The 57,671-nt window shown below is 32.3% G+C and carries 46 protein-coding genes and 1 riboswitch (1 of these 47 running past the window's edge); of the genes, 44 read left to right on the top strand and 2 right to left on the bottom strand.

Annotation, left to right across the window (positions count from 1 at the left end; genetic code table 11):
- From topA to ACMOUI_RS02580, 38 genes are all read left to right on the top strand, one after another.
- Positions 1–2,000, top strand: partial view of a type I DNA topoisomerase gene (topA, locus tag ACMOUI_RS02765; RefSeq protein WP_418964219.1) — the 3' portion only. The gene continues 292 nt to the left of window position 1, outside the view; 2,000 of the gene's 2,292 nt are visible here — the last part of the coding sequence; the start codon falls outside the window, past its left edge; it ends in the stop codon at positions 1,998–2,000.
- Between the two features lie 60 nt (positions 2,001–2,060).
- On the top strand, positions 2,061–3,368 hold the full coding sequence (gene trmFO / locus ACMOUI_RS02760) for a methylenetetrahydrofolate--tRNA-(uracil(54)-C(5))-methyltransferase (FADH(2)-oxidizing) TrmFO (RefSeq protein WP_418964228.1): 1,308 nt from the start codon (positions 2,061–2,063) through the stop codon (positions 3,366–3,368).
- A gap of 12 nt (positions 3,369–3,380) precedes the next feature.
- Positions 3,381–4,283 (top strand): tyrosine-type recombinase/integrase, encoded by a 903-nt coding sequence (locus ACMOUI_RS02755; protein WP_418964218.1) that lies wholly within the window; start codon positions 3,381–3,383, stop codon positions 4,281–4,283.
- A gap of 37 nt (positions 4,284–4,320) precedes the next feature.
- Positions 4,321–5,430, top strand: a complete 1,110-nt coding sequence (yqeH, locus tag ACMOUI_RS02750; RefSeq protein WP_418964217.1) for a ribosome biogenesis GTPase YqeH — start codon at positions 4,321–4,323, stop codon at positions 5,428–5,430.
- A gap of 17 nt (positions 5,431–5,447) precedes the next feature.
- Positions 5,448–5,924, top strand: a complete 477-nt coding sequence (locus ACMOUI_RS02745; protein WP_418964216.1) for a hypothetical protein — start codon at positions 5,448–5,450, stop codon at positions 5,922–5,924.
- Positions 5,925–5,947: 23 nt separating this feature from the next.
- Positions 5,948–7,339, top strand: a complete 1,392-nt coding sequence (locus ACMOUI_RS02740; protein WP_418964215.1) for an NAD(P)/FAD-dependent oxidoreductase — start codon at positions 5,948–5,950, stop codon at positions 7,337–7,339.
- Positions 7,340–7,353: 14 nt separating this feature from the next.
- Positions 7,354–8,538 carry a signal recognition particle-docking protein FtsY gene (ftsY, locus tag ACMOUI_RS02735; protein ID WP_418964214.1) on the top strand — a complete coding sequence of 395 codons (1,185 nt, stop codon included), beginning with the start codon at positions 7,354–7,356 and terminating at the stop codon, positions 8,536–8,538.
- 133 nt (positions 8,539–8,671) lie between these two features.
- On the top strand, positions 8,672–9,670 hold the full coding sequence (pta, locus tag ACMOUI_RS02730) for a phosphate acetyltransferase (RefSeq protein ID WP_418964213.1): 999 nt from the start codon (positions 8,672–8,674) through the stop codon (positions 9,668–9,670).
- A gap of 107 nt (positions 9,671–9,777) precedes the next feature.
- Complete coding sequence (locus ACMOUI_RS02725) at positions 9,778–10,983, top strand: acetate/propionate family kinase (RefSeq protein WP_418964212.1); 1,206 nt, start codon at positions 9,778–9,780, stop codon at positions 10,981–10,983.
- A 172-nt stretch (positions 10,984–11,155) separates the two neighbouring features.
- On the top strand, positions 11,156–14,734 hold the full coding sequence (gene nifJ, locus ACMOUI_RS02720) for a pyruvate:ferredoxin (flavodoxin) oxidoreductase (protein ID WP_418964211.1): 3,579 nt from the start codon (positions 11,156–11,158) through the stop codon (positions 14,732–14,734).
- A gap of 123 nt (positions 14,735–14,857) precedes the next feature.
- On the top strand, positions 14,858–15,646 hold the full coding sequence (locus ACMOUI_RS02715) for a glycosyltransferase family 2 protein (RefSeq protein WP_418964210.1): 789 nt from the start codon (positions 14,858–14,860) through the stop codon (positions 15,644–15,646).
- On the top strand, positions 15,603–16,628 hold the full coding sequence (locus ACMOUI_RS02710) for a glycosyltransferase family 9 protein (protein ID WP_418964209.1): 1,026 nt from the start codon (positions 15,603–15,605) through the stop codon (positions 16,626–16,628). Before ACMOUI_RS02715 ends, ACMOUI_RS02710 begins: the two co-directional genes overlap by 44 nt.
- A 3-nt stretch (positions 16,629–16,631) precedes the next feature.
- Entirely contained in the window at positions 16,632–17,642 is a 1,011-nt protein-coding gene (locus tag ACMOUI_RS02705; RefSeq protein WP_418964208.1) for a glycosyltransferase family 9 protein, read from the top strand.
- A gap of 2 nt (positions 17,643–17,644) precedes the next feature.
- Positions 17,645–18,316, top strand: coding sequence for a lipopolysaccharide core heptose(II) kinase RfaY (locus ACMOUI_RS02700; protein WP_418964207.1), 672 nt, complete (start codon positions 17,645–17,647; stop codon positions 18,314–18,316).
- A gap of 1 nt (position 18,317) precedes the next feature.
- Positions 18,318–19,316 carry a glycosyltransferase family 9 protein gene (locus ACMOUI_RS02695; RefSeq protein WP_418964206.1) on the top strand — a complete coding sequence of 333 codons (999 nt, stop codon included), beginning with the start codon at positions 18,318–18,320 and terminating at the stop codon, positions 19,314–19,316.
- A gap of 6 nt (positions 19,317–19,322) precedes the next feature.
- Entirely contained in the window at positions 19,323–20,393 is a 1,071-nt protein-coding gene (recA, locus tag ACMOUI_RS02690; protein ID WP_418964205.1) for a recombinase RecA, read from the top strand.
- Positions 20,365–20,925 (top strand): regulatory protein RecX, encoded by a 561-nt coding sequence (locus ACMOUI_RS02685; RefSeq protein WP_418964204.1) that lies wholly within the window; start codon positions 20,365–20,367, stop codon positions 20,923–20,925. The genes recA and ACMOUI_RS02685 overlap by 29 nt, the downstream gene beginning before the upstream one ends.
- Positions 20,919–21,644 carry a lysophospholipid acyltransferase family protein gene (locus ACMOUI_RS02680; RefSeq protein ID WP_418964203.1) on the top strand — a complete coding sequence of 242 codons (726 nt, stop codon included), beginning with the start codon at positions 20,919–20,921 and terminating at the stop codon, positions 21,642–21,644. The genes ACMOUI_RS02685 and ACMOUI_RS02680 overlap by 7 nt, the downstream gene beginning before the upstream one ends.
- Positions 21,645–21,827: 183 nt before the next feature.
- Complete coding sequence (gene pflB / locus ACMOUI_RS02675; RefSeq protein ID WP_418964202.1) at positions 21,828–24,068, top strand: formate C-acetyltransferase; 2,241 nt, start codon at positions 21,828–21,830, stop codon at positions 24,066–24,068.
- A gap of 36 nt (positions 24,069–24,104) precedes the next feature.
- The gene (gene pflA, locus ACMOUI_RS02670) at positions 24,105–24,830 is read left to right on the top strand and encodes a pyruvate formate-lyase-activating protein (RefSeq protein WP_418964201.1); all 726 of its coding nucleotides are present in this window, start codon (positions 24,105–24,107) and stop codon (positions 24,828–24,830) included.
- A gap of 98 nt (positions 24,831–24,928) precedes the next feature.
- On the top strand, positions 24,929–25,939 hold the full coding sequence (tsaD, locus tag ACMOUI_RS02665; RefSeq protein WP_418964200.1) for a tRNA (adenosine(37)-N6)-threonylcarbamoyltransferase complex transferase subunit TsaD: 1,011 nt from the start codon (positions 24,929–24,931) through the stop codon (positions 25,937–25,939).
- A gap of 159 nt (positions 25,940–26,098) precedes the next feature.
- On the top strand, positions 26,099–27,037 hold the full coding sequence (gene dusB / locus ACMOUI_RS02660; RefSeq protein ID WP_418964199.1) for a tRNA dihydrouridine synthase DusB: 939 nt from the start codon (positions 26,099–26,101) through the stop codon (positions 27,035–27,037).
- A 14-nt stretch (positions 27,038–27,051) separates the two neighbouring features.
- A complete protein-coding gene (gene mutS / locus ACMOUI_RS02655; RefSeq protein ID WP_418964198.1) occupies positions 27,052–29,676 on the top strand; it encodes a DNA mismatch repair protein MutS in 2,625 nt (874 codons plus the stop codon).
- A 9-nt stretch (positions 29,677–29,685) separates the two neighbouring features.
- Entirely contained in the window at positions 29,686–32,442 is a 2,757-nt protein-coding gene (gene lptC, locus ACMOUI_RS02650) for an LPS export ABC transporter periplasmic protein LptC (RefSeq protein WP_418964197.1), read from the top strand.
- Positions 32,443–32,451: 9 nt separating this feature from the next.
- Positions 32,452–33,177: an LPS export ABC transporter ATP-binding protein gene (gene lptB / locus ACMOUI_RS02645; RefSeq protein ID WP_418964196.1), complete on the top strand. Its 726-nt coding sequence runs from the start codon at positions 32,452–32,454 to the stop codon at positions 33,175–33,177.
- A 36-nt stretch (positions 33,178–33,213) separates the two neighbouring features.
- Complete coding sequence (alaS, locus tag ACMOUI_RS02640; protein WP_418964195.1) at positions 33,214–35,820, top strand: alanine--tRNA ligase; 2,607 nt, start codon at positions 33,214–33,216, stop codon at positions 35,818–35,820.
- Positions 35,821–35,835: 15 nt separating this feature from the next.
- A complete protein-coding gene (ruvX, locus tag ACMOUI_RS02635) occupies positions 35,836–36,255 on the top strand; it encodes a Holliday junction resolvase RuvX (protein WP_418964194.1) in 420 nt (139 codons plus the stop codon).
- Positions 36,256–36,272: 17 nt separating this feature from the next.
- Complete coding sequence (gene secD / locus ACMOUI_RS02630; protein WP_418964193.1) at positions 36,273–37,493, top strand: protein translocase subunit SecD; 1,221 nt, start codon at positions 36,273–36,275, stop codon at positions 37,491–37,493.
- 4 nt (positions 37,494–37,497) lie between these two features.
- Positions 37,498–38,433, top strand: coding sequence for a protein translocase subunit SecF (gene secF / locus ACMOUI_RS02625; RefSeq protein WP_418964192.1), 936 nt, complete (start codon positions 37,498–37,500; stop codon positions 38,431–38,433).
- 61 nt (positions 38,434–38,494) lie between these two features.
- Positions 38,495–39,604, top strand: coding sequence for an alanine racemase (gene alr / locus ACMOUI_RS02620; protein WP_418964191.1), 1,110 nt, complete (start codon positions 38,495–38,497; stop codon positions 39,602–39,604).
- An 11-nt stretch (positions 39,605–39,615) separates the two neighbouring features.
- Positions 39,616–40,800, top strand: a complete 1,185-nt coding sequence (locus ACMOUI_RS02615) for a class I SAM-dependent rRNA methyltransferase (RefSeq protein WP_418964190.1) — start codon at positions 39,616–39,618, stop codon at positions 40,798–40,800.
- A 17-nt stretch (positions 40,801–40,817) separates the two neighbouring features.
- The gene (locus ACMOUI_RS02610) at positions 40,818–41,351 is read left to right on the top strand and encodes a CvpA family protein (protein WP_418964189.1); all 534 of its coding nucleotides are present in this window, start codon (positions 40,818–40,820) and stop codon (positions 41,349–41,351) included.
- Between the two features lie 9 nt (positions 41,352–41,360).
- Positions 41,361–42,440 (top strand): LptF/LptG family permease, encoded by a 1,080-nt coding sequence (locus ACMOUI_RS02605; protein ID WP_418964188.1) that lies wholly within the window; start codon positions 41,361–41,363, stop codon positions 42,438–42,440.
- Positions 42,437–43,516, top strand: a complete 1,080-nt coding sequence (locus ACMOUI_RS02600; RefSeq protein WP_418964187.1) for an LptF/LptG family permease — start codon at positions 42,437–42,439, stop codon at positions 43,514–43,516. Before ACMOUI_RS02605 ends, ACMOUI_RS02600 begins: the two co-directional genes overlap by 4 nt.
- 7 nt (positions 43,517–43,523) lie before the next feature.
- Positions 43,524–44,747 (top strand): M16 family metallopeptidase, encoded by a 1,224-nt coding sequence (locus ACMOUI_RS02595; protein ID WP_418964186.1) that lies wholly within the window; start codon positions 43,524–43,526, stop codon positions 44,745–44,747.
- A 10-nt stretch (positions 44,748–44,757) separates the two neighbouring features.
- On the top strand, positions 44,758–45,198 hold the full coding sequence (gene dut, locus ACMOUI_RS02590) for a dUTP diphosphatase (RefSeq protein ID WP_418964185.1): 441 nt from the start codon (positions 44,758–44,760) through the stop codon (positions 45,196–45,198).
- Positions 45,199–45,207: 9 nt separating this feature from the next.
- The gene (gene rodA, locus ACMOUI_RS02585) at positions 45,208–46,311 is read left to right on the top strand and encodes a rod shape-determining protein RodA (RefSeq protein WP_418964184.1); all 1,104 of its coding nucleotides are present in this window, start codon (positions 45,208–45,210) and stop codon (positions 46,309–46,311) included.
- The gene (locus ACMOUI_RS02580) at positions 46,311–47,177 is read left to right on the top strand and encodes an RluA family pseudouridine synthase (RefSeq protein WP_418964183.1); all 867 of its coding nucleotides are present in this window, start codon (positions 46,311–46,313) and stop codon (positions 47,175–47,177) included. Before rodA ends, ACMOUI_RS02580 begins: the two co-directional genes overlap by 1 nt.
- Before the next feature lie 41 nt (positions 47,178–47,218).
- Here the strand turns inward: ACMOUI_RS02580 and ftsZ are convergent, their stop codons facing one another.
- Complete coding sequence (gene ftsZ / locus ACMOUI_RS02575) at positions 47,219–48,163, bottom strand: cell division protein FtsZ (RefSeq protein WP_418964182.1); 945 nt, start codon at positions 48,161–48,163, stop codon at positions 47,219–47,221.
- A gap of 87 nt (positions 48,164–48,250) precedes the next feature.
- Entirely contained in the window at positions 48,251–48,865 is a 615-nt protein-coding gene (locus ACMOUI_RS02570; protein WP_418964181.1) for a histidine phosphatase family protein, read from the bottom strand.
- An 89-nt stretch (positions 48,866–48,954) separates the two neighbouring features.
- Between ACMOUI_RS02570 and kdsB the strand changes: the two genes are divergently transcribed.
- The 6 genes from kdsB to ACMOUI_RS02540 all read left to right on the top strand — a co-directional run bounded on the left by kdsB (position 48,955) and on the right by ACMOUI_RS02540 (position 57,380).
- Positions 48,955–49,692, top strand: a complete 738-nt coding sequence (gene kdsB / locus ACMOUI_RS02565) for a 3-deoxy-manno-octulosonate cytidylyltransferase (protein WP_418964180.1) — start codon at positions 48,955–48,957, stop codon at positions 49,690–49,692.
- Positions 49,692–51,248 (top strand): SpoIID/LytB domain-containing protein, encoded by a 1,557-nt coding sequence (locus ACMOUI_RS02560; RefSeq protein WP_418964179.1) that lies wholly within the window; start codon positions 49,692–49,694, stop codon positions 51,246–51,248. Before kdsB ends, ACMOUI_RS02560 begins: the two co-directional genes overlap by 1 nt.
- Positions 51,249–51,342: 94 nt before the next feature.
- Positions 51,343–51,981 carry a TetR/AcrR family transcriptional regulator gene (locus ACMOUI_RS02555; RefSeq protein ID WP_418964178.1) on the top strand — a complete coding sequence of 213 codons (639 nt, stop codon included), beginning with the start codon at positions 51,343–51,345 and terminating at the stop codon, positions 51,979–51,981.
- The gene (locus ACMOUI_RS02550) at positions 51,981–53,267 is read left to right on the top strand and encodes a TolC family protein (protein ID WP_418964177.1); all 1,287 of its coding nucleotides are present in this window, start codon (positions 51,981–51,983) and stop codon (positions 53,265–53,267) included. The genes ACMOUI_RS02555 and ACMOUI_RS02550 overlap by 1 nt, the downstream gene beginning before the upstream one ends.
- A 14-nt stretch (positions 53,268–53,281) precedes the next feature.
- The gene (locus ACMOUI_RS02545; protein ID WP_418964176.1) at positions 53,282–54,313 is read left to right on the top strand and encodes an efflux RND transporter periplasmic adaptor subunit; all 1,032 of its coding nucleotides are present in this window, start codon (positions 53,282–53,284) and stop codon (positions 54,311–54,313) included.
- Positions 54,314–54,335: 22 nt separating this feature from the next.
- Positions 54,336–57,380, top strand: coding sequence for an efflux RND transporter permease subunit (locus ACMOUI_RS02540; protein WP_418964175.1), 3,045 nt, complete (start codon positions 54,336–54,338; stop codon positions 57,378–57,380).
- A 108-nt stretch (positions 57,381–57,488) separates the two neighbouring features.
- A riboswitch (purine riboswitch) is annotated at positions 57,489–57,589 on the top strand.
- Positions 57,590–57,671: the final 82 nt, after the last annotated feature.

The raw sequence follows: 57,671 nt of genomic DNA, 5'->3' as shown, positions 1-57,671 counted from the left end.
AAGGAGAAGCTATTGCGTGGCACATAGCTCAAACATTAAAATTAGATGAAAATGAAGCTAATAGAATAGAGTTTAATGAGATAACAAATGGAGCAATAAGAGAGGCTATAAAAAATCCAAGAAAAGTTGATATAAATAGAGTGAATGCTCAACAAGCAAGAAGGATTTTAGATAGATTGGTAGGATATGAGATAAGTCCGCTTCTATGGAAGTCAATCTCTTCAAATACCAGTGCTGGAAGAGTGCAATCGGTTGCTTTAAAATTAATATGTGATTTAGAGGATAAGATTACAAAATTTATTCCTGAAAAATTTTGGGATATAAAAGGTGAGTTTGAAAATAAAATGAACCTTTCTCTTTATAAAATAGAGGGAAAAAGATTTGAAAGAGTAACTGATGAGGATATTGTAAAAAATATACAGCTGACTTTAAACTCAGAGTATGCAGTTATAAATTCAAAGGTATCTAAAAAGACTAAGAACCCTCCATTACCACTAAAAACAAGTACATTACAGCAACTTTCTTCATCTTATTTAGGATTTTCTGCATCGAAAACTATGTCAGTAGCTCAAGGACTATATGAGGGTGTAAGTATAGATGGAAACCAAAAAGGTTTGATTACCTATATGAGAACAGACTCTACAAGAATATCAGATGAAGCAAAAGATATGGCAAAAAGCTATATTTTAGAAAATTTTGGAAAAGAGTATTTAGGTAAAGAGGGAGCTAAAAAGAAAAAAGATGAAAAGATACAGGATGCCCATGAAGCGGTTAGACCAACTGATATCTATTTAGAGCCAGATAAAATAAAAAAGGATTTAGCACCAGATCAATATAAACTTTATAAACTTATATGGGAAAGATTTATGATATCTCAACTTGCTCCTATGCAGTATGAGCAATTTGAAATAATCTTAGAAAATGGAGATTATCAGTTTAGAGGTACATTAAATAAGATAACTTTTGATGGATACTATAAAGTTTTTAAAGATGAAGAGGATCTTCCACTGGGAGAGTTCCCTTCAATAAATGAGGGAGATTTCCTAAAACTAAAAAAATTGAATATAAAGGAGGATTGGACAAAACCACCTTCAAGATTGACAGAGTCCTCTTTAGTAAAAAAATTAGAGGCTGATGGAATAGGTAGACCATCTACATATGCTTCAATAATAGAGACTTTAAAAAAGAGAGAGTATGTTGTGATTGAAGGAAAAAGTTTTGTTCCAACAGAGCTAGGATATGAGATAAAATCAATTCTGGAAAAAAACTTTAAAGATATAATGGATGTTAAATTTACAGCCTCATTAGAGGATGGCTTGGACTTAGTTGAAGAGGGAGAAAGAGATTGGATTGAGATACTAAAAGATTTCTACTCAAAACTTTCAAGGGATTTAGAACTATATAAAGTTAAGGTAGAGGAGGAATCTAGTAGAATTATAATGTCAGATGTTCCATGTCCATGTGGAACTGGAAATATGATTATGAAAAATGGTAGATTCGGAAGATACCTTTGTTGTACAGATGAAAATTGTAAAGAAAAATACTCTTTAAAAGGGATTGATATACCGTTAGAGGATATAAAAAATGGAAGTATAAAAGTTAGAGAGTTATTGGAAGAGCAATTGAGAGTTAAGCAAGGAAAGTTGACAGATGTATTTTTAAGTAATGGAAGCAGACTTCTTCTAAAACTAGGACGTTTTGGTAGTTACTTAGAGAGTGAAAACTTCAAAGAGGATAATGAGAGAGTATCTTTACCTGGAGAGGTGAAAAAACTCCTTATGAATGGTACAATAGAAGAGAAAAATGGAATCGTTCAGTTAAAATGGATAATGGACAAAATCCAAAAGGAAGAGGATGAGATTCTAAAAAATGCTGGAAATTGTGAAAAGTGTGGAAGACCATTTAAAATTGGAAGAGGTAGATGGGGTAAATTCCTAGCTTGTACTGGGTATCCAGAGTGTAAAAATATAAAAAAATTGGAAAAAGAAAAAAAAGATTAGTTAAAAGGACTCGCCTTTTTAGGCGAGGCTTTTGTATGTATAAAAAAAGGAGAACAGATGATAAATAAAGAGGTTATAGTAATAGGAGCTGGATTGGCTGGTTCAGAGGCAGCTTATCAATTGGCAAAAAATGGAGTGAAAGTTAAATTGTATGAGATGAGACCTAAAGTTTCAACAGAAGCTCATAAAAGTGATAAGTTTGCAGAATTAGTATGCAGTAACTCTTTAGGTGGAGACCATTTAGGAAATGCATCAGGATTGATGAAAGAGGAACTTAGAAGAATGGGATCGCTACTTATTGAGATAGCAGATGAAGTAAAAGTTCCAGCAGGACAGGCTTTAGCCGTAGATAGAGAGGGATTTTCAGAAAAAGTTACAAAGATATTGCACTCTATAGAAAATATAGAGATAATAAATGACGAACTGAAAGAGATACCAAAAGATAAGATAGTTGTAGTAGCTAGTGGACCATTGACATCAGAGGATCTATCAAAAAATATAGGGGAGTTACTGGAGCAAGATTATCTATATTTCTATGATGCAGCAGCTCCAATTGTAACTTTAGAATCAATAGATAAAAATAAAGTATATTTTCAATCGAGATATGATAAAGGGGATGGAGAGTATATAAACTGTCCTATGAATAAAGAGGAGTATGAAGCTTTTTATGAGGCTCTAATATCAGCTGAAAGAGCACCTTTGAAAAAATTTGAAGAGGAAAAGTTATTTGAAGCTTGTATGCCTGTAGAAAGAATAGCTCAAAGAGGATTTAAAACTCTACTATTTGGACCACTAAAACCAAAGGGATTAGTTAATCCTAGAACAGAGAAAGAGGATTTTGCTGTAGTTCAATTAAGACAGGATGATAAAGATGGAAAGCTATATAATTTGGTAGGGTTCCAAACAAACTTAAAGTGGGGAGAGCAAAAAAGAGTTTTCTCTATGATTCCAGGACTTGAAAATGCAGAGTTTGTAAGATATGGAGTTATGCATAGAAATACATTTATAAATTCAACAAAACTATTGACACCTGCTTTGAATTTAAAAAATAATGAGGATATATACTTTGCTGGACAGATAACAGGTGGAGAGGGATATGTATGTGCTATTGCTACAGGATTAATGGTTGCAACAAATATTCTTAGAAAAATGGATGGGAAAGAACCTCTGGTACTAGATGATAGAAGTTCTATTGGAGCGATTATAAAATATATAACAGAGGAAAAGAAAAATTTCCAACCAATGGGACCAAATTTTGGTGTTATAAAATCTTTAGATGAAAGAATTAGAGATAAAAAAGAGAAGTATAATAAAATATCTAAAATAGCTTTGGACTATTTAGATGAAAAGTTAAGTCAAGAGAAGTAAAAGGAGTTTGGGATGGGTACTCTTAATTTATTAGGGGATATAAAGGAGTTTTTATATCACTGTGAATTTGCTAAAGGAAAAAGCTTAAATACAATAAAATCATTACGAATAGATCTGTATAGATTTAATGAATATATTGTAAAATGCAATGATTTAGAGAAAATATCAGATATAGATGGATTTAATTTTAGAGAGTTCCTAATAGAGCTTCAAGGTAGTGATATAGGAAAAAGATCTTTAAATAGAAAGATCTCCTCTTTAAAATCGTTTTTTAAACACCTAAAAGATACTGGGAAAGTTAAGAATAATCCTGCTCAACTGATTGTAGCTCCAAGTTATGATAGGGGAGTTCCAGAGGTACTTGAACTAGAGGAGATAAGAAGGATTAGAAAAGCCATAGAGTTAAAAAATTATCATAGTTTAAGAGATAGATTAATTGTAGAACTGCTATATTCTAGCGGAATCACATCGCAAGAGCTTCTAGGATTAGGAGAGGAAGTCTTTAATTTAGATGAGAGACAAGTTATTGTAATGAGCTTTAAAAAGTATAGAACGGTGTTTTTCAGTGAAAGAGCAAAAGAGTTCTTTAAAAGATATGTGGCAGCAAAAAAGGAGAAGCTGGGAGATAAATACAGTAAGGAGATACTATTTGTCAATGGGTCAGGAGGTAGACTAACAGATCGTTCCCTAAGAAGACTTATTGATAGATATGGTATAAAGGCTGGAATAACTAAAGAGATTAGTCCCCATAGTTTCAGACATACATTTGCAGTGCATATGTTGGAGAATGGAATAAGTTTATTGCAACTTCAAAAACTTTTAGGCCACTCAAATTTAGATTCAACAAAAATATATTTAGAAGCTTTAGAGAAAAAAAAGAAAAAAGAGTTGTCTAAAGAGTTAGAGTTAAAATGATATAAAAATATTAATAGTATAGATTGAAGGAGAGTTTATGATAAAAAAATGTATAGGATGTGGAATTGAACTTCAAGGAGAAAATCCAAATTCCAATGGATATTTACCTAAATCAGTTTTAGAAAGCGACAGTAAAGAGCTACTTTGTCAAAGATGCTTTAAAATAAAAAACTATGGACAGTATATTCCTATAAAAATGACAAAAGAGGACTATAGAAAAGAGGTTCAAAAAAGCTTAGAGGAAGCGGATGTAGCTATACCGGTATTTGATATTATAGATTTTGAGGGATCTTTTGATGATGAGATATTGGATATTTTAAGAGAGATGGACTCAATTGTAGTGATAAATAAGTTAGATTTAATTCCAGATGATAAGCACCCATCTGAAGTTGCCGATTGGGTTAAAGAGAGATTGGGAGAGGAAGGAGTATCTCCACTTGATATAGCGATAGTGAGTTCAAAGAATGGGTATGGAATAAATGGAATATTTAAAAAAATAAAACATTTCTATCCAGAGGGAGCCAATGCTTTAGTTTTAGGAGTTACTAATGTTGGTAAATCAAGTATTATAAATAAGCTTATAGGAGCAAAAAGAGTAACTGTATCGAAGTTTCCAGGAACAACTTTAAAAAGTGTTAAAACTGAGATTCCTTTCTCAAAAATAACACTTATAGATACACCAGGATTGATCCCATCTGGAAGATTCTCTGACTTTGTATGTCAAGAGTGTAACCAAAATATAATTCCAGCTAATGAGATATCAAGAAAGACTTATAAGGTGCAAAAAGATAGAGTTATACTAATTGGTGGAATGATTCAAATGAGAGTATTAAATGAAGATGATTTAAAACCTATATTCTCATTATACGCATCAAAAGATGTAACATTCCATGAAACTAATGTAGAAAAAGCAAAGGAACTAATGCAAAGAGCGGAGTTTTTAACTCCACCATGTGATAGTTGTAGAGATGAGTTTAATGAGTTAGAAAAAAATGTGGAAGTTTTTACAGTGGAAACTGGAGAGGAATTAGTGTTTAAAGGTCTTGGATGGCTATCTGTAAAAAGAGGTCCATTAGAGGTTGAAATAACATCACCTAAAGGTGGAGATATAATTATTAGAGAGGCTTTTATAAAACCAAAAAGATAGAGTGAGGTTATAGAAGTATGGAAAAAGACGGAAGAATAACTACTTTAAATTGGATTATAAATATAGCTGTAACTATTTTATTTATATATCTAGCTATGAGAGGAATTGATGATCTAACAGGGACATATAAAATTGATGAAACTATTAGAAATACAAAAGAGTTAAGAATCGCTTTAGAAAAATACTATCAAATAACAGGAACTTATCCTGACTTAACTAAAGCTGGAGCAAATATGAATCTTCATATCTTAGATTATGTGGATTCTAATGGGCAAAAAATCTCCTTTGCAGAGATTTATGGACGTAAAAGTTTGGCAAAAACCTATGGAAGTAACGCTATAATAGCTTCTAACAATGTATATGATGTACAGGATTTTGAGAATGCTAGTAAAAATGGCGGATGGAACTATAACTATTCTCAGAAAACTGGGGAGATTCATCCAAACTTACCAGAGGATATATATTTAGAAAAAGTAAACTGGTTTAGACAGTAAAGAACATAAATGGAGGAAAGTAAATGTACGATATTATATTTTTAGGTGGAGGACAAGCTGGAGTTTTCGGAGCTTATGAAGCCATTAAAAAAAATAAGGATTTAAGGATTTTAGTTTTAGACAAAGGAAGAATGTTGACACAGAGAGTTTGTCCAAAAGAAAAGTTAGGAACATGCGTAAAGTGTCCTACTTGTGCAATAATTTATGGAGTTTCTGGGGCAGGAGCTTTCTCTGATTCTAAATTCAATATGGATTATAGAGTTGGTGGAGATGTACACGTTCTAACAGGAAAGACAATAGTAAATGAAACAATCCAGTATGTGGCTAATATTTATAAAGATTTTGGATTTGATGAAAAGCCATCAGGATTAGAGTATAATCAGGTTATGTTAGATATAAAGAAAAGATGTATTGAGAACAATGTTCAATTGGTAGATACACCAACAATGCATCTAGGAACAGATGGTTCAAGAGAGTTATATACAAAGTTAGTAAACTCTCTTTTAGAAAAAGGTGTAGAGTTTATAACAGAGAGATCAGCTGAGGGGCTAATAATTGAAAACGGTGAAATAAAAGGAGTAACTGTAAAAAATAAAAAGGATGAAGTAGAGAACTACTATGCAAAAAATGTTGTAATAGGTTTAGGTAGAAGCGGTGCTAAAAAACTTATGGAGATGTGTGAAGAGTCAGGAGTTTCCTATGAGACTGGAGCGGTGGATTTAGGAGTTAGAGTGGAGATTCCAGATTTAGTAATGAAGGATATCAATGAAAACTTCTATGAAGCTAAGATGATCTACCATACAACAAAATATAGAGATAAAATGAGAACTTTCTGTTCAAACCCAAGTGGATTTATAGCGGCTGAAAAGCATAGTGATGATGTTGTATTAGCAAATGGACATGCTTATAAAGATAAAAAGTCACAAAATACAAACTTGGCACTGCTATGTACTAAAACATTTACAGAACCATTTAAGCAACCATTTGAGTATGCAACAGCAATAGCAAAGATGTCATCAATGTTAACTGGTGGAAAGATATTAATGCAATCCTACGGAGACCTTAAAGTTGGAAGAAGATCAACAGATGAATCTATAGCTAGATTAAATATTATACCTACAACAGAGGATTATGTAGCTGGAGATATAGCTCTTGCTTGTCCTAAGAGAATTCTTGACAACATTATAGAGTTTATTGAAGTGCATGACAAAATAACACCAGGGTTCGCATCAAGTGATTTATTATTATATTTCCCTGAGATTAAATTTAGAAGTACAAGAATAAAAATAGATGCTAATATGGAAACTAATATAAAGGGGCTATATGCAGCAGGGGATAGTTCAGGATATGGAAGTGGATTGAACATCGCCGCAGTAATGGGGATATTAGCTGTAAGACATATAATTTCTAAATAATATGGAGGAGTATAATGGGATTTTTTAATAAACTTTTCGGTAGAAAAAAAGAGGAGAAAGTTGAAGAGCAAAAAGAAAAGTTAGAACAGGAGATAGTTCAAGAGGAGATTGATTCTAGCAATGAACTTAAAGAGGAAAGAGAAGAGGAAGAGAAAAAAATAGATGAGGCAGTGGAAAAATCTGTTCAAGATGAGACCGTTGAAGAGGAAAAAATTGAAGCGGAAAAAGCTGAAGATGAAGAGATAAAAGATGAAGTGGTCTATGTAGAAAAACCAAAAGTTGAAAAAAGAAGCTTCTTCGCCTCATTAAAGGAGAAACTATTTAAATCAAGAGAGGGACTGTTTGGAACTTTAAAGAATATCTTTACAGGAAAGTCAATAGTGGATGGAGAGATGTATGAGGAGTTGGAAGACACCTTAGTGCAATCAGATATTGGTATCGAGATGACTTTAAAAATTGTTAGAGATTTAAAAGCTGAGGTAAAGGCTAGAGGAGTAAAGAAGCCAGAGGATGTGTATCCTGTATTAAAGGATGTTCTAGAAAGTTATCTAATAACTGAGGATACTAAATTAGATATTCAACCAGGTAGAATGAATGTAATTTTAATAGTGGGAGTTAATGGTGTAGGAAAAACAACTACTATTGGAAAAATTGCAGCAAAATTGGTTAAAGAGAATAAAAAAGTTGTAATTGGTGCAGCGGATACATTTAGAGCTGCAGCAGTTGAGCAGTTAGAAGAGTGGACAAAAAGAGCTGGAGCTGAGCTTGTTAAACACCCTGATGGAGCAGACCCAGGAGCGGTAGTCTTTGATACACTAAAAGCTGGAGAGGATAAAAATGCAGATGTTGTAATTATAGATACTGCAGGAAGACTACACAATAAAAATAACTTAATGAAAGAGTTAGAAAAGATAAACAATATTATAAAGAAAAAAATAGGAGACCAACCTTATGAATCAATACTGGTTTTAGATGGAACTACAGGTCAAAATGGATTGATTCAAGCAAGAGTATTTAATGAAGTGACAAAATTAACAGGATTCATTGTTACAAAATTAGATGGAACAGCTAAGGGAGGAATACTATTTAGCATCTCTGAAGAGTTAAAAAAACCTATAAAATACATAGGTGTTGGAGAAGGAATAGAGGATTTAAGAGAGTTCAATAGTAAAGAGTACATACAAGCAATTTTTGACTAATATATTAAAAAAAATAGAATTTCTGTTGTAAATATATATAAAATTTGTTAATATATAGTTGAAAATTACGAGCACTATTACAGTATGATTAAAAAAGTGCAATTTATTTAATAAAATTCAAGGAGGACTTAAAGTGAGCATTATAGTTCAAATTAAAGAAAAAGCAAAAACTTTAGGAAACAAAATAGTTCTTCCTGAAGCTACTGATGAGAGAGTAATCAGAGCGGCTGCAGGAGTAGTTGAGGAGAAGTTAGGAACTCCAGTTTTAGTAGGAGATGTAGAAACAATAAAAACATTTGCTGCTAACTTAGGAGTATCTTTAGAGGGTGTTGAGATTATAGATCCAAAAACTACTGACAAATTAGCTTCATATGTAGAAAAATTATGTGAATTAAGAGCAAAAAAAGGGATGACTCCAGAGGAAGCAGAAAGAATCTTAACATCTGATGTTAACTTCTTTGGTGCTATGATGGTTAAAATGGGAGACGTAGCAGGAATGGTTTCTGGATCAGACTCACCTACAGCTAATGTTTTAAGAGCAGGATTACAAGTTGTTGGAACAAAGCCAGGAGTAAAAACTGTATCATCAGTATTCTTAATGGAGTTAAAGCACAATGTAGAAACTTATGGAGAGATTTTAGTATTTGGAGACTGTGCTGTAATTCCTGAGCCAACATCAGAGCAATTGGCTGATATCGCGTCAGAAGCAGCTGTAACAGCATCAACAGTAGCAGGATTAGATCCAAAAGTTGCACTTATGTCATTCTCTACAAAGGGATCAGCAAAGCATGATTCAGTAGATGTTGTAAAAAGAGCGGGAGAGATTTTAAGAGAAAGAGATGCGAAATTTGCATTTGAAGAGGAATTACAAGCAGACGCTGCTTTAGTAGCATCAGTGGGAGCTAAAAAAGCTCCAAACTCTACAGTTGCAGGAAAAGCTAATGTATTAATTTTCCCTAACTTAGCAGCAGGAAACATTGGATATAAATTAGTTCAAAGATTGGCTGATGCTGAGGCATATGGTCCTTTAATTCAAGGATTAGCAGCTCCAATAAATGACTTATCTAGAGGATGTTCAGTTAAAGATATCGTAGATTTAACTGCAATAACTTCAGTACAAGCTGGAAAATAATAGCGATTTAATAGATTTAAATTAAGGGTAAAAAATCTGTAAGGGGTAGAGATACCCCCTACTGATCAAATATATTAAAAAAAAATAAAATTAAGGTGGTAAATTTAATGAAAGTTTTAGTTATTAACTGTGGTAGTTCATCTCTAAAGTACCAATTATTAAATCCTGAGTCAGGAGAGCTTTTTGCAATTGGTCTTTGTGAAAGAATTGGAATTGAAGGTTCAAAAATGGAGTATGAGACTCCAGCTAATGATTTTGAAATCGAAATAAAGCAAGATATGCCAACTCATAAAGAAGCTTTAGAGTTAGTAATAAATGCTATTACAAACCCAGAGTATGGAGTAATAAAATCAGTTGATGAGATTGATGCAATCGGTCACAGAGTAGTACACGGTGGAGAGAAGTTCGCTTCATCAGTATTAGTAACTCCAGAAGTTATGACAGCTATGGAGGAGTGTTCAGAGTTAGCTCCATTACATAACCCTGCAAACTTATTAGGAATCAGAACAATGCAAGAGTTAATGCCAGGAAAACCAAATGTTGGAGTATTTGATACATCATTCCACCAAACAATGCCAAAAGAAGCTTATATGTATGCATTACCATATGAGGATTATACAGATTTAAAAGTTAGAAAATACGGATTCCACGGAACATCTCATAAATTCGTTTCAGGAGTAGCTAGAGAGTTATTAGGAAACCCAGCTGAGTCAAAAATAATCGTATGTCACTTAGGAAACGGTGGATCAATATCTGCAGTAAAAAATGGAAAATGTATAGATACAACAATGGGATTAACTCCATTACAAGGAATTATGATGGGAACTAGATGTGGAGATATCGATCCAGCAGCAGTTTTATTCATAAAAAATAAAAGAGGATTATCTGATAAAGAGATGGATGACAGAATGAACAAAAAATCTGGAATCTTAGGAGTATTTGGAGAGTCTTCTGACTGTAGAGATATGGAAGTTGCAGCAGCAGCAGGAAACGAGAGAGCAATATTAGCTGAAAATATGTTCGCTTACAAAATTAGAGGATATGTTGGAAACTATGCAGCTCAAATGGGTGGAGTAGACGCAATTTGCTTCACTGGAGGAATTGGAGAGAACTCTGGAAAAGTAAGAGAAGATGTATTAAAAGGATTAGAGTTTATTGGAGTTGAATTAGATAAAGAGGTTAACTCTAAGAGACAAAAAGGAAATGTTGTTTTAAGTAAAGAAACATCTAAGGTAAAAGTATTCAAAATACCTACAAATGAAGAGTTAGTAATAGCTAGAGATACTTATGAAATTGTAAACGCTACAAAGTAATTTGTATCAAAAGCTGTTTAAAAAATAAACATATTAGTCAGTAAAAATTATATTTGGTTGAATTAGTTTAAAAATTTCTTAAAAAAATCAAGAACTTTAATTGACAATTAATAGGATTGCTCGTAAAATAGAGTTAACTTTAGAGTCAATTAAAAAAGGGAGGACAATTCAAATGGCTAAAAAAATGCAAACTATGGATGGTAACCAAGCTGCAGCATATGCATCATATGCTTTTACAGAAGTGGCAGGTATCTATCCAATAACTCCATCATCGCCAATGGCTGAGTACACTGACGAGTGGGCATCAAGAGGAATGAAAAATATGTTTGGAGTTCCAGTAAAAGTTGTTGAAATGCAATCAGAGGCAGGAGCAGCTGGAACAGTTCACGGATCTTTACAAGCAGGAGCTTTAACAACAACATATACAGCATCACAAGGATTACTACTAAAAGTTCCTAACATGTACAAAATAGCAGGAGAGCTTTTACCAGGAGTTATCCATGTATCAGCGAGATCACTAGCAGCACAAGCGCTATCAATCTTTGGAGATCACCAAGACGTTTATGCAGCTAGACAAACTGGATTTGCTATGTTATTTGAGAGTTCAGTACAAGAAGTAATGGATTTAGCAGGAGTTGCGCATTTAGCAGCAATTAAATCTAGAGTTCCGTTCATGAATATATTTGATGGATTCAGAACTTCACACGAAATTCAAAAAGTTGAAGTAATGGATTATGATGTATTCAAGAGACTAGTTGATATGGACGCTATTAAAGCTTTCAGAGAAAGAGCTTTAAATCCAGAGCATCCAGTAACAAAAGGAACAGCACAAAACGACGATATCTACTTCCAAACTAGAGAGGTACAAAACAAGTTCTACGATGCAGTACCTGCAATTGTAGCTAACTACATGGAAGAGATTTCTAAAGTAACAGGAAGAGATTATAAGCCATTTAACTATTATGGAGCAGCAGATGCAGAGCATATTGTTATTGCTATGGGATCTGTATGTGAAACATTAATAGAGACAGTTGATTATTTAGTAGGAAAGGGAGAAAAGGTAGGACTTATCAATGTTCACCTATACAGACCATTCTCTGCTGAGTACTTCTTCAATGTATTCCCTAAGACAGTTAAGAAAATTGCTGTACTAGATAGAACAAAAGAGCCTGGAGCATTAGGAGAGCCATTATATATGGACGTTAGAGGACTATTCTACGGAATGGAAAACGCTCCTGTAATCGTAGGTGGAAGATATGGATTATCTTCAAAAGATACAACACCAGCACAGATGAAAGCTGTATTTGATAATTTAAAACAAGATGAGCCAAAAAATGGATTTGTAGTAGGTATCAATGATGACGTTACTTTCAAATCACTTGAAGTTGGACCACACATTGAGACAGGAGCAGAGGGAGTAAGAGAGTGCTTATTCTTCGGTCTTGGATCAGATGGAACAGTTGGAGCTAACAAAAACTCAATCAAAATTATTGGAGATAAAACAGATTTATATGCACAAGGATACTTCGCATATGACTCAAAGAAATCTGGAGGATCAACAAGATCACACTTAAGATTTGGTAAACATCCAATTAAATCAACTTACTTAGTATCAGCACCAAACTTTGTTGCATGTTCAGTACCAGCGTACTTAACTCAATATGATATGATTGGTGGATTAAAGCAAGGTGGAACATTCCTATTGAACTGCGTATGGGATAAAGATGAGGTTATAGCTCATTTACCAAACTCAGTTAAGAAACAATTAGCAGAGAAAAATGCTAAGTTCTATATTATCAATGCTAATAAACTTGCTGCAGAGATTGGATTAGGAGGAAGAACTAATACAATAATGCAATCAGCATTCTTTAAATTAGCAGATGTTATTCCATTTGAAGATGCACAAAACTATATGAAGCAATATGCTGAAAAGTCATATGCTAAAAAAGGTGACGCTATTGTAAAAATGAACTATGAGGCTATCGATAAGGGAGCTGGAGAATTAGTTCAAATAGCTGTTGATCCTTCATGGGCTAACTTAACAGTTGAGGCTGTAGAAGAGAAAGGAACTTGCTCTTGTACAGGATGTGGATGTGGATCAACATCTAAATTAGAATCATTTGTTGAGAAAATCGCAAAACCTGTAAATGCATTAAAAGGTGAAGAGTTACCAGTTTCTACATTCTTAGGATATGAGGATGGAACATTTGAGAACGGAACAACTGCTTTTGAAAAGAGAGGAGTTGCAGTAAACGTTCCTGAGTGGAAATCAGAAAACTGTATCCAATGTAACCAGTGTTCATTCGTTTGTCCACACGCAGTAATAAGACCATTCTTAATGACTGCTGAGGAGAAAGCGGGAGCACCAAACGAGTTAAAAACAAAAACTCCAATTGGAAAAGGTTTAGAAGGATTAGAGTACAAAATTCAAGTATCTCCTTTAGATTGTACAGGATGTGGACTTTGTGCCAACGTATGTCCAGCTAAAGAGAAAGCTTTAGTAATGGTACCAATCGGACAAGAGGTTGAAAAAGGAGAGCAAGAAAATGCTGATTACCTATTCAACAATGTAACTTACAAAGATGAGTTTATGCCTAAAACATCAGTAAAAGGATCACAATTTGCACAACCATTATTCGAGTTCCACGGAGCTTGTGGAGGATGTGGAGAAACTCCTTATATTAAAGCAATAACTCAATTATTTGGAGACAGAATGATGATAGCTAACGCTACAGGATGTTCTTCAATCTATGGAGGATCAGCACCATCAACTCCATATACAACAAATAGCTGTGGAGAAGGTCCATCATGGGGTAACTCATTATTTGAGGATAACGCAGAGTTTGGATACGGAATGGCAACAGCTGTTGAAACAATGAGAGATAGAATCCAAACAATCATGGAAGCAAACATGGCAAATGTTTCTCCAGAGGTTGCAGCAATGTTTGCTGAGTGGATTGAAAATAGAGCAGATGGAAACAAAACAAAAGAGATTAGAGACAGATTAGTTCCAGCTTTAGAGGCATGTAACTGTGGAGTATCAACAGAGATTTTAGAGTTAAAACAATATCTAGTTAAGAAATCACAATGGATATTTGGAGGAGACGGATGGGCTTATGACATCGGTTACGGAGGATTAGACCACGTTTTAGCTTCTTCAGATGACGTTAACGTTTTAGTAATGGATACAGAGATTTACTCTAATACTGGAGGACAAGCATCTAAGTCAACTCAAACAGGAGCAGTAGCGAAATTCGCAGCAGCAGGAAAACCTAATAAGAAGAAAGACTTAGCAGCAATTGCAATGTCTTATGGACATATCTATGTTGCACAAGTATCTATGGGAGCTAACCAAGCTCAATACTTAAAAGCTATAGCTGAAGCTGAGGCATATCCAGGACCATCATTAATCATCGCTTATGCACCTTGTATCAGTCATGGATTAAAGAGCGGAATGGGTAACAGCCAACTTGAGATGAAAAAAGCTACTGAGTGTGGATACTGGCCAATATTCAGATACAATCCTCTATTGGAGAAAGAAGGAAAAAATCCTCTTCAAATCGATTGTAAAGAACCTAACTGGGATAACTACAATGACTACTTAATGGGAGAGGTTAGATATGCAACATTAGCAAAATCTCATCCAGAGCATGCAAAAGAGTTATTCACTAAAAATAAATCAGAGTCTCAAAGAAGATGGAGACAATATCAAAGACTTGCATCATTAGACTTCACAGCAGAAGCTAAGTAATTCTTTGAATTAGAAGGGTAGGATAGAAATATCTTACCCTTTTTTTATTAGAAAACTTTTTTGTAAATTAATGTATTATTTGGTATAATTAAGAGTAAGCAGCAAAAAAGAAAGGGTGAAAAGATGAAAATATCTGTTGCAATGATAACTTTTAACGAGGAGAAGATATTAAGAAAAACTCTAGAATCAGTTAAAAACTTAGTAGATGAAATAGTTATTGTAGATAGTGGATCAACAGATGATACTGAAAATATAGCTAAAGAGTTTGGCGCTAGATTTTATAAGGAATCTTGGAAGGGATATGGACCTCAGAGAAACTCAGCTATAGAAAAGTGTGAAGGGACATGGATCTTAAATATAGATGCAGATGAGGAGATTTCAGAGGAGTTAAAAAATAAAATATTGGATATCACTAGCGATAAAAAAAATAAAAAAGAGATATATAAAATAAATAGATTGTCAGTATGCTTTGGAAAAAAGATAAAACATGGTGGCTGGGGAACATCTTATGCCATAAGATTGTTTAAAAAAGGAGCTGGAATCTTTAATGACAATGTTGTGCATGAGAGCTTTGAAACAGATAAAGAGATATATAAAATAAAGGAAAATATATATCACCACTCATACTTAACAATGGAGGATTACTTCAATAGATTTAATAGATACACAACTGAGGGAGCAAAAGATTATTATAATAAAGGGAAAAAAGTGGGGATTTTTGATATCACTCTAAATCCAATATATAAATTTTTAAAGATGTATATATTTAGATTGGGATTTTTAGATGGGGTTGAAGGATTTGTTATAGCTTCAACAAGTTCATTGTATTCGATGATTAAATATTTTAAATTAAGGGAGATGTATAAGAATGGCTCATACATACAAAAGAATAATAATAGCAAGAACGGATAAAATAGGTGACTTAATTCTATCGATCCCTAGTTTTTTTATGATAAGAAAAATGTATCCCGATGCTGAAATAACTTTATTAGTGAGAAATTATAATTATAATATAGTAAAAAACTTACCCTATATAAATAGGGTTGTTCAAATAGATAGATATAGACAAAAAGAGCTTTTAGAAAAAATAAGCTATTTTAATGCAGATGTATTCATAGCTTTGTATGTGGATAAATTTGTCATGGAGCTGGCAAAAGCTAGTAAAGCTAAGATAAAGATAGGACCTCTTTCAAAATTAAAATCCTTCTTTGTATTTAATAGAGGTGTTTTACAAAAGAGATCTAAATCGATAAAACATGAGGCTGAGTATAATTTAGATTTAATAAAAAAACTTGATAAAAAACTTTTTGAAGAGAGATTTGAAATAAATACACAGATTTTTTTAGATAAAAGTAACTTAGATGCGGCAGAGAAGTTTTTTAAAGATAATAGTATTGGGACAAAGACCTTGGTTGTAAATCCATTTATGGGAGGTTCAGCTAAGAATATAACTGATGAGCAATATGCCGATATTATAAGAGAGGTTATAGATAGAGAAAGAGATGTAGATGTTATTATAACTGCTCATATCTCAGATGAGGAAAGAGGGTTGAAGCTTTTGGAAAAGATAGGTAGAGATAGAGTCTATCTTTTTGCCAATGGTGGAGAGTTATTAAATATTGGAGCTGTTATAAATAGAGCTAAAGTGTACTTTGGAGGTTCTACTGGACCAACACACATAGCAGGGTCTCTGCAAAAGAGTATAGTGGCATTGTATCCTAAAAAACCTACTCAAAGTCCAACAAGATGGGGAGTTTTTGGAAATGATAATGTAACATATATAATTCCAGATGAAAACTCTAAGGAGAACTATAGACACAAGGAGTTTGACTCTTATAATAAAGAAACTGAAAATAGAATAGTTCACGAGATAATAGAGAGATTGGAGAGATAGACAGTGAAAATATTAATTATACATACAGCGTTTATAGGGGATATAGTTTTATCAACACCACTATTAAAAAGAGTAAAAGAGATGTATCCTGAAGCTAAAATCACATATGTAACCACTCCTGTGGGAGCTACTATTTTAAGGAATAATCCACATATCACTGAGATAATAGAGTATGATAAAAGAGGAAATCACTCTGGAATCAAGGGACTTTTGGCTTTAGGTAGAAGATTGAGATATGAAAATTTCAATATGGTTCTTACTCCACATAGATATCTACGTAGTTCTATTTTATCATGGTTAACAAGATCTCCTAAGAGAATAGGTTATGATATTGCAAGTGGAGCTTTATTATTTACAGATAAAATCAAGTATGATAAGACTAAACATGAGGTAGAAAAACTTTTGTCATTCTTGGGAGATGTACCTAAAAACCCTAGAGAAAACTATCCAATAGAACTATATCCAAGTAAAAAAGAGAAAGAGGCAGTTGATAAAATTTGGGAAGACAATAGTTTAAGCTCTGAGAAAGTTATAGCTATAGCTCCAGGGAGCAAATGGTTCACCAAAAAATGGCCACTGGAATACTTTAATAAAGTTATAGAACTATTGGTTAAAGATGGAATAAAAGTGATTGTTATAGGTGGAAAGGATGAGTTATTCCTAAATGTTGTAAACCATAAAAATATTATAGATTTAAGAGGAAAAACCACTCTATTGGAATTGGCTGAGGTTTTAAAAAGAGTTAAAGTAGTCTTAACAAATGACTCTTCTCCAATTCATATAGCATCAGCTTTTGCAAACACCAAAATTATAGCTATTTTTGGTCCAACAGTAAAAGAGTTTGGATTTTTTCCATGGAGTGAAAATAGTAAAGTCCTTGAAGTTAATGGTTTAACATGTAGACCTTGTGCAATTCATGGTGGAGATAAATGTCCAAAAGGACATTTTAAGTGCATGCTAGAGATAAAACCTGAACAGCTGTATGGAGAGATCCTACAAGAGCTAAAGAGGTAATAATGGAAAGAGTAGTATGTAATAGTGACATAGATTTTAATCTAATAAATAAGATAAAAAGATTAGAGTTTAAAGTGATTAAAGAGTTAAAGAACGATAAGAGAAGTAAGGTTACACTGATAGAGATAGATAATAAAAGGTATGTATATAAGATACCTAAAGAGAAGAATACGAGAGTTTGGCAAAGAATTACCTCTTTAGTAAGAGGGAGTGAGAGTAAAAGAGAGTATGAAAACTACTTGAGAATACAAAAGTTAGGATTTAAGGGTCCTATTCCAATTATGTATTGGGAAAGAACAACAATGGGTATGAGTGTTGACTCTTTTTTAGTGAGTTCTTACTTAGATGGAAAATCAGCTACAAAAAAAGATCTTGATAAGGTGGGAAAACAGCTGAGAGAGATTCATAAAAAAGGATATTTGCACGGCGATTCTCAACTGGATAATTTCATAGTAAAAAATAATGAGATATATTTAATAGATGCAAAACTAATGAGAAATATATATAAAAAAGCAGGGGAAGCATATGAGTTTATATACTTAGAGGAAAGTTGTCATGAGGATATAGACATCTATGACAAAAAAAGTTTAAGTTATAAATTAGCAAAAAGTTTAAATAGTTACCTGCATTGGATTGGAAGAGTGAAAAAAACAATTCGAAGAAAGGATAGATAAATTGAGAGTTTTAATAATAAGACTTAGTTCAATTGGAGACGTTATATTGACTACTCCAGTTTTAAAAGAGTTGAAAAGAAAGTATCCAGATATTATTATAGACTTTTTGGTTATGGAAAACTTTAAAGACGCTATATCTGGGTGTCCATATATAGACAACTTAATCCTATTTAATAAGAAAAAACATGATGGATTAAAGAAGATGATAGCCTTTGGTAAAGGACTAAAAACAAATAACTATGACTATATATTTGATCTACATGCTAAAGTTAGATCAAAAGTTATAAGTAATGCAATTGGAGTCAAAACCTATACATATAAGAAAAGAAGTCTATTGAAAAGTATTTTGGTAAAAACAAAAGCAATAAAGTATAAAGTTGACGATACAATAATAAAAAATTATTTTGGGGCATTTAAAGTTTTAGGATTAGAATATATAGGTGAGGATTTAACTTTTAGTTTTGACAAAAAAGATATGGATAAATTAGATACGCTTTGTATAGAATATGAAAACGTGCCTATGATAGCTCCCGGAGCTTCTAAGGAAACTAAAAAATGGACAAAAGAAGGGTTTGCAGAATTAATAAAACTCCTTTATAATAAATATGGGAAAAAACCTATAATAATAGGTTCAAATAGTGAGTACGAGATGTGTGAACAGATTAAAAATCTTGCAGGAGATGTAGCTGTAAATTTAGCCGGGAAACTAACCTTAAAAGAGAGCGGAGCATTACTCTCAAAAGCAAAATTCTTAGTGACAAATGATTCAGGACCATTTCATATAGCGAGAGGAGTAAAGTGCCCAACCTTTGTTATATTTGGGCCTACTAGTCCAGAGATGTTTGAGTATGATAAAGAAAATGTATTGATCTATTTAAATGAACCTTGTTCACCTTGTAGCTTACATGGTGATAAAGCATGTCCACAAAAACATTTTAATTGTATGAAAAAATTAAGTGCAAAAATGGTCATGGAAATTATAGAAAAAAATGGGAGGTAATTGAGTATGGCAAAAAAATCAGTGGATACAACAGACAAATCAAAAGCGTTAGAAACAGCGTTAAAACAGATAAGAAAAGATTTTGGAGAGGGTTCAATAATGAAGCTTGGTGAAAATCAAGGTATGAATATTGAAGTTATTCCAACAGGAAGTATAAATTTAGATTTAGCTCTTGGTTTAGGAGGAGTTCCTAGAGGAAGAATTATAGAGGTGTATGGAGCTGAAAGTTCAGGAAAAACAACAATAGCTTTACATATAGTAGCTCAGGCACAAAAAATGGGAGGAGTAGCGGCATTTATAGATGCTGAACATGCTTTAGATCCAGTATATGCAAAGGCTTTAGGAGTGGATGTAGAGGAGTTATTAATCTCTCAACCAGATTTCGGAGAGCAAGCTTTAGAGATTGCAGATATGCTGGTTAGATCAGGTGCTATTGATGTTATAGTTGTTGACTCTGTGGCTGCCTTAGTTCCAAAAGCAGAGATAGATGGAGAGATGTCAGATCAGCAGATGGGACTTCAAGCAAGACTTATGTCAAAAGCTTTAAGAAAATTAACAGGATCTATAAACAAATCAAAGACAACTATGATTTTTATAAATCAAGTTAGAGACAAAATTGGTGGATTTAGCTTTGGACCTCAGACTACAACAACAGGTGGAAAAGCACTTAAATTCTATGCTTCAGTGAGAATGGAAGTTAAAAGAGTTGGAAGTGTAAAACAGGGAGAGGACGTTATTGGAAATGAAACTGTGGTAAAGGTTACAAAAAATAAAGTTGCGCCTCCATTTAAAGAAGCTAAATTCCAAATTATGTATGGAAAAGGAATCTCTAGAGTAGGAGAGATTTTAGATATGGCATTAGACAATGATATAGTTGCAAAATCAGGAGCTTGGTTTAGTTTTGGAGATATAAGATTAGGTCAAGGTAAAGAGAATGTAAAAGCGAGATTAGAGACTGAGCCAGAATTATTAGCAGCGATTGAAGAGAAAATAAACCAACTTTTAGAAAAAAATACTATAGTACTTCATGCATCAGAGGGAGAAGAGGTTGAAGCTGAAGAAGCTATTGAAGAATAAGTTTCTCTTTGAAAATGGGTTAAGTATAGGACTAAATAATGAAATAATAAACAAATATGATTTAAAAAGGAGAGAGGAGCTATCTCATGAGGAATACTTACAAGTGTTAGAGTTAGCTGCTCTCTCCACTTCATATTATTATTTAGCCAAAAGAGACTATAGTAAAAAAGAGATATACAACAAACTACTTCAAAAATATAGGGAAAAATCTTCAGTATTAAAAGTTGTATATAGATTGGAAGAGTTGGGTTATATAGATGATAGGGAGTTCGCTACTTCCTATGTAAAAAGTAAAAGATGTGGAAGAAAAAAAGTGGAGTATGAGCTAAAAGTAAAAGGGATATCCTCAGAGATAATAGAGGAAGTATTAAATTCATATGAGGGAGAGAGTGAACTGGAGGAGTTATCTAAGGCATGGGATAAACTGGGAGATAGAGATGAGCAGAAAAAAATAGCTTCTCTTATGAGAAAGGGGTTCTCCTATGGCGATATAAAAAAAATTATAACAAAGAAAAGGGAGGAAGAATGTTAACACTGCTTAAAGTTACAATGGTGGCACTACTGAATTTTAGCTATATAACTCTGTTTAAAGCTAGAAGAATAAAAAAAATGGCCAATGATAAAGCTCCATTTGCAGCGAGAAAAGAGTTGAAAAAACTTTCAGAAAGAATTGTGAAAGCTGCCAAAATAGAGTTAGAAGTGGTTTATTTAGATGAAGCTGAGTATAGAAAGATGAGATTGGAAGATGGGATAGTTGTGGTATCAAACCATGAGAGCAACTTAGATATTCCAGTTATAGTTACAGCTTTAGATATCCCTGTGGGCTTTGTTGCAAAAAAAGAGATGGAGAATTGGCCATTTTACTCAATGTGGATGAAATTAAGTAAATGTATCTTTTTAGATAGATCAAATCCAAGAGAGGGAATAAAAAGCATAAGAAAAGCGGTTGATATAGTAAAGAAAGGATATCCAACTGTAATATTTCCTGAAGGAGAGAGAACACTGGATGGAGAGATAGGTAATTTCAAAAAAGGAAGCTTCAAATTAGCTACTGAGACAAATGGTATTATATTACCATTGACAATAGATGGAACTTTTTTTGTTCAAAATAGAAAAAATATTTTTATTAAGCCTAATCAAAAGGTAAAATTAACTGTAGGAAAACCGATAGATTTGAGAAAAATGAATCAGGAAAATAGCAAAAACCTTAGTGAAAGTGTTCGAGAAATGATAGCTCGCGAAAAAGTATAAAGAAAAAATTAAAAAATAACCACTAAAAAAGTATAAAATTAATCGTTAAAAACTTGGGAAAAGTTTGACACTAATTATTATTTGTGCTATAATCTCCTTGAAAATTAAGTTGAGCTTAACAGGGCTTAAACGAAAAATATAAATGGAATATATATAATTTATAATCCACTCAGGAGGAAAAAGATGGAAAACTTACAATCTTACTGGTCAGATTTCAAAGGAAATTTATGGAAGAAAGAAATCAACGTTAGAGATTTCATTCAGAACAACTACACACCATATACTGGGGATGAGTCATTCTTAGTTGGAGCTACTGAAAATACTAAAGCTGTTTGGTCAAAGTTAACAGAGATGTTCAAAGAGGAGATTGCAAAAGGTGTTTATGATGCAGAAACTAGATACCCACAAGCAATTGATACTTATGGACCTGGATACATTTCAAAAGAAAACGAGTCAATCGTAGGACTTCAAACAGATGCACCATTAAAGAGAGGAATCTATCCAAAAGGTGGATTAAGAATGGTTGAGAACTCTTTAAATGCATACGGATATGAAATAGATCCAATAACTAAAGAGATCTTTACAAGATATAGAAAAACACATAATGAAGGAGTTTTCTCTGCTTATACAGATGATATGAGAGCAGTAAGAAAATCAGGAATCGTAACAGGATTACCAGATGCTTACGGAAGAGGAAGAATAATCGGAGACTACAGAAGAGTAGCTCTATACGGAGTAGATAAATTAATCGAAGAGAGAAAATTCGAATTAAAGAAAGCTGAAGCTCCAGAGTTAACTGAAGAGATCATCAGAAAAAGAGAAGAGATTACTGAGCAAATCAACGCATTAAAAGCATTCGTAAAAATGTGTGCTTCTTATGGATTTGACGTAACTAAACCAGCTACAAACGCTAAAGAAGCTGTACAATGGGTATACTTCGCATACTTAGCAGCTACAAAAGATCAAGATGGAGCAGCAATGTCAGTTGGAAGAACTGCTACATTCTTAGATATCTTTATTGAAAGAGATTTAGCAAAAGGATTAATCACTGAGACTGAAGCTCAAGACTTAATCGACCAATTTATCATAAAATTAAGAATAATCAGATTCTTAAGAACACCTGAGTACAATGAGTTATTCTCAGGAGATCCAACTTGGGTAACTGAAGCTTTAGGAGGAGAAGGAGTAGATGGAAGAACTTTAGTTTCTAAAACAGCTTTCAGATATTTAAATACTCTTTATAACTTAGGACCAGCTCCAGAGCCAAACTTAACAGTATTATGGTCACAAAAATCTCCAGCAAACTGGAAAAACTTCTGTGCTAAAGTTTCAATAGATACATCAGCTATCCAATATGAGAATGATGATTTAATGAGACCTGAGTTAGGAGACGACTACGGAATCGCATGTTGTGTATCTCCAATGAAAATAGGAAAGCAAATGCAATTCTTCGGAGCTAGAGTAAACTTACCAAAAGCTTTATTATATGCTATCAACGGAGGAAGAGATGAGAAGTCAGGAGCACAAGTTGCACCTAAATTCGAAGGAATCACTTCTGAGTATTTAGACTTTGATGAAGTAATGCAAAAATATGACTTAATGTTAAAATGGTTAGCAGGAGTATACATCAATGCTCTAAAAGTTATCCACTACATGCATGACAAATATTCTTATGAGGCGTTTGAAATGGCTCTTCACGATGTAGAAGTTTTAAGAACTCAAGCATCAGGAATCGCTGGATTATCTATCGTTGCTGACTCATTAGCAGCTATTAGAGATGCAAAAGTAAGAGTAATCAGAGACGAGAGAGGAATCGCTGTTGACTTCGTAAGAGAGGGAGAGTATGTACCATTCGGAAATAACAACGATGAAACAGATAAATTAGCAATAGAGATTATGGAAAAATTCATGAACTACATCAGAACTCATGAGACTTACAGAAACTCAAAAGCTACACAATCAATCTTAACAATAACTTCAAACGTAGTTTATGGAAAGAAAACAGGAACAACTCCTTGTGGAAGACCAGCTGGAACTCCATTCTCACCAGGTGCAAACCCAATGAACGGAAGAGATACAAGAGGAGCTGTAGCAGCACTTGCTTCAGTAGCTAAGTTACCATTCCACCATGCAGAAGATGGAATTTCTTACACATTTGCTATCACTCCAGGAGCTTTAGGAAAAACTAGAGAGGAAAGAGTTGCAAACTTAGTAGGATTAATGGATGGATACTTCACAACTGATGGAGGACAACACTTAAACGTTAACGTATTTGATAGAGCATTATTAGAGGATGCAATGGCAAATCCTGAGAAATATCCTCAATTAACAATCAGAGTATCTGGATATGCAGTTAACTTTGTAAGATTAACAAAAGAGCAACAATTAGACGTTATTTCAAGAACAATTAACGGAAATATGTAATAACTAAAAAGTAATAATAAAGGATGTGCTAAGAAAATGAAAAAGGGATTTATTCACTCACACGAGAGTTTTGGAACTGTAGATGGACCTGGTATTAGATATGTAGTGTTTACTCAAGGATGTCCTTTAAGATGTAAATACTGTCATAATTGTGATACATGGAAAAAAGAGGATGCAAAATTCTTGGAGACTCCTGAACAAACTTTCTTAGAGATCTGTAGATATAAAAACTTTATAAAAACAGGAGGAGTAACGGTCACTGGTGGTGATCCGTTAACTCAACCTGAATATGTAAAGGAGCTATTAAGACTTTGTAAGCAAGATGGTATACACACAGCGATTGATACTTCGGGGTACTTATTTAATGATAAAGTTAAGGAAGCTTTGGAGTATGCAGATCTTGTATTGCTGGATATAAAATCGATAGATCCTGTACAATATAAAGAGTTAACTGGTGTTGAATTAGAACCAACATTACAATTTGCAAAATATTTAAAGGAGATTGGAAAACCAATGTGGGTAAGACACGTTGTTGTTCCAGGAATAACTGATAATGATGAGTTATTAGGGAAGCTAGCCGACTATTTAAAAGATTTTGATAATCTTGAAAAAGTAGAGGTTTTACCATATCACTCTCTTGGTGAGTATAAATGGCAAAAAATAGGACTGGATTATCCTTTAAAAGGTGTTGAACAGCTTTCAGCTGAGAGATTTGAAAATGCAAAAAATATATTTAAAAGTAGAGGTTTATCAGTTAAATAGTAAAGTTTTGACTACCTTAGAACAAAAAAGTTCTAGGGTAGTTTTTTATATATTTTAATAAAAAATATGTTATAATTAAATAAAAAAAGGAGATACCAATGATAATATTAGGAATAGAAACATCTTGTGATGAAACATCTATAGCTGTTTTAAAAGATGGGAAAGAGGTTTTATCTAACAATATCTCTTCTCAAATAGATATACATAAAGAGTATGGAGGAGTAGTTCCTGAAATCGCTTCTAGGCAGCATATAAAAAATATAGCCACAATATTGGAAGAGAGTTTAGAAGAGGCAAAAATTACAATGGATGATGTTGATTATATAGCGGTAACATATGCACCGGGATTGATTGGAGCTCTATTGGTAGGGATATCTTTTGCGAAAGGCTTAGCATATGGGCATGATATACCACTGATACCTGTACATCATATAAAAGCACATATCTATGGAAATTTTATAGATCATGATATAGAGTTACCATGTATAGCTTTAGTAGTATCTGGAGGACATACAAATATAGTTCATATAGATGAGAATCATAACTTTGTAAATTTAGGAGCAACTTTAGATGATGCCGTTGGAGAAAGTTATGACAAGGTAGCAAGAGTTATGGGAATAGGATACCCAGGTGGACCTATAGTGGATAAGCTATACTACAAAGGAGATAAAGATGCTTTAAAAATACCTGAACCTAAAGTTGATGGTTATGATTTTAGTTTCTCAGGAATTAAAACGTCGGTTATAAATGCGGTGAATAAGGCTAGAATGAAGGGCGAAGAGTTTAAACCAGAGGACTTATCAGCTTCATTCCAAGAGAGAGTAGTTGATATACTGTGTAAAAAAACTTTAAAAGCAGCTCAGGATAAAAAAGTAAAACAGATTATAATAGCAGGTGGAGTTGCTGCTAATTCATTACTGAGAAGTGAACTTACTAAGAGATCAGAAAAATTAGGAATAAAAGTAAACTATCCATCTATGGCTTACTGTACAGATAATGCAGCTATGATAGCAGAAGCTGCATACTATAAGTTAAAATATGGAAAAGAGCCAATTTTTGCAGATTTAACATTGAATGGAAAAGCAACTTTAGACATAATGAAAGATTAAAAAATACCCCAAGTTTTGGGGTATTTTAAATTTCATGGTATAATTGATATGGTATAGAAATATGGGGAACTTAAGTGAAATGTAGGGGTATTTTACATTGAAAAACTCTTGAAAATATGGTAAAATTTTTGGATAACAAACTGTTATTTTGGAGGTAAAATGAAGATATATATTGCCCCTTTGGCTGGGGTTACAGATTATACATTTAGAGGAATTTTAGATGAATATAAACCAGATCTTATGTTCACAGAGATGGTTAGCATAAATGCTTTAGAGATGGAAAATGAAAAAACATTAAATCAAATTTTAAGAATAAGAGATGGTGAAGCTGTTCAGATTTTTGGTAAAGATGTAGAAAAAATGGTTTACAGTGCCAAGTATATAACTGAAAAGCTAGGAGTAAAACACATTGATGTAAATGCAGGATGCCCTGTTAATAAAATTATAAAAAATGGGTATGGTGCAGCACTGTTGGAAGATCCAGACCATATTAAAAGAATTTTATGTGAGATTAGAGAGGCTATACCAGAGGATGTGGATCTATCTTTAAAAACAAGAGTGGGATATAAGGGAGAGAAACAGCATAAAAAAGTTGGTAAAATAGCTGAGGAAGCAGGTTGTAAACATATCACAATACATGGAAGAACAAGGGAGCAAATGTACAGTGGAACTGCTAATTGGGATCTTATAAAAGAGGTAAAAGAGAGCGTAAATATAGAGGTTATAGGTAATGGAGATATATTTACAGCAGAGGATGCCTATGAGAAAGTTAAACATTCAGGTGTTGATGGAATAATGCTAGCGAGGGGAATATGTGGAAACCCATGGCTAATAAAACAGATAAAAGAGAGATTTGAAACTGGAGAGGTTCAGACACAGGTAACTCCAGAGATGAGACTTGATATGGCAATAAGACATGCACTACAAGGAAAATTAGACAATCCAAATAAAAAGTTTTTATTTGAACTTAGAAAACACCTGTGTTGGTATTTAAAGGGAATAAGAAATGGAGCCGCTTTAAAAGGAGCAATAAATCAGATAGAAAGTTATGATGAGCTAATTGAACTATTAGAAAGGGCCAAGGAAAATTTAAAGTAAGGAGATGTGATTTTTTGTCAGCAGATACGCCATTAATGGCTCAATATAAAGAGATAAAAAAAGAAAATCAAGATAATATCCTATTTTTTAGATTAGGGGATTTTTATGAGATGTTTTTTGATGATGCAGTAACTGTTTCTAAAGAGTTGGGATTAACATTAACAAGTAGAAACAGGGAGAAAGGTATAGAGGTTCCCTTAGCGGGAATCCCATACCACTCATCAGCGGGATATATAGGAAAGCTTATAGCTAAAGGATATAAAGTTGCTATATGTGAGCAAGTAGAGGATCCAAAAACCACAAAGGGACTTGTAAAACGAGAGGTTGTTAGGGTTATAACTCCTGGAACAATAATCGATACCGAGTATTTAGATGAAAAAAGTAATAACTATTTAATGGGAATAGTTTTGAAAAAAGATTCTATTGGGCTATCGTATATAGATATAACAACTGGAGAGTTTGTAGCCAGTGAAAAGGAAAAAACAGAGGACTATATATATAAAATTTTGGGAGAGATAAATAAAGTTTCTCCAAGAGAGATATTAATAGATGAGAACTCCTACCAAGATTTGGAAAAAGAGTTAAAGCAATTTGCTCAATTAAATAAAATAAATATTAACTCCTATTTAAAAGTGAAAAAAAGTGAGGAGTTTTTAAAAAATTATTTTAAAGTTATATCTTTAGATAGTTTTGATTTGAATGGTAAAACATCAGCAGTAGAAGCTTCAGCTATGATTTTAGAGTATGTTTTAGAACTTCAAAAAGGAAATGAGATTCCAGTGGATAAAATAGTATATACTGGAAGTGAAGATGTTATGGAGCTTAATCTGACAACACAGAGAAACTTGGATATTGTAGCTTCAAACAGGGAAAATGGTGTTTTAGGAACACTTCAGTGGGTCTTAGATAGCTGTAAGAGTTCAATGGGAAGTAGATTATTAAAACACTTTTTAAAAAATCCATCGACATCTAAAGAGATAATAACAGAGAGACAAGAAAATATTGGGTTCTTTTATAACAATGTTCTTTTGAGAGAGGAAACAAGGGAAAGGTTAAAAGAGATCTATGATATAGAGAGAATAATAGGTAAGCTTATTTTAGGAAATGAAAATGCCAGAGACTTAGTAGCTCTAAAGAGGTCTATATTAAATAGTTTAGAGATATATAAAATTTTAAAAGGGAATCCTATTTTTGAAATAGCTTTAGATGAACTTGTAGAGATATATAATCTTATAGAAAAAGCTATAAAGGATGAAGTTCCATTCTCTGTAAGAGAGGGCGGAATGATAAGAGATGGATATAATAGTGAGTTAGATGAACTACACAATATCTCAAATAATGGTAAGGATACCATATTGAATATTGAAAATAGAGAGAGAGAAAGAACTGGAATAAAGGGATTAAAAATAAAATATAATAAAGTCTTTGGATATTTTATAGAGGTAACTAAAGCTAATATTCACTTAATTCCAGATGATTATATTAGAAAACAGACATTGGCCAATGCTGAGAGATACATAGTTGAAGATTTAAAAATTTATGAGGAAAAGGTATTGAACGCTAAGGATAAAATAGAGAACTTAGAGTATATGCTTTTTAAAGAGGTTTCAGAAGAGATAAAAAAACATAAAAATATACTTCATGATTTAGCATACAAATTAGCTTACTTAGATGTGGTCACAAACTTTGCACATGTGGCAACTAAGAATGGATATATAAGACCTGAGATTACCACGGATGGAGATATGGAGATAATTGGTGGAAGACACCCTATTGTAGAGCAATTAGTCGGGAAAGAAAATTTTGTAAAAAACAGTATTGTTTTAAATGATGATAAAAATTTGATAATTTTAACAGGTCCAAATATGTCGGGAAAATCTACATACATGAAACAGGTAGCTCTAATCTTAATTATGGCACATATAGGGTGTTATGTTCCAGCAGAATATGCTAAAATAGGGATTGTGGATAAAATATTTACAAGGATAGGTGCAAGTGATGATCTAGTGACTGGACAATCGACCTTTATGTTAGAGATGAGTGAAGTAGCAAATATAGTTAACAGTTCTACTAGAAATTCATTTATCATACTGGATGAGATAGGAAGAGGTACATCAACATTTGATGGAATATCAATAGCAACAGCGATAACAGAGTATATCCATGACAATATACAAGCTAAAACAATATTTGCAACTCATTACCATGAGTTAACACAACTTGAATCTAAATTAAATAAATCCACAAACTTTAGAATTGAAGTCAAAGAGGATGAAAAAGAGATTCTTTTCTTAAGAGAGATTGTAAAAGGTGGAGCTGATAAGTCTTATGGAATAGAGGTTGCGAGATTAGCTGGACTTCCTAAGGAGATTTTAGATAGAGCCAGAGAGATGGTAAAGGTTTTAGAAAATAGAAAAATGATAATAGAGAAAAAAGTAAAAAAAGAGCAACTAATACTATTTGGAGAGTTTGAAAGTGAAATAAAAGAGGAACCGATGAAAAAAGTAGAGGAGGCTGTACTGGAGCTAGAGAGTGAAGAGAAGATTGTATTGCGTCTTTTAAGAGAGGCTGAATTAGACAAGATGACACCATTGGATGCTTTTTTAAAGCTAAATGAATTGAAACGTATCTTAAACTAGGAGGGTAGTATGGATAGAAAAAAGATTGCCTATAAAGTAGTTATAGTTGCAGTATTGGTTTTGGGATATTTAAATTATTTCGGTGATGAAAAAAAAGTTGAGAAAAAAGAGGAGATAGTTGAAACAACAGGTGCTATATATGATACTGAGGGATATCATATTGAAGCCGATAAACAAAAAGATTTTCTTAAAACAAATGAAACTACCTTTGAAAAAGCTAAAGCCGTAATAGATGGAATGATTTTAACAGGGGATAACGCATTTTTAGATGCGGGGAAAAACTTGCTATTAAAATCAAATATTTTAGGTAAAAGTTTAAATGGTTGGGAATTTGAGACTCAAGAGGCCAAATATAATAAAGAGAATGGAGAGGTTGAATCCACAATAGGAGTAACAGCTATAAACAAAGCTGAAGGTATAGAGGTTTCAGGAAAGAACTTTAAAAGTGATACCAAGATGGAAAATGTTGTGTTATCAGGAGATGTAAAATTCAAAACTAAAAATATAACTTTAGCAGCTGAAAATGCAAAATATAGTGATAAGGATAAAATAATAGATATAGAGGGTGATTCATTCCTATCAGGTTCTAACTTTGGAGACGGTTCTGGGATATTAAGTGGAAATTTTAAAGGATTAAAATATGACACCAATACCAATCTTTTAACAACATCTAACTCATTCATGTTAGACTATAATGGAATTAAGCTTTATGGAGATAATCTAGTTTTAAATGACAAAACAGAAGCCTTTACAATTAGTAAAAATGTATATGTTTTAGCTGATGGATATAAAATTAACATGGAGAGCATAACATCTGATGGTGGAGATAATATCAATTTTAATGGTAAAATTGATGGAAGTAATGGAATATACTCATTTAAAGGTGATGATGGAGTTTATAACAAAGTTACTAAGAAGTTTGTCGTTAAAGGGGATGTTCAAGGAAACGATACAAAGGGTGGAGAGTTAACTGCTGATATGGCAATCTATGCAACTGATACTAAAGAGCTTGAACTAATCAGTGATAAAGATGTTAAATATACAAGTCCCGAAAATAAGATTTTGACAAAAAATCTAGTTTATTTAACTCAAACTGGAGAGTTATACTTAAAAGATGGATATACTTACTTCAGTACTAAATATGATAGTAAGGGAGAGAGCTTCTTCTATAATAAAATAACTGAAAAGGGATATGTTATAAAAGGTGATGTAAAAGATAAGATTGATAAGCAATACGCTTCAGGAGATAGAGTTGATTTTGATAGACAGGAAGATAGTTATTTGGTACAAGGAAATGCTTACTTTGAAAATAATAGTTATATTTTTGAAAGTCAAAAAATTGATTACTTAGGAAAAAAAGGGTTTGTATATCTTCCAGAGAAATATGTTTTAAAGAGAAAAAAGGAGAAAGATATTTTTGAAGGGTTAAAAGGTGAATATAATTTAACTACTGAGGTATTTAAATCTTTTGGAGAGTTTAAATATATAAGTCCAGATAATGTAGTAGAGGGAGTAAACTTAGAGTTTAATCAAAAAACTGGTATTGGAACAGTTGAAAAAGATCTAGTTGCATTTGATAAAAAGGGAGAGACTAAAGTTGTATCCTCTTTTGGAGAGTTTAAAGAAAATGAGTTTGTTAAAGTTAAGGATAAGTTGGTTTTAACAAGTGGAGATATAGTGGCTAATGCTAATTCAGCGGACTATCAAATAAAAGATGAAAAGATCTATATTCCAGGAGAGATTCTATTTGAAGATAAGGTAAAAAATAGTTCTGGAAAAATGTACAATGGAGTGTACCAAACTGATAAAAAATTATTCACTGGTGAAAAATTTAGTGGAAAAGATGTGAAGAATACATTAAAAAGTGATATAATAAAGTACTTTACTTCTCAAGGAGATTTTGTTTTAGAGAAAAATGCTGAGATAAAAGATGAGACATCAACTTTAAAAGGTGATCACTTAGAGTACAATAAAAATACAGAAATAGCAAAATCACCTAAGGCTTTCACTATTAAATATGGGGATTATGACGTATTTGGAACAAGTGGAACATTAGATAAAAAGACAAGTCATCTGACTGGAAAAGATATTGTAATCAAATCTACACAGAATGAGGAGTTTAAAGGTGATCGTGTAGATGGAACATTAAATAATATGAATTTAGATTTTATAGGAAATGTTTCAGGTAGAATATATCAAGATGGAGTACCTGTAGATTTTAAAGGGGACTTTGTAAGAGCCTACTTTAAAAAAGATGCACAAGGAAAAAATCAGATTCAGAGAGTTGAAATCAGAAAGAATGCGGTTATAACAAAAGAGGGGACTACTCTATATTCAGACTACTTAGAGATTCAACCAGAAAAAAAACTGGTATTTGGAAAAGATAATACTAAAGCAGTTTTAAAAGATAAAGATGGAACAGTTACAAATGTGACTTCTAATATGATGACGGGTAACTTGAATACAGAGGTTATTGATCTGGTAGGTAAAGTTGTTATAGTAAGAAAAAGTAAAGATAAAACTTTAAAAGCAACATCTGCAAAAGCAAAGGTAAAAAATAAGGAAAACTTAATAGAACTAAGAGATAATGTATTTGTGGATGATGGTGAATCGGTAATAACAGCTGATGAAGCAGATTACAATACAAAAACTAATAAGGTAAAAGCTAGAGGAAATGTATTTGTAGATTATAAAACCAATGAGAAGAAAAGTGTAACAAATGCAAATCAAATAAATTCAGGATACAATAAAATCTTAAAAAAATAAGGAGAATCTATGAGAAGTATAGTTGCTCAAGGATTATGTAAAAGTTACAAAAAAAGACAGGTAGTTAAAAATGTTAGCTTAGAGGTAAAAAAAGGTGAGATTGTTGGTCTTTTAGGACCTAATGGAGCTGGGAAAACTACAACATTTTACATGATAACTGGAATAGTAAAACCTGAAAAGGGTCAAGTTTTTATAAATGAGGTAGATATAACAGAGTATCCAATGTATAAAAGAGCAGATATGGGAATTGGATACTTGGCACAGGAACCATCAATCTTTAGAAACCTTTCGGTTGAAGACAATATATTAGCTATATTGGAGATGAAAGGGTTACCTAAAGAGGAACAGATGAAAAAAATGCAAGAACTTTTAGAGGAGTTCAAATTGACGCATGTTGCAAAATCTATGGGATACTCTCTATCAGGTGGAGAGAGAAGAAGGGTTGAAATAGCTAGAACTATAGCAAATGATCCTGATTTCATTCTACTGGATGAACCTTTTGCTGGGGTTGACCCAATAGCAGTTGAGGATATTCAGCAGATAATCAGATACCTGAAACAGAGAGGTTTGGGAATTTTAATAACGGATCACTCTGTTAGAGAAACTTTGTCTATAACTGAAAAGGCATATATAATGGCAAATGGAAAAGTTTTAATAAGTGGAACTCCTGAGGAGATAGCTTCAAATCCTATGGCAAAGAAAGTGTACCTAGGAGAAAACTTTAAATTAGATTAAAATAAATTTTAAAAATATAGTGGAGGAAACAAAGAGATGTTAACAGGTAACGAAATTAGAAGCAAATTTATAGAGTTTTTTGTAAAGAAAAACCATAAGCACTTTGAAAGTGCGTCACTTATTCCAGATGATCCAACTCTTTTATTAACAGTTGCTGGAATGGTTCCTTTTAAACCATATTTCTTAGGTCAAAAAGAGGCACCAACACCAAGAGTGACAACTTATCAAAAGTGTATAAGAACAAACGATTTAGAAAATGTTGGAAGAACAGCTAGACACCACACTTTCTTTGAGATGCTAGGAAACTTCTCATTTGGAGATTATTTTAGAGAGGAAGCAATAGTGTGGTCATGGGAGTTTATCACAGAGGTTTTAAAGTTAGATAAAGACAAACTGTGGGTTTCTGTGTTTACTACAGATGATGAAGCAGAAAAAATTTGGATAGAGAAATGTAACTTTCCAAAAGAGAGAATTGTAAGAATGGGAGAATCAGAAAACTGGTGGGCAGCAGGACCAACAGGTTCTTGTGGACCATGTTCAGAGATTCACGTTGATTTAGGTCCAGCTTATGGAGGAGATGAGAATTCTAAATTAGGTGATGAAGGAACTGATAATAGATTTATTGAGATTTGGAACCTTGTTTTCACAGAGTGGAACAGAATGGAGGATGGATCTTTACAACCACTTCCAAAGAAGAATATAGATACAGGAGCTGGACTTGAAAGAGTTGCAGCAATGGTTCAAGGGAAATCAAATAACTTTGAAACAGACTTATTATTCCCAATTGTTGAAGAAGCTGGAAGACTTACAAATACGAAATATGGAGAGAATCCTGAAAAAGACTTCTCATTAAAAGTTATAACTGATCACTCTAGAGCAGTTACTTTCTTAGTAAATGATGGAGTTATCCCATCTAATGAGGGAAGAGGATATATCTTAAGAAGAATTTTAAGAAGAGCGGTTAGACACGGAAGACTTTTAGGAAGAAAAGAGTTATTCATGTATCAAATGGTAGATAAAGTTGTAGAGATTATGGAAGAAGCATATCCTGAGTTAAGACAAAACATAGAGCATATTAAAAAAGTTGTAAAAATTGAAGAGGAGAAATTCTCAAATACTTTAGATCAAGGTATGCAGCTTGTTACAAATGAGATAGAGATAGTGAAATCAAAAGGTGAAACAAAACTATCTGGGGATGTAACATTTAAACTTTATGATACATATGGATTCCCTTATGAGTTAACAGAGGAGATCTGTGAAGAGAATGGAATCGAAGTTTTAAAAGATGAGTTCTTAGAGAAAATGGAAGAGCAAAGAGAAAAAGCTAGAGCAGCTAGAGCAGTTATTATGGAAAAAGGGCAGGACAGCTTTATAGAGGAGTTCTATGATAAGCACGGAAAAACTGAATTCACTGGATACTGTGATCTTATGACTCCTGCAACACTTTTAAATGCAAGAGAGTTAGAGAATGGAAAATATGCTTTAATTTTTGATCAGACACCATTCTATGCAGAATCTGGAGGACAGGAAGCTGACCATGGAATTATAGAGGGTGAAAATTTAGTAGCTAAGGTATTAGATGTTCAAAAACAAAAAGAGATTTACACTCATATAGTTGAAGTGGAGAGTGGATTAGAGGAGTTAGTAGAGGGTACACTTCTAAATTTAACAGTTGATCCTGTAAGAAGAGAGGAAGTTGCAAAAAATCATACGGCGACACATCTATTACACCAAGCTTTAAAAGATGTTTTAGGAACTCATGTACAACAGGCGGGATCAGCTTGTGGAGCAGATAGATTAAGATTTGACTTCAATCACTATGAAGCTTTAACAGCTGAAGAGCTTGAGAGAGTTGAGAAAGCTGTAAATGAAAGAATATTTATGGCAACATCTGTAAATGCAGAGGTTATGTCAATGGATGACGCTAAAGCAAAAGGAGCAACAGCTTTATTTGGAGATAAATATGGAGATGAAGTTAGAGTTGTTTCTATTGGAGATTACTCAATGGAGCTTTGTGGTGGAACTCATATCAGTAACATAGGTAAAATAGGAATATTTAAAATTGTTTCAGAGGCTGGAGTTGCTGCTGGAGTTAGAAGAATAGAGGCTCAAACAAGCTATAAAGCATACTTAGCTGTATTAGAGATGGAAAAAACAATGAAAAGAGTTGCTAAAAACTTAAAAACTGATCTACATAAAATCGAGGAAAGATCAGAAAGAGTTGTAGAGGAAACAAGAGAGCTATCAAAAGAGGTTGAAACATTAAAAGCTAAAGTTGCAACATTTGAAGCAAACTCACTATTTGATGAAATTCAAGAGATAAATGGAGTAAAAGTTTTAGTGAAAGATTTTAAAGATAAAGAGGCAGATTCACTTAGAGAGATTGTGGATAAGGCTAAAGATAAGTTAGGAAGCTGTGTTATAGTGCTAGGTTCTGACAATGAAAAAGCTATATTTGCAGTTGGAGTTACAAAGGATTTAATTGGAAAAGTTAAAGCTGGTGACCTAGTGAGAGAAGCTGCAAAAATAGCTGAAGGAAACGGTGGAGGAAGACCTGACTTTGCTCAAGCTGGAGGAAAGAATGGAGCGAAAGTTAAAGAGGCATTAACTGCTGTTAAGGAGATTTTAATAAATTCATTATAATTGGAGGAAGATAGTATGTATAAAAGATATCTTTCTTTAGATGTAGGAGATGTAAGAATAGGAGTGGCAAAATCGGATCTAATGGGAATGGTTGCCACTCCATTAGAAGTGATTGATAGAAGAAAGACAAAGGCTGTAAAAAGAATTGCTGAACTGTGTAGAGAGGAAAATACTAAATCGATAGTGGTAGGAATACCTAAGAGTTTAGATGGAACTGAAAAACGTCAAGCAGAAAAAGTAAGAGAATTTATAGAGAAACTAAATAAATCTATTGAAGGATTAGAATTTTTTGAAATAGATGAAAGACTTTCCACTGTTTCAGCAGATAGAATGTTGAACGAAACAAATTTAAGGGGAGCCAAAGAGAAAAGAAAAGTTGTAGATAAAGTAGCTGCAGCTATAATTTTACAAACTTTCTTAGACATGAAAAAATAAACTAAGTGGAGGCTAGCATGAATCTTAAGGGGATGACCAAATTATTTTTTGTATTAGTTATACTAGTATGTTCTTGGTGGTTAGCAGTAATGAAACCAACAAAACTGGGACTGGACTTAAAAGGAGGAGTTTATGTAGTTTTACAAGCTAAACCAGAAGCTGGAACCGAATTAGATGACGATGCAATGAATAGATTAATAGAAGTTTTAGACAGAAGAATAAATGGTCTTGGGGTTGCAGAATCAGTTGTACAAAGAGCGGGAATGGATAGAGTTATTATTGAATTACCTGGAATTACAAACTCTGATGATGCAGTAAAGATGATAGGAAAAACAGCTCTATTAGAGTTTAGAATAATGAATGATGATGGTTCTTTAGGGGATACACTACTAACAGGTGGAGCATTAAAAAAAGCTGAAGTGTCATATGATAACTTAGGAAGACCTCAAATTCAATTTGAGATGAATATTGAAGGAGCTAAGGAGTTTGCCAAAATAACAAGAGAAAACATTGGAAAAAGATTGGCTATAACTTTAGATGGAGAGGTTCAAACAGCTCCATCAATCAACAGTGAAATTCCAAGTGGAAATGGAGTTATAACAGGAAACTATACACCAGATGAAGCTAAAAAGACAGCTACACTTTTAAATGCAGGGGCGTTACCAGTGAAAGCAGAAATTATAGAAACTAGAATAGTAGGGGCATCTTTAGGGGATGAATCTATAGCTCAGAGTAAAACTGCTGCTATGGTTGCAGTTGGATTAATAGCTACATTCATGTTAGTTATGTACAGATTACCAGGATTTGTAGCTGACTTAGCTCTATTAAGTTTTGGACTTGTGATGTTTGCAATGCTAAACTTTATTGATGCGACTTTAACTTTACCAGGTATTGCTGGTATGATTCTTTCGGCAGGAATGGCCGTAGATGCTAATGTAATAATATTTGAAAGAATAAAAGATGAGTTGAAACTTGGAAATACTATAAATGGAGCAATAAAGCTTGGGTTTAGTAAGGGAATTGCTTCAATAATAGACTCTAACGTAACAACATTATTGACAGCACTTGTTCTATTTATGTTTGGAACAGGAACTGTAAAGGGGTTCGCAGTAACTTTAACGATTGGAACTGTAGCATCAATGCTTACAGCAATTTTCATAACAAAGGTTCTGTTAACAACAACAGTAGATTTATTTAAAATAAAAAGAACAGAGTTCTTCGGTGTGAAAAGGGGGTAAGTAAATGTATATTGAGGTAATAAAACACAGTAAAAAATGGGTAACATTATCAACAATATCTTTTATAATATTCCTAGGAATGTTTTTAGTAAAAGGATTGAATTATGGAATAGACTTTACAGGTGGAAGTTTAATTCAGTTAAATTACTCTAAGAATATAACTTTGGCAGATATAAATAAAGAGTTGGATTCTTTGGCCATAGAGATACCACAATTAACATCAACAGCTAGAAAAGTTCAGGTATCTCAAAGTGATAATAATGTTATAATAAGAACTGCTGAAATGAGTGATAAAGAGACAGAGGAGTTATTAACTAAACTTCAGACATTAGGTGAGTATAAATTAGAAAGAGCAGAAAAAGTTGGAGCTACAATAGGTGAAGAGTTAAAAACATCAGCTATATATGCTTTAACAATTGGTGGATTATTGATAGTTTTATACATAACAATGAGATATGAGTTTAAGTTTGCTATAGCTGGAATTTTAACTCTATTACATGATGTTACAGCGGCATTGGGAGTTATAGCTCTATTAGGTTATGAAGTTGATACACCTTTTATAGCAGCTATACTGACAATATTGGGATACTCTATCAATGATACGATAATAATATATGATAGAATTAGAGAGAGCCTAAGAAAAAAATCAGATATGACTTTTGGAGAGGTTTTAAATAAAAGTTTAAATCAAGTTTTAGTGAGATCAATTAACACTTCAGTTACAACATTATTAGCATTAGTTGCAATATTAGTTTTTGGTGGAGATAGTTTAAGAACATTTACAACAACACTTTTAGTGGGAATTGGAGTGGGAACTTACTCATCAATATATATTTCAACACCATTGGTATATCTTTTTGAGAAAAAAAGAGATGACAAATATGAGCCAAAAAAAGATGATAATGATGATTCACACCCTGAAGAGAAAATTGTAGTATAAAACAAAAGCCACCTTAATAGGTGGCTTAATCTACTTATTAATAAGAGGTTGGAGGAAAAAAATGAGAACGTGGGCAGAGATAGATCTAGATAACTTAGAATACAACATAAAAAAAATAAAAGAACTATCTCATGACAGAGACATAATGGCAATTATAAAAGCAGATGCCTATGGAATGGGAGCAGTCACAATAGCAAAGGAACTTTCAGAGATGGGAGTAAAAATATTTGGAGTTTCATCTCTAGAAGAGGGGATAGAACTAAGGAATAGTGGTATTAATAATGAGATTTTAATTTTAGCAGGTACTTTTAATGAGGAGTTAAAAGATGCTGAAAGGAATAATCTTCAAGTTACTTTGACTGACCTTTCTCAGATAGATTATATACATGAAAATAAACTTTCATTAAAAGTGCACATAAAAGTGGATACAGGAATGGGTAGGGTCGGATTTACTGTGGAAGAGGGAAAAAATGCTATTGAGATATGTAAAGCTAAGAATATCGATATAGTTGGGATATATTCACACCTATCAGTTTCGGATGAATCGGATAATGATTCAATAGACTATACAAAAAAACAATTGGAAAAATTTAAATATTTTGAAAAATTAGAAGAGATAAAATATATCCATATTCTTAATAGTGGAGGAATATTAAAATTTTCTGAAATTCCTCAGAGTAACTTAGTTAGAGCTGGAATAATTATGTATGGTGTTTATGGAGAGGGAGTAATAGAAAATTTAAAGAGAGTGTTTACTTTAAAAAGTAGAATTCTTTTTTTGAAAGAGCTAAAAGAGGATATAGATATATCTTATGGAAGAGTAGGTAAAGGATATAAAAAAGATTTAATTGCAACTATAACTGTGGGTTATGCCGATGGTTTTAGAAGAGAACTTTCCAATAGAGGAACAGTTGAAATACATGGTGTACCGTGCAAAATAGTTGGAAAAGTTTGTATGGATATGTTAATGGTAAAAATACCAGAAGAACTTAAAGATAAGGTAAAAATTGGAGATGAAGTAATAGTTATGGGTGAGGATATCTTTGATAAATCAAAGATGGTAGGATCATCAATTTATGAGCTATTTACAGGATTAAGTAGAAGGGTGAGTAGAGTTTACTTAAAAAAGGGAAAACCGCACTTGGTAAATAGTTTAATAGGAAAGTTATAAAGGAGAGATTAATGGCAAAGATAATATTAGAACAGGGAAAAGAGAAGAAAATTAGGAATTTTTATCCAAATGTTTTTAAAGATGAGATTCAGGAGATTTTTGGAAATGTTTCAAATGGAGATATAGTAGAGGTTTGTACAACAGATGGAGAGATAGTTGGAAAAGGATATGTGGCTGAGTCAACAAATGCTTTTGTTAGAGTATTAACAACTAAAGATGTACCTGTGGACAAGACTTTAATCTTAGAGAAAATAAAAAGAGCCTATGAAAAAAGAAAACCTCTTTTAGCAGAGACAAACTGTGTAAGAGCTTTTTATTCTGAAGCTGATGGAATTCCAGGATTAATAATCGATAAGTTTGATAAGTATGTTTCGGTACAATTCAGAAATTCAGGTTTAGAGGTTGCTTTTAGACAAGAGATAATAAATGCAATAAAAAAGGTTATGAAACCAAAAGGTATTTATGAAAGAAGTGATGTTGAGAACAGAACTCATGAGGGAGTAGAACAACAAACTGGGATAATCTACGGTGAAATTCCTGAAAGAATAGTGATGGAAGACAATGGATTAAAATACTATGTAGATATAATAGATGGACAAAAAACAGGATTTTTCTTAGATCAAAGAGATTCTAGAAAGTTTATAAGACCATTTTTAAATGAGAACACAAGATTTTTAGATGTATTCTCAAGTAGTGGTGGATTTTCTGTTGCAGCTTTAAAAGAGGGGTGTAAAAAAGTTGTAGCTATTGACAAGGAACCACATGCTTTAGAGTTATGTAAAGAGAACTATGAGTTAAATGAGTTTACAAATGACTTTGAAACGGCTGAAGGAGACGCGTTCTTAATGCTAAAAATATTGGCTAATAGGGGAGAGAAATTTGATGTAATAACATTGGACCCACCTTCATTAATAAAGAAAAAAATTGATGTTCCAAGAGGAAGAGATATGTTCTTTAGCCTATGTGATGAAAGTTTTAAACTGATAGAGGACGGTGGAATTGTAGGTGTTATAACATGTGCATACCATATGAGTCTACAGGATTTAATAGAAGTTACAAGAATGGCCGCTTCAAAAAATGGTAAACTATTACAAGTTATTGGTATAAATTACCAGCCTGAAGATCATCCATGGATTTTACATGTACCAGAGACATTATATTTAAAAGCTTTATGGGTTAAAGTAGTAAATAATTAATTTAAGGGGGAATAATTATGTACTTAGATATTTTAATAGCAGTAATACTTATATTTGCAGTAATTGAAGGATTAAAAGATGGATTTTTATTACAGTTTTTTTCAATATTTGGAATATTTATAGATTTTATAATAGCTCAAAAATTTACTCCAATGGTGATGGAAAAATTGGCAATCGATACCAATGAAAGTAACTTCTTATTAGCATATATAGGTGTATTTATAGCTTCTTATTTCATTATTGCTATTTTAATGTTTTTTATAGGAATTATTTTAAAAAATCAGAATAAAGGATTTTTATCTAGAGGATTAGGTGGAGTGTTCGGATTTATAAAAGGACTTGTAATTTCATTAATAATATTATTTATTTTTAACTATGCTGCTCAAAAATATACAGTTTTAAAAAAATATGGAGTAGACAGTAAAACTAATGAAGTTTTTCTAAATAAATCGCACTATATAGAGGAATACTTACCAAAAGAGTTAAAATCAGAGCTAAACTATATAAAAGGGAAAGAGCTGGTTGAAAAATACTTTAATAAAATGTTTTAGGAGAGACTGATGAAAATAATTGAAAAATATATATTGGAAGATGTAAAAATGCCAATAATATTTGGAATATCCCTGTTTACATTTATTTTTCTGATAGAAATTATCGTTTCTCTTATGGAGAATATAATTGTAAAAGGAATATCTTTGATAGATGTATTGAGAATACTATCTTTTTATCTTCCGCCAATTTTATCTCAAACGATACCTATGGGTGTATTTTTAGGTGTAATGATAACTTTTTCTAAGTTTACAAGAACAAGTGAAGCAACAGCAATGAGTTCAATTGGAATGTCTCTAAAGGATATATTGAAGCCAATAGTAATTTTGGCTTCAATTATTACTGTATTTATATTCTTTTTACAAGAGAGTATCATTCCAAGATCATTTAGCAAATTGGAAGAGATAACTATGAAGATAGCATATGAAAATCCAGTGTTCCAATTGAAAGAGAAAATATTGATTGATGAAGTTGATGAGTATAGTCTATATATCGAAAAAATAGATAGACAAACCAATGAGGCTAAAAATGTATTGATTTTCCAAAAAGAGGATAAAAATAACTTCCCCACTATACTATTAGGTGAAAAAGCTTATTGGAAAAATGTTAATATGGTGTTGGAAGATTCAAAGTTTTATACTTTTAATCCAGATGGAACAATTAAATTGGAGGGTGAATTTAAGCAGAAAAAAATACCTTTAAGCTCATATTTCCAAGAGGTAAAAATAGATGTAAAAGATATTGAAGCCATGGGAATAACAACTTTATTTGACAATTTAAAGGGAAAAACATATGAGGAGAAGATACCTTATCTAGTTGAAATTAATAGAAAAATAGCTATTCCACTTTCAACTGTTGTATTAGCAGTGCTAGGTGTATTACTATCTATTGGTCATCATAGAAGTGGAAAAGGAGCTAGTTTTGGAGTAAGTTTAGCGGTTATTTTTGTCTACATTGTATTTTTAAATGTGGGAATGGTAATGGCAAATAAAGGAGTGGTATCGCCTTATGTAGGAGTTTGGTTACCTAATTTATTATTATTTGGTGGAACAGCTCTACTATATAGAAAAAAAGCAGGTGGTGCTAGATGAAAAAACTGGATATATATATTAGTAAAAACTTTATAAAGTCATTTTTACTGAGTTTAATAGCTTTTATAAATATTTTTATTTTAAGTCAACTTTTTAAAATAATAAGATATATAACAGCTGGAAGAATGAGTGTTTCTGAATCAGCAACATATATATTATATCTATTGCCTAAAATTTTTATTGAGGTAACACCTTTAGCTGTGTTATTGGGATCATTGATGTGTATAAATAGAATGGCTTCCAATTTAGAGATAATATCTTTAAAAACTTCAGGTATAAGTTTTAGAAGAATAGTCAGATATCCGATAATCATATCTTTCTTTATATCTATTATAGTTTTTCAGGTTATGAATAGAGTTCACCCAATGGCTCTAGCAAAAAGCAGAGCTTTAAGGGCAGGTAGAAAAATATCTGAAAGAGTATTACCAACAACTAAAAATAATGCTTTTTTAAGAACTGAGGAGAATGTGGTTTACTATATTAGACAAGTTGATAGAGTTGGAAATACGGGGACTTTAATGGAGATAATAAAACTGGATAAAAGTTTTGAAAAAATAGAGAGTATTATAACAGCTAAAAAAGGTGTATTTGATACAAGTAAGAACTCTTGGTTATTAGAAAATGCTGTTGTTAATGATTTGGTAAATAAGACTCAAAAAACGTATAAAACATACTCTAATCCAGAGTTAAATAAAGCCCCAGCAGATTTTATAACAATTCAGGGAGATCCAGATGAATTAACAAATGCTGAAATAACTAAGGCTATTAGAGATATTCGTATAACAGGTGGAGATGTAAAAGAACCATTATCTGTTTTAGGAAAAAGATATTCATTTCCTTTTGCCAGTTTTATAGTATCATTTTTAGGGCTATCTTTAGGAAGTAGATATGTGAGAGGAGCTTCAGCTATAAGTATAGCATTAAGTGTGGGATTAGGTTATTCATACTATATTGTTCAGGCATCTTTTGAAGCATTAAGCGTAAATGGGATATTGAATCCCTTTGTAAGTGGTTGGATACCAAATATTATATTTTTATCTTTAGGGATATACTTTATGAGAAGAGCGGAGTATTAGGAGGAAAATGAGCATAATTACTAAGAGATTAGATAATGGAATAACAGTTTTAATCGAAGATATAAAGAGTATAAATACAGCTAGTTTAGGTTTTTTTGTAAGAGCTGGTGTAAAAAATGAACTATCTGGTGAAGAGGGAATCTCTCATTTTATAGAGCATCTACTGTTTAAAGGAACAACTAATCGTTCAGCCAAAGAGATTTCAGAAGAGATAGATAACCAAGGCGGAATGATCAATGCCTATACAAGTGTTGAAAAAACGGCTTACTATATACAGATGACATCAAACACTTTAGAAACAGGTATTGATATTTTAAATGATATGTTTTTAAACTCTACATTTACAGATGAAAATATTGAAAAAGAGAGAAATGTTATAATTGAAGAGATAAGAATGTATGAAGATATACCGGAAGAGGTTGTCCATGAGGAAAATCTAAATTTTGCTATAAATGGTGTACAAAGTCAAAAAGTTGCAGGGACAATAGAGAGTTTAAAAGGAATAGACAGAGAAAAAATACTTAGATATTTTTATGATATGTATAAACCTGAAAATATCGTTATTGCAGTTGCAGGAAATATAGATGTAGAGAGTGTATACAATCAGTTAAATAGAGGGATTGGACAGTTAAAAGATAGAAGTACAAAGAGATTCTATGACGGTAGTATGAGTATAAACTCTGGTGAAAAAATAATAAATCAGGAAACAAATCAAGTACATCTTTGTGTAAATACATTGGGAGCTTCAAATACAGATAATGATAGAGTGGCAATGTCTGTAATATCCAATGTCTTAGGTGGAAATATGAGCTCTAGACTTTTCCAAAAAATCAGAGAGGAAAGAGGGCTGGCATACTCAGTGTACTCTTATACCTCAAATTTTGATGAGGGTGGATTGTTCACAATATACGCTGGTACAACACATGAAGATTATAAAGAGGTTATCTCAATTATAGAGAATGAGTTAAAAGAGATAAGAGAGAATGGAATAACAGAAAAAGAGTTACAAAGAGCTAAAAATCAGTTTTTAAGCATGGTAACTTTTGGACTTGAAAGTAGCAAGGGAAAAATGTCTAGAATGGCAGGATCTTATCTAGTATATGGAGAGGTAAGAGATATTGAAACTGTGATAGATGAGATTGAAAATGTCAATCTGGAAGATATCCAAAGAGTTGCAAAAAAAATATTTGATGAAAAATATATATCTAAAACAATTTTAGGAAATATATAAAGGGGAAAAAATGGAAGAAATAACAGTGAAATTAGTACTAGAAAACGGTGTGGAATTACCAAAATATATGACTGAAGGAGCGGCTGGAATGGATGTTAAAGCAAATATTTCAGAACCAGTTACTTTAAAAACATTGGAAAGAAAACTAATTCCAACAGGTATAAAGATGGAGATTCCATATGGATATGAGGTTCAGGTTAGACCTAGAAGTGGACTGGCATTAAAGCATGGAATAACATTGGTAAACACTCCTGGAACAATAGATTCAGATTATAGAGGAGAGGTTGGAGTTATATTAATAAATTTAAGCACTGAGGAGTTTGTTATAAATCCTGGAGAGAGAATTGGACAACTAGTTCTTCAAAAAGTTTATAGAATGGAGTTTGAAAAAGTTGACGAATTATCAACAACTGTAAGGGCTGAAGGTGGATTTGGTCATACAGGAAAATAGGAGAAGTTAATGGGAAAAAATCATGATTTAGTAGTTACTATAAAAAGAATTAAAAAGATGAAAAATATGATTTTATATATTGCCCTGTGTATTGTTCTAATAAGTTTATTGACAGTTTATAGTGCGACAGTACATAAGGGAACATCTTTTTTTTATAAAGAGATTGCATGGATAGGACTAGGAGTTTTGACATACTTTATATTTTCTTTTATAGATTATAAAGTGTATGGAAAATACTATAAAGTAATCTATTTGATAAATGTGATACTATTGCTGTTGGTATTTGTGATAGGAGATAAAAGATTGGGAGCTCAAAGATGGATTGATTTAGGATTTATAACTATTCAACCCTCAGAGTTTTCTAAGCTATTTATAGTTTTAACTTTTGCAGAGGTCTTGGCCACTAAGTATAATCATAAGTTTTCAGGACTGAAATGTGTTTTAGCTACTAGTATTCATGTTTTACCAATATTTATATTAATAGCGGCACAGCCAGACTTAGGGACATCTTTAGTTATAATATTTTTATATCTAATTTTGATATTTATAAATGGAATAGATTGGAAAACTATAATAATTTTAGCAGTTGTAGGAATATCAATGGTACCGATTGGATATTTTTTCCTATTAAAAGATTATCAAAGAGAAAGAGTATTAACATTTTTAAATCCAGAAGCTGATCTATTGGGAAGTGGTTGGAATGTTACTCAATCTATGATTGCAGTTGGATCTGGTGGAGTTTTTGGAAAGGGATTTTTACAGGGAACTCAAAGTAAGCTAAGATTTTTACCAGAGTCTCACACTGATTTTATAGCAGCGGTATTTTTAGAGGAGAGAGGATTGATTGGCGGTTGTGTTTTACTGATACTGTACATTCTACTTCTATGGGGAATATTGCGAATAGGTGACAAAGCTGAGGGATATGGAAAGTTAATTTGCTATGGAATATCTGCAATTTTCTTTTTTCATATAGTTGTAAATGTGGGAATGGTAACTGGAATAATGCCTGTTACAGGATTACCTCTTCTTTTAATGAGTTATGGAGGAACCTCTTTCCTATTTGCCTTTGCAATGTTAGGGATTGTTCAGAGTATAAATGTATATAGGGAGTAATGATGGAATATATTATAGACTCTAGTTTTCATGAAGTTAGATTGGATAGATTTTTGAGAAAAAAATATGAAAATACTCCATTGACAGAGATTTTTAAGGGAATTAGAACTGGAAAGATTAAAGTTAATGGAAAAAAATCTAAAGAAAACTATAGATTAAAAGAGGGAGATATTGTTAAAGTTTTAATCTCTGGTGGAGAGACTGAGGAGAAAAAATTTATAAAAATATCTTCAAAAGATTTAAACACTTTAAAAAGTGGTATTGTTTATGAGGATAAAAGAGTGGTTATATTTAATAAAGAGGCCGGTATGGTAATGCATAAGGGCAGTGGATATGACTATGGTCTGTCTGAACTTTTTAAAAGTTTTTATCAAACTGATGAGTTTAACTTTGTAAATAGAATTGATAAATCTACCTCTGGACTTGTAATAGGTGCAAAAAGTCTAGTTGTAACTAGAGAGTTAGCAGAGGAGGTTAGAGAGGGAAAAACAGATAAAAAATACTATATATTAGTTGATGGAGTTATTGATAAAGATAGATTTACTCTAAAGAGCTATCTGAGAAAAGAGGAGACAAGGGTTGTGGAGTTAAGCTCTTATGAAGAGGGAGCTAAGGAGAGTATATCATACTTTAAAGTTTTAAAGAGAGGGAAAAATAGAACTATTCTAGAAGCCACTCTTGAAACAGGAAGAACACATCAGTTAAGAGTTCAATTGGCAAGTTTAGGACACCCAATAGTTGGAGATGGAAGATATGGTAGAGGTGGAAAGAACATGTTTTTATTTTCATACTATTGTGAGATTCCAAAATATAACATAAAAATAGAGTTGCCTTTGCCTGAAGAGTATACTAAAAATTTAATATAAATAAAAAAACGGTTTTTAAAATAAAACCGTTTTTTTGTCATTTAAGTATTTAAAAATGAGTTAGCTATTAAAATAACCTTAATAGTATCACTGGAGTTTTCATCTATTGAAACTCCAAAGAGAACATCATCTATTTCAGCTTCACACTCTTTTTTTATAGTTTCTACAATAATACTAGACTCCATTAAGTTTAAATCTCTAGGACCAATAATATTTACTAAAAACTTAGTTGCACCTAAAATGGTTCTTTCAAATAGAGATGAATCCACTGCGGCAAGAGCAGCCTTTTCGGCTCTTTTTTCACCAGCTCCTTCTCCAAACCCTAAGATAGCCTCTCCTGATTCAAGTAGAAGAGATTTTATATCTGCAAAATCTAAATTTATTAATCCTTTGGCAAGCATAAGGTCAGTCATACCTTTAACCGCTGTATATAACACAAAGTTACTTTTTTTGAAAGCTTCTTGAACTGTTACATTGGATGATGAATTATCTAAAAGTTTATCATTAGGGACAACAATAAGAGAATCAACAAAAGGTTTAAGATTTTTTATTCCAGTTTCAGCAATTTTCATTCTTCTTTTTCCTTCAAAGGAGAAGGGTTTGGTAACTATGGCAACAGTTAGAATGTTCATCTCTTTGGCCAACTTTGCAATTAAAGCAGTAGCAGCACTTCCAGTTCCTCCACCCATAGTAGATGTTAAAAAAAGAAAGTCAGTGCCTCTAAGAATATTTTTAATAAAAGGTAAGCTCTCTTTGACAGCTTTCTCTCCTAATTCAATATTTCCACCACAGCCTAGTCCCTTAGTTGTAGATAAACCCAGTTGAATTTTGTGAGGTGTTCTAGAATTATTTAAATCTTGTAGATCGGTATTAAGTGCAAAAAAAGAAACTCCATCAATTTCAGAAACACAGATTTCATCAAGTGCATTTATTCCACCGCCACCAATACCCATAACCTTTATATTAACATTAAACTTATCTCCCAAAAAATTCACCCCCTGAATAGAATAACAGCAATATATAGAATAATACTTTAATACTTCACACTTTCCTTTGTGTCAATAATAAAAAAATTAATTTAGATGTTCAGTGTCAGAAAATTTTACTATTTTAAATCCATTTGAATCATATTCAACTATAGTAGTGCTAGTATTTTCAGGAACAGGTTGCTTAGAGAATTCATCTATCCCTTTTTCATTTATAATATTAAAAAGGGCTTTTAATGTAACTCCATGACTGATTACCAAGATATTTCCGTCACTATTTTCTTGAACAAGTTTATTTAGTCCAACTCTAACTCTATCTAAAACCTCCTCATAGCTTTCACCATTATATGCTGTAGGATCATATTTTTCGGCATTATTCCAAAAATTATGATACTCAATTGGATAGTTTTTTTCAAACTCCTCCCTTGGAATCCCCTCAACTTTTCCCATATTGATCTCTTGAAACTCATCGATTGGAATGATATTCATATCTCTATTTCCAAGTAAAAGTTTAGTGGTTTGAAGAGCTCTTTCCTGTGGCGATGAGTAAACCTTTTTAAAATCAATATTCTCTAGAGCTTTTGAAAGTTTTTTTGCTTGCTCAATACCTAGCTCTGTCAATGGAGAGTTGGATCTTCCCTGAAAAATTTTTAAAGTATTCCAAACTGTTTCACCATGTCTTACAAAATAAATACGCAACATAAATTTCTCCTTTTTAAGTATAAAACTCTTTTTTTTAATACGATATTCTTGTATAATCTTATTATACATTGAATTTTGGAGGTTGTAAAATGAAGTTTTTAGGAGTAATTCCAGCGAGATATGAATCAACAAGATTGCCAAAGAAACCACTGAAAGATATTTGTGGACATTCTATGATAGAGTGGGTTTATAAAAGAGCTATGAAATCTAATTTGGATGAGGTTATTATAGCAACAGATTCACAAGAGGTTTTTGATGAAGTAAAAAGATTTGGAGGAGAGGTAATACTAACAGATAAAAATCACTTAAATGGGACAAGTAGAATAGCTGAAGTTTGTGAGAAGATAACAGACTATGATGTGATTATAAATGTTCAAGGTGATGAGCCTTTAATTGAGCCAGAGATGATAAACTCTTTAATCGATGTATTTAAAAGAGAGGAGAGTTTAAAAATGGCAACATTAAAGCATAAACTTCATAAAAAAGAGGACATTGAAAATCCAAACTTTGTAAAAGTTATTACAGATAGAGATGACTATGCTATATATTTTTCAAGAAGTGTAATTCCATATCCTAGAAATGAAAACTTAGATATCTATTTTAAACATGTAGGAATATACGGGTATAAAAGAGAGTTTGTACTAGAATATTCTAAAATGGAGAGCACACCTTTAGAAAATTCTGAATCTTTAGAGCAGTTGAGGATTTTAGAAAATGGGTATAAAATAAAAGTGTTGGAAACACCTTTTGAAATTATAGGTGTTGATACAAAAGAGGAGCTTGAAAAAGTTAGAAACTATATTGTTGAAAAAGGGATAGAGATCTAATGAAAGTTCAGAAAATAAAAAATACCATAGCGATAGGATTATGTTTTTTAGCTTTTATAGGGTGTAGCAGTAGTTCAAATAGAGATTATTATGAGAGATTGGAAAGTTCATCTAATTTAAAGGGAGATAGAGTTGATCTATATGGAAAATACTCAAAGGACAGTATACCAGTGGCAAAACCTATCCCTTATTTAAAATATGTAAATGATATGGAAAATCCAAAAGTACCATTTAAGTCATATAAAGAAAATGAGTTTTTAGCATTTTATAAAAATACAAGAGCAAAGGGGCATGGGGATAATTCAAATTATTGGAGATGGAAAGTTAGCTTAAATAGAAAAGAGATAAGTAATGTTTTAAATAAAAACTTAGTTTCATTAGGTTCAAGAAGACCCAAAGAGGTTTTAACATACTCTGATAATAGGTGGGTAGCAAAAAAAATACCTTTAAACCCTGTTGGAGATGTTTTAGATATAAGAGTTTTGGAAAGAGGAAAATCAGGACTAGTAACAAAACTACTGATAAAGGGAAGCAGAGGTAAATATATTGTTGCAAAAGAGGGAAATATAAGGAGTCTATTAAATTTAAGCAAAAGTAGCGTTGATAGCACTGTAAATATCTATGGAACAAAGGGTGGAAGTAGTACTTATAATGAAAAGCCTATATCCAGAAATCCGAGCATGTTGCCATCTGCCTTTATTGCTTTTGAGAAATTGGGGAATGGAGGTTTTAATATCTATGGTGGAGGATTTGGACACGGATCTGGAGTTCCACAATGGTCAGCTATGGATTTAACTAAAAATAAGGGATACTCATATAAACAAGTTTTACAAAGATACTATATGGATACAAAATTAAAGAGTATAAAATCGGTGGATGGAATAGATGATAAGATTAGAGTTGGAATAATGACAAGTGGATTTTCAACTATTAATCACTCAAAAATATCTATGATTTCAACAGGTGCTATAAAATTAAAAAGTAAAGATGGAAGTGTTAATGTATCCCCTAGAACATCTATAGACTTTATAGTAAAAGATGGATACACACAGGTCATCACTCAAGGGAAAGTAAGATTAAAAACAAAAAACTACATAGAGATAACATCAAAACACATGATATCGATAACCAATATAAAGAGAAATGTAAAAAAATATAGATATCCAACATATAGAGGGAGTTTTGAAGTTAGGTTAGCACAGGGCGGAACAAGATTAAACTTAATAAATGAAATCAATATAGAGGATTATCTATTACAGGTTGTTCCAAGTGAGATGCCACAAAGTTTTGGGCTGGAAGCTTTAAAAGTACAGGCAATAGCAGCTAGAACCTATGCAGCAAAAGATATATTGAGAAATAGATATGCAAAACAAGGGTTCCATATTTTAGATAGTACTCAAAGTCAAGTCTATAACAACCTAGATGAAAATGAGTTGTCGACTAAGGGAGTAAAAACAACAAAAGGTCTTATTCTTGTGCACGAAAATAAGCCGATAGATGCAAAATATTACTCAACTTCATCAGGATTTAATTCAAATGCTCACAATGTATGGTAAAATTTAAAAAAAGCATTGACTAAATAGTCATTATAGATTAGAATGTTCTGTGACTGTATAGTCATTTTAATTTTAAGTTCAGTAAGGGGGCATGATGATAAAGGAGGAAAAAAAAGAGCAAATCCTAGAAGCTGCAAAAGATGTTTTATTAAAAAAAGGTATTTTTAAAACAAGAGTTGAAGATATTACAAATCATCTGGGAATAGCTAAAGGTAGCTTTTATACTTACTTTAAATCAAAAGATCAACTTTTAGAGGAGATTATAGGCGAAGTTTATGAAATAAGAAAAAATGAGTTAAAAGAACTTCTAATAGAAAAGATTGATTATAAAGAAAAAATAAAGATGTTTATAATGAAAAGGTTTATGATGGTATCAGAGAGTTTAAAATCTCATTTGATATTGATAAATCTAACCAGAAATTTGGAACATCTAACACCTCTATTAAGAGAAAAACTTTTTCAAATCGAAATTTTAAATAGAAAATATTTAAAAGAGATAATAAAAACCATTCCAGGAATTACATATTCAGAGAGTGAAATAAATATTTTGATAGTATTTATCATGGGTGGAATAAAATCTTATAGATTGGAAAGATTATTCTATAAAAATACAGAGGATTATTTTATCAGTGATATATCCGAATTTGAAGAACGTTTAAAAAATATTGATTTAGATAGAGAGATACAACTGGTTATTGAAAGTATCTTGAAGTTACTAACAGGAGGAATTTAATGAAGAAGTTATTAGGGTTACTAGTATTGCTTTCAACAGCAGCCTTTTCAAGAGAGCTAACGTTGGAAAGTGCAATTGACTTGGCTTTAGAGAATGGGAAAACAATAAAGACGTCAGAGCTATCAAAAGAAAATGCAAGATTAAATGTAAGAAGAGCATTTAAAACTGCATTACCAACAGTTACATATAATGGTCAGTATCAAAAAGCGGAACATGAAACAAGAAATATGACAGAAACTATTGATTCAAATGGAATAATTGGATTAAAAGCAAAAAGTGGATATTCACAGACAATAGGTCTTTATCAGCCCCTATTTAGAGGAGGAGCAATAACAGGTGGAATACTTGGAGCAGAGGCTTCTAAAAATATGGCAGATATCTATCTTTTATCTGAAAAAAGAGATGTGAGATTGGATATTATCTCTTTATATTCAAGTATTATAAATTATGAAAAGGATTTAACAGTTTTAGAGGCATCTAAAAAAGAGTTACAAGCTAGATATGATAAGCAGAGCGAACAATTAAATTTAAGATTGGTAACAAAAGCGGATCTACTGAAAACAGAGTATTCAATATTAGATTTAGAGGCTCAAATAACAGGAACTAAAACAAATTTAGAGATTGCAAAAAAGGATTTGAAATTAAAGTTAATGATTCCTACAAATGAGGAGATTACTTTAAAAGATTTCCAAGTTCCAGAGAACTTAACATCGGGAATAGATTTCAATAGAGACCTAAATCAGGCTTTAACAAACAGTTTATCAGCGAGATTAGCAATAAATAAAGTTGACTATGCTCAAGCTGAAAAAATTGTAGCAAGATCAAGTTTATTACCACAGGTTGATGCTTTTGCAACTTATGGAACATCAAGAGAGAGCCACCATTTTGATAACAGTTTTGACAATGCAGAGTGGAGAGGTGGAGTTTCTGTAAAATGGGATGTATTCTCTTTCGGAAGCGGAATTGATGAGTATAATGTGGCAAAAAATAATGAGAATATAGAAAGTATAAATCAAGAGCTAACATCAGATAATATAAAACTATCTGTTACAAAAAATTATAGAGAGTTAATTCGTTTACAGCAATTAAGAGACTCTAGAAACAAAGCGTTAGAAGCAGCAACAGAAAACTTTAGTATAGATACTGAAAGATACAATGCGGGATTAATTTCAACTGTGGATTATCTATTATCAGAAAGTCAATATAGACAAGCAGCTGTAGATTATAACTCAGCAGTATTAAATTATTATGTAGCATTTGAGAAATATAGATCATCACTTATTTAATATCGGGAGGAAAGATGAAAAAGGGATTATTCATATTAACAGCAGCAGCTATCTTGATGACTGCTTGTGGAAAAAAAGAGGAAATAGTAGTAGAAAAACCAAAAAAACCCGTGATAGCATCACAGGTAAAGCAGGAGCAAGTTTCAGATATATATGTAACTGATGGAACAATTGTGCCTCAAGAGAAAGTGGATCACACATTGGATTCTCAAGGAACTGTATCTACAGTTCTAAAGAAAAATGGAGATTTTGTAAAAAAGGGTGAGGTTGTTGTAAAGTTTACTGATGCAAAGGTTGAATCAAACTATGAAGCAGCAAAAGCTAACCTACAATCAACAAAAAATAATTTTGAAAAATTTAGTAAACTTTATGAAAAGCAGATGGTATCACAACTTGAATTTTTAAGTTATAGAGATGCATATACCAATGCTTTAGCAGATTATACATCTAAAAAATCAAACTATGATAAATTAACAAGAAAATCTGAGCTAACTGGATTAGTAGGAAATTTAAATTTAAAATCTGGAAATGTCGTAGAGGCTAACTCAACTGTGTTTACAGTGGTAGATGAGAACGTGATGGAGATAACTGTGGACTTCCCAGGATATTGGTTAAATACACTGAACGAGGGATCACCAGTGACTTTAATGGTTTCAGATTTAGGTGGAAAAGAGTTTCAAGGAAAGATAAAATCTATAAATCCAATAGCAGATGCTGAAACAAAAAAATTCCCAGTAAAAATATCTATAGATAATAAAACTAAAGAGTTAAAAGATGGTATGTATACAAAGGTTGTAATTCCAACAGAGAAAAGAGATGGAGTTATAGTACCACAACAGGCTGTATTTATAAGAGACTTATTGAGCTATGTTTTTAAAATTGAAAATGGGAAAGTAAAAAGAGTTGAAGTAACTACAGGGGCAACGATAAAGCCTAATATAGAAGTTATATCAGAGGAGTTAAAACCAGGGGATTTAGTAGTGTCTGATGGTATATTCGGATTAGCTGATGGAGATGAAATTACAATAAATAACGAAACAAAATAGAAAATAAAGAGGTGAAAGATATATGTCATTAGCAGGTATTGCTATACGTAGACCCGTTGCAACAGTAATGGTAATGGTCTCGATGGTATTCTTAGGAATTGTTTCGATGCTATCAATGAAATCAGAACTGCTTCCTAATATGAATATTCCAATGGTTGTAATTACTACAACTTGGAATGGAGCTGTTCCAGAAGATGTAAACAGTCAGATTACTAAAAAAATAGAAGATTCACTATCTGGTGTTGATGGAATTAAAAAGATAACATCTACATCATCATTTGAAAGATCAGTTGTAAGTATTGAGTTCGACTATGGAGTGAATATAGATTTAAAAAGAGGAGATGTACAAAGGGAGATTGATGCTATATCAGGAGAGTTACCAGATGATGCGTCAAAACCTACGACACAGAAAAAATTAGCAGGTTCAGGAAATACTGCGATGATGCTAAACGTATCGGGTCCAAATTTTTTAGAATTGACAACATTTGTTAACGAGTTTATGACTCCAAGATTTGAAAGAATTGGAGGAGTTGGAAGTGTTGATACATTAGGATCTCCAGATAAACAGATTCAAATTCAATTTGATACAGATAAATTAGCATCATATAATTTAACACCGAATGAATTGTATGATTTAATAAAAACATCATCAATAAATGTTCCGTTGGGAGTTATTAAAACTGGAGGGAAAGATGTTGTTGCCAGATTTATGGGAGAGTTTAACTATTTAGATGAGTTTGAAAACATGATTTTAAGAAGTAATGGAAAAACTCTTAGATTAAAAGATATTGCTAATGTAGTACTAACTACTGAAGATCAAAGCGAGATAACTAAACTTAATGGGAAACCATCGGTAATGATAGTTATTGAAAAATCTACAGATGGAAATATCTTATCAATTACAGATAATGCAAAGATAGCCTTAGAAGAGATGAAACCATACTTCCCTAAAGGTGTAGAAGTAACAACAGTAATGGATTACTCTGAAAATATTAACTCATCAATTTCAGGAGTAAAAGGAAATGCAATAACAGGTCTTGTTCTAGCTACAATAGTACTTTTAGTATTCCTAAAAAATATTAGAGCAACACTGTTGATATCATTGGCACTACCAATAGCAATTATATTTACATTTGCTTTCTTATCTCTTTTAGGAGTGACAATAAACGTAATATCACTAATGGGACTTTCTATTGGAGTAGGAATGCTAACAGATAACTCCGTTGTTGTTATAGATAATATCTATAGACATATAACAGAGCTTAAGAAACCAGTAATGGAAGCATCAGAGGATGGAGCATCAGAGGTTGCAGTAGCGATTCTAGCCTCAGCCTTAACAACAATGGTTGTATTTATTCCAGTACTATTTATCCCAGGTATTGCAAGAGAGATATTTAGAGATATGTCGCTATCAATAATTTTCTCTAACGTTGCCGCTTTAATAGTATCATTAACTTTAATGCCAATGGTAGCAAGTAGATTTTTAAAAGCTAACGCTGATATTACAAAAGAGGGTAAAATATTTGGAAAAGTAAAGAGCACATATGAAAAGATAATAGAGTGGGCAATTACAAATAGAAAGAAAACTGTAGCACTTTCTTTCATAACATTTATGGTTATGATGATAGTTGGACCTCTATTAACAAGAACAGAGTTTATACCAAAACAAGACTATGGTAGATATGCAGTTGTTTTAGAGTTGGAAAAGGGTCTTTCAGTTGAAAGAGCAGAAGAGATTACAGAGCAAGCAGTTGAAGTAGTAAAAAATAATCCTTTAACAAAAACATATATCTCTCTTGTAAAAACAGGAGTAGGAATCGTAAACGTTGACATAGGGCCAAAAACTGATAGAGATGTATCAATATTCCAAGTAATGGATAATTTAAGACCTGAATTAGAGAAAATACCTGGAATTAAGTTTAACTTAAAAGATGATTACCAATCAGCAGGTGGAAATAGAGATGTTGAATTTAGAATATCTTCAGATTCATTAGATGTTGCTGAAAATATAGCAAAACAAGTACAAGAAAAAATTAGTCAAAATCCTGGTATTATAGATATTACATCAAGTATTGAACCAGGAAATGTAGAGGCTAGAGTTGTTCTAAATAGAGATAAATTAAGAGCTCATGGAATCAGCCCATTTGATGTAGGTAGAACAATAAGTTACTCATTCCTAGGTGGAAATAGAGCAACTGGACAAACACTATCTGTAAAAACAGGAACAGAGGAGATAGATGTTTTAATCAGATTACCAAAGGATGCAAGAACTAATATTTCAACTTTAGAGGAGTTAAATGTTAGAGGAGCAGATGGTAAATTTGTAAAAGTTTCAGATGTAGCAGATATTGTTATGGCAGAGGGAGCATCAGAGGTAACAAAGACAGATAAGATATTCTACGCATCAGTTTCAGCAAATGATGGTGGAATTGGATTAAGTAAAGTTCAAAGTGAAATTGTGGATGCATTTGAAGCAACTAACCCACCAAAAGGTGTTTCTTACTCATGGGGAGGAATGTCTCAGCTATTTAATGAGGCGATTGTACAGATGGGAATGGCTCTTGGAATTTCAATATTCTTAATATACGCTATTCTAGCATCACAGTTTGAGAACTTCTTACTTCCAGGTATAATTTTGGCTTCAGTTCCATTGGCAATGATCGGAGTTTATGGAGGATTGTTGATAACAAACTCTCCATTTGATATGATGGTTATGATTGGAATAATAATGCTAGCTGGAACGGTTGTTAACAATGCAATTGTTCTAATAGACTTTATTAAGATTCTAAGAGAGAGAGGATATGAACTAAATGATGCGGTAAGAGAATCGTGTAAAACAAGACTTAGACCAATTCTAATGACTACAATGACTACAGTATGTGGAATGATTCCACTTGCACTAGGATTTGGAGAGGGAGCAGAGTTATACTCAGGAATGTCTATAGCTGTTATATTCGGATTATCATTCTCAACACTACTAACGCTGGTTGTAATTCCAGTTCTATACATTATAGTTGAAGACTTTATCGACGGAATGAAGAAAAAGTTAAAGAGAGAGAAAGCATAGTAAAAACAGGGGTTCTCTGAGGTAAAACTCAGAGAACTTTTTTTATTTCAAAAATAATAGTTGAAAAAAAACGAACAGTGTGTTAGTATTAAATCAGGAAAAGTATTAAAAAACAAAATAAATAAAACTTGTATAATAGTTGAAATAAGGTCAACGAGTCTCTACCTGTCACCGTAAATTGGCAGACTACAAGGATAGATTTTTAATGTATGTTTTTTTGATATATTTTAAATTTGATCTTGTAGGAAATTACAGTTGTAGTTTCCTTTTTTTATAGACTTTTTTTGTTGA

Source organism: Cetobacterium sp. (genome assembly GCF_048470075.1).
GTDB lineage: Bacteria > Fusobacteriota > Fusobacteriia > Fusobacteriales > Fusobacteriaceae > Cetobacterium_A.
This window is presented reverse-complemented; position numbering and strand designations above follow the sequence as displayed.

What these genes read in the sequence shown, in the direction of transcription:
- ACMOUI_RS02580 (WP_418964183.1), top strand. Translation starts at nt 46,311, where the DNA reads ATGATGGAATATATTATAGACTCTAGTTTTCATGAAGTTAGATTGGAT.
- ruvX (WP_418964194.1), top strand. Translation starts at nt 35,836, where the DNA reads ATGTATAAAAGATATCTTTCTTTAGATGTAGGAGATGTAAGAATAGGA.
- pflA (WP_418964201.1), top strand. Translation starts at nt 24,105, where the DNA reads ATGAAAAAGGGATTTATTCACTCACACGAGAGTTTTGGAACTGTAGAT.
- ACMOUI_RS02540 (WP_418964175.1), top strand. Translation starts at nt 54,336, where the DNA reads ATGTCATTAGCAGGTATTGCTATACGTAGACCCGTTGCAACAGTAATG.
- ACMOUI_RS02545 (WP_418964176.1), top strand. Translation starts at nt 53,282, where the DNA reads ATGAAAAAGGGATTATTCATATTAACAGCAGCAGCTATCTTGATGACT.
- ACMOUI_RS02605 (WP_418964188.1), top strand. Translation starts at nt 41,361, where the DNA reads ATGAAAATAATTGAAAAATATATATTGGAAGATGTAAAAATGCCAATA.
- ACMOUI_RS02755 (WP_418964218.1), top strand. Translation starts at nt 3,381, where the DNA reads ATGGGTACTCTTAATTTATTAGGGGATATAAAGGAGTTTTTATATCAC.
- ACMOUI_RS02680 (WP_418964203.1), top strand. Translation starts at nt 20,919, where the DNA reads ATGTTAACACTGCTTAAAGTTACAATGGTGGCACTACTGAATTTTAGC.
- ACMOUI_RS02555 (WP_418964178.1), top strand. Translation starts at nt 51,343, where the DNA reads ATGATAAAGGAGGAAAAAAAAGAGCAAATCCTAGAAGCTGCAAAAGAT.
- lptB (WP_418964196.1), top strand. Translation starts at nt 32,452, where the DNA reads ATGAGAAGTATAGTTGCTCAAGGATTATGTAAAAGTTACAAAAAAAGA.
- kdsB (WP_418964180.1), top strand. Translation starts at nt 48,955, where the DNA reads ATGAAGTTTTTAGGAGTAATTCCAGCGAGATATGAATCAACAAGATTG.
- ACMOUI_RS02700 (WP_418964207.1), top strand. Translation starts at nt 17,645, where the DNA reads ATGGAAAGAGTAGTATGTAATAGTGACATAGATTTTAATCTAATAAAT.
- ACMOUI_RS02550 (WP_418964177.1), top strand. Translation starts at nt 51,981, where the DNA reads ATGAAGAAGTTATTAGGGTTACTAGTATTGCTTTCAACAGCAGCCTTT.
- secD (WP_418964193.1), top strand. Translation starts at nt 36,273, where the DNA reads ATGAATCTTAAGGGGATGACCAAATTATTTTTTGTATTAGTTATACTA.
- ACMOUI_RS02560 (WP_418964179.1), top strand. Translation starts at nt 49,692, where the DNA reads ATGAAAGTTCAGAAAATAAAAAATACCATAGCGATAGGATTATGTTTT.
- alr (WP_418964191.1), top strand. Translation starts at nt 38,495, where the DNA reads ATGAGAACGTGGGCAGAGATAGATCTAGATAACTTAGAATACAACATA.
- tsaD (WP_418964200.1), top strand. Translation starts at nt 24,929, where the DNA reads ATGATAATATTAGGAATAGAAACATCTTGTGATGAAACATCTATAGCT.
- ACMOUI_RS02745 (WP_418964216.1), top strand. Translation starts at nt 5,448, where the DNA reads ATGGAAAAAGACGGAAGAATAACTACTTTAAATTGGATTATAAATATA.
- yqeH (WP_418964217.1), top strand. Translation starts at nt 4,321, where the DNA reads ATGATAAAAAAATGTATAGGATGTGGAATTGAACTTCAAGGAGAAAAT.
- alaS (WP_418964195.1), top strand. Translation starts at nt 33,214, where the DNA reads ATGTTAACAGGTAACGAAATTAGAAGCAAATTTATAGAGTTTTTTGTA.
- secF (WP_418964192.1), top strand. Translation starts at nt 37,498, where the DNA reads ATGTATATTGAGGTAATAAAACACAGTAAAAAATGGGTAACATTATCA.
- ACMOUI_RS02740 (WP_418964215.1), top strand. Translation starts at nt 5,948, where the DNA reads ATGTACGATATTATATTTTTAGGTGGAGGACAAGCTGGAGTTTTCGGA.
- ftsY (WP_418964214.1), top strand. Translation starts at nt 7,354, where the DNA reads ATGGGATTTTTTAATAAACTTTTCGGTAGAAAAAAAGAGGAGAAAGTT.
- recA (WP_418964205.1), top strand. Translation starts at nt 19,323, where the DNA reads ATGGCAAAAAAATCAGTGGATACAACAGACAAATCAAAAGCGTTAGAA.
- ACMOUI_RS02595 (WP_418964186.1), top strand. Translation starts at nt 43,524, where the DNA reads ATGAGCATAATTACTAAGAGATTAGATAATGGAATAACAGTTTTAATC.
- ACMOUI_RS02610 (WP_418964189.1), top strand. Translation starts at nt 40,818, where the DNA reads ATGTACTTAGATATTTTAATAGCAGTAATACTTATATTTGCAGTAATT.
- dut (WP_418964185.1), top strand. Translation starts at nt 44,758, where the DNA reads ATGGAAGAAATAACAGTGAAATTAGTACTAGAAAACGGTGTGGAATTA.
- ACMOUI_RS02600 (WP_418964187.1), top strand. Translation starts at nt 42,437, where the DNA reads ATGAAAAAACTGGATATATATATTAGTAAAAACTTTATAAAGTCATTT.
- nifJ (WP_418964211.1), top strand. Translation starts at nt 11,156, where the DNA reads ATGGCTAAAAAAATGCAAACTATGGATGGTAACCAAGCTGCAGCATAT.
- ACMOUI_RS02710 (WP_418964209.1), top strand. Translation starts at nt 15,603, where the DNA reads ATGGCTCATACATACAAAAGAATAATAATAGCAAGAACGGATAAAATA.
- pflB (WP_418964202.1), top strand. Translation starts at nt 21,828, where the DNA reads ATGGAAAACTTACAATCTTACTGGTCAGATTTCAAAGGAAATTTATGG.
- ACMOUI_RS02570 (WP_418964181.1), bottom strand. Translation starts at nt 48,865, where the DNA reads ATGTTGCGTATTTATTTTGTAAGACATGGTGAAACAGTTTGGAATACT.
- rodA (WP_418964184.1), top strand. Translation starts at nt 45,208, where the DNA reads ATGGGAAAAAATCATGATTTAGTAGTTACTATAAAAAGAATTAAAAAG.
- lptC (WP_418964197.1), top strand. Translation starts at nt 29,686, where the DNA reads ATGGATAGAAAAAAGATTGCCTATAAAGTAGTTATAGTTGCAGTATTG.
- ACMOUI_RS02615 (WP_418964190.1), top strand. Translation starts at nt 39,616, where the DNA reads ATGGCAAAGATAATATTAGAACAGGGAAAAGAGAAGAAAATTAGGAAT.
- dusB (WP_418964199.1), top strand. Translation starts at nt 26,099, where the DNA reads ATGAAGATATATATTGCCCCTTTGGCTGGGGTTACAGATTATACATTT.
- ACMOUI_RS02725 (WP_418964212.1), top strand. Translation starts at nt 9,778, where the DNA reads ATGAAAGTTTTAGTTATTAACTGTGGTAGTTCATCTCTAAAGTACCAA.
- ACMOUI_RS02715 (WP_418964210.1), top strand. Translation starts at nt 14,858, where the DNA reads ATGAAAATATCTGTTGCAATGATAACTTTTAACGAGGAGAAGATATTA.